This window comes from Streptomyces sp. NPDC060049 (assembly GCF_042736715.1).
Classification (GTDB): Bacteria; Actinomycetota; Actinomycetes; order Streptomycetales; family Streptomycetaceae; genus Streptomyces.
Window position 1 is genome coordinate 56,372 of record NZ_JBHWVV010000014.1, and the last position, 56,202, is coordinate 112,573.

Here is a 56,202-nt window from a genome sequence, read left to right on the forward strand (position 1 = left end):
CTGGTCGAGTGGTACCGCCCGCACCCGGGCACCACCCCCGACCAGCTCGCGGACGCGGTGGTCAGCATGGCCCTGGACGGCCTGCGCACGCAGCGGTAGACGGCGGGCGCGCCGGTCGGTCCCGACGCGGCGCGGCGCAGGGGCGGGCGGGCGCGCGGACGTGCCTATTCCTCGGTGATCGTCGGGCCGGCGGCCGGGTCGCGGGCCAGGAGGTCCGTTTCCTCGAAGACCAGCAGGGTGCGGGTCGAGAGCACCTCCGGGATGGACTGGAGGCGGGTCAGGACCAGCTCGCGCAGGGTGCGGTTGTCCGGGGTGTGCACCAGGAGCAGGACGTCGAAATCGCCGCTGACCAGAGCGATGTGCGCCGCGCCCGGCAGCTCGCGGAGCTGTTCGCGGACCGTGCGCCAGGAATTCTGGACGATCTTCAGGGTGATGTAGGCGGAGGCGCCCTGGCCCGCCCTCTCGTGGTTGACGCGGGCCGTGAAGCCCCGGATCACCCCGTCGTCGATGAGCCGGTTGATCCGGGCGTAGGCGTTCGCCCGCGAGACGTGCACCTGCTCGGCGACGGAGCGTATCGAGGCGCGGCCGTCCGCCTGGAGCAGGCGCACGATCGACCGGTCGATCGGGTCCAGCGCGCGCGGCGGCCCGGGCGGTGCGGACGGCCCGGACGGACCCGCGGGGCCCCCGGACGCGCCCCCGGGTGCGCCCCCCGTCCCGGACGCCGCTCCGGAACCCGCTCCGGCCATTTGTTCATCCGCCATCGCCCGCTGCCTGCCTCTCCTGGACGTCCTGCACCCATACCAGGGCGTCGGCGCCACTTTGTCCACAGCCTGGAGCCGCCTGTAGCCAAATTGCCCGGACAACCGAACAATCGGTAGGTGAGGCGCCTCACATCCGGGGCCCTCCCTGCCCGCTTCCCACGAGGAGGTGTACACCGCCATGACGGTCCAAGAGCTGCCCGGTGCCGGTGCGTCCCACCGCTCCACCCCGCCGCCCGCCTGGAGGCCCCGTACGGATGCCGCGCCGCTGCTCCCGGACCCCGAGCCGTACCGGGTACTGGGCACGCCGGCTGCCGACCGGCTCGACCCCGAGCTGATGCGCCGGTGCTACGCCGAGCTGGTGCGCGGCCGCCGCTACAACGCCCAGGCCACCGCCCTCACCCGGCAGGGCCGTCTGGCCGTATATCCGTCCACCGTGGGCCAGGAGGCCTGCGAGATCGCCGCCGCGCTCGTCCTGGAGGACCAGGACTGGCTCTTCCCGAGCTACCGCGACACCCTCGCGGCCGTGGCGCGCGGACTGGACCCCGTACAGGCACTGACCCTGCTGCGCGGCGACTGGCACACCGGGTACGACCCGCGCGAGCGCCGGATCGCCCCGCTGTCGACCCCGCTCGCCACCCAGCTGCCCCACGCGGTCGGCCTGGCGCACGCCGCCCGGCTGCGCGGCGACGACGTGGTCGCCCTCGCCATGGTCGGCGACGGCGGCACCAGCGAGGGCGATTTCCACGAGGCCATGAACTTCGCCGCCGTCTGGCAGGCGCCGGTCGTCTTCCTCGTCCAGAACAACGGCTTCGCGATCTCCGTCCCGCTCGCCAAGCAGACCGCCGCCCCGACCCTCGCCCACAAGGCCGTGGGGTACGGGATGCCGGGCCGCCTCGTCGACGGCAACGACATCGCCGCCATGCACGAAGTGCTGTCCGAGGCGGTCCGGCGGGCCCGGGCCGGCGGCGGACCGACGATGATCGAGGCGGTCACCTACCGGATCGAGGCCCACACCAACGCCGACGACGCCACCCGCTACCGGGGCGACGCCGAGGTCGAGGCCTGGAAGGCGCACGACCCGGTCGAGCTGCTGGAGCGCGAGCTGACCGCGCGCGGGCTGCTGGACGAGGCGGGCATCCAGGCCGCCAAGGACGCTACCGAGGAGATGGCGGCGGCGCTCCGGGACGGGATGAACGCGGAACCGGTACTGGATCCGATGGACCTCTTCGGACACGTCTACGCGGAGCAGACCGACCGGCTGCGCGAACAGGCGGCCATGCTGCGCGCCGAGCTGGACGCGGCCGAGCAGGACGCGGCAGAACTGCATGAGGGAGACCCGTCATGACCACGGTGGCGGCGAAGCCGGCGACCACGAAGCCGGCGACCATGGCGCAGGCCCTGACCCGGGCCATGCGCGACGCGATGGCCGAGGACCCGACCGTCCACGTCATGGGCGAGGACGTCGGGGCGCTCGGCGGGGTCTTCCGCATCACGGACGGGCTGGCGAAGGAGTTCGGCGAGGACCGCTGTACCGACACCCCGCTCGCGGAGGCCGGGATCCTCGGCGCGGCGGTGGGCATGGCCATGTACGGGCTGCGGCCGGTCGTGGAGATGCAGTTCGACGCCTTCGCCTACCCGGCCTTCGAGCAGCTGATCTCGCACGTGGCGAAGATGCGCAACCGCACGCGCGGTGCGATGCCGCTCCCGATCACCATCCGGGTGCCCTACGGCGGCGGGATCGGCGGCGTGGAGCACCACAGCGACTCCTCCGAGGCGTACTACGTGGCCACGCCCGGGCTCACGGTCGTCACACCCGCGACGGTCGAGGACGCGTACGGCCTGCTGCGCGCCTCGATAGCCAGCGACGACCCGGTGGTCTTCCTGGAGCCGAAGCGGCTGTACTGGTCCAAGGCCGATTGGTCGCCGCAGGCACCCGCGGCGGTGCCGGGGATCGGCAAGGCACTCGTCCGGCGCAGCGGCACGAGCGCGACCCTGATCACCTACGGCCCGTCGCTGCCGGTGTGCATGGAGGCGGCCGAGGCGGCGCGCGAGGAGGGCTGGGACCTGGAGGTCGTGGACCTGCGCTCGCTGGTCCCCTTCGACGAGGAGACCGTCGTGGCCTCCGTACGCCGGACCGGGCGCGCGGTGGTGGTGCACGAGTCCGGCGGCTTCGGCGGTCCGGGTGCGGAGATCGCCGCCCGCGTCACGGAGCGGTGCTTCCACCACCTGGAGGCGCCGGTCCTGCGCGTGACCGGCTTCGACATCCCCTACCCGCCGCCGATGCTGGAAAAGCACCACCTGCCCGGCGTGGACCGGATCCTGGACACCGTGGGCCGTCTGCAGTGGGAGAACTGATGCCGCAGGTCATGGAGTTCAAGCTGCCGGACCTCGGGGAAGGGCTGACGGAGGCGGAGATCGTCCGCTGGCTGGTGGCGGTCGGCGACGTCGTCGCCATCGACCAGCCCGTCGTCGAGGTCGAGACGGCCAAGGCGATGGTCGAGGTGCCCTGCCCGTACGGGGGCGTGGTCACCGCCCGCTTCGGCGAGGAGGGGACGGAACTGCCGGTCGGCGCGCCGCTGATCACGGTGGCCGTGGGCGCGGCCGCCGGGGCTACGGACGCGCCCGAGGCGCCGTCGTCCGGTTCGGGCAACGTCCTGGTCGGCTACGGGACGGACCATTCGCGTCCGGCGCGTCGGAGGCGGGTGCGACCCGGCTCCGCCGCGCCGGGGCTCGTCCCCGCCGCCAAGACGCCGGCATCGGCTCCGGCTCCGGCTCCGGCCATGGCCGTGGCCGTGACTCCCGCCGTCACCGCTCCCGCCGTCGTCACCGGACCCGTGCCGGTCATCTCGCCGCTGGTGCGCAAGCTGGCGCGGGACCACGGAGTGGACCTGCGCGCGCTGCACGGATCCGGCCCGGAGGGCCTGATCCTGCGCGCGGACGTCGAGACGGCGCTGCGCGCCCCGCAGCCGGCGGCCGCGGCCCCCGCCGCGGCCTCCCCGGCGCCGGCCGCGTCCGGGGCTCCGGAAGGCGCCGTGCGGATCCCGCTCAAGGGCGTACGGGGCGCGGTCGCGGACAAGCTGTCGCGCAGCCGGCGCGAGATCCCCGACGCCACGTGCTGGGTCGACGCGGACGCCACGGAGCTGATGGCGACGCGGGCCGCGATGAACGCGGTGGGCGGGCCCAAGATCTCGGTGCTCGCGCTGCTGGCCCGCATCTGCACGGCCGCCCTGGCCCGGTATCCGGAGCTCAACTCCACGGTGGACCTCGCGGCGAACGAGATCGCCCGGCTCCCCGCCGTGCACCTGGGCTTCGCCGCCCAGACGGAGCGGGGCTTGATGGTCCCGGTCGTCCGGGACGCGCAGGGGCGCAACGCCGAGTCCCTGTCGGCGGAGTTCGCCCGCCTCACGGAGCTGGCCAGGGCGGGGAGGCTGTCCCCGGCCGACCTCACCGGAGGCACCTTCACCCTGAACAACTACGGGGTGTTCGGGGTGGACGGCTCCACGCCGATCATCAACCACCCGGAGGCCGCGATGCTCGGCGTGGGCCGGATCATGCCCAAGCCGTGGGTGCACGGGGGCGAGCTGGCGGTCCGCCAGGTCGTGCAGCTCTCCCTGACCTTCGACCACCGGGTCTGCGACGGGGGCACGGCGGGCGGTTTCCTGCGGTACGTGGCCGACTGCGTCGAGTCCCCGGGAGTCCTGCTGCGCACGCTGTAGCCCGGTCCGGGCGGCGGCGGGGATTCAGCCCCGCCGCCGCCCGGAGGCTCGCGCCGCGCGCAGGCGGCTCAAAGGTCGAAAGGTCGAAAGGTCGAAGGGCGAGACGGTCACACGGTCAGCAGCAGTTTGCCGACGTGCGCGCTGGACTCCAGGACACGGTGGGCCTCGGCGGCCTCCCGCATCGGGAAACGGGCGTGTACGACCGGGTGGATCCGGCCCGCCTCGACCAGGGGCCACACGTGCTCCCGTACCGCCGCGACGATCGCCGCCTTCTCCTCCAGCGGCCGCGCCCGCAGGGTCGTGGCGGTGATCGCCGCGCGCTTCCCCAGCAGGGTGGCGAGGTTGAGTTCCGCCTTCACCCCGCCCTGGAGCCCGATGACGGCGAGGCGCCCGTTGACGGCCAGCGCCTCCACGTTCCGCGTCAGGTACTTGGCGCCCATGATGTCCAGGATCACGTCCGCACCGGCGCCGCCGGTGGCCGCCCGTACCTCCTCGACGAAGTCCTGCTCGCGGTAGTCGATCAGGATGTCGGCGCCCAGCTCCGCGCAGCGCGCCAGCTTCTCCTTGCCGCCCGCGGTCACCGCGACCCGCGCGCCGACCGCCTTCGCCAGCTGGATCGCCATGGTCCCGATGCCGCTGGACCCGCCGTGCACCAGCAGGGTCTCGCCGGGGCGCAGGCCCGCGACCATGAAGACGTTCGACCAGACCGTAGTGACGACCTCCGGGAGGGCCGCCGCCGTCACCAGGTCCACGCCCGAGGGTACCGGCAGCAGCTGGCCCGCCGGGACGGCAACCTTCTGCGCGTACCCGCCGCCGGACAGCAGCGCGCACACCTCGTCGCCGACCGACCAGCCGGATACCCCGGGCCCGATCGCGCGGACGCGCCCGGAGCATTCCAGGCCGGGGTGGGGCGAGGCCCCGGGCGGCGGATCGTAGAACCCCTGCCGCTGCAGGACGTCGGCGCGGTTCACGGCACTCGCCGCGACCTCTACGAGGACTTCGCCGTCCCCGGCCACCGGATCGGGTGCTTCGGCCCACACCAGGGCGTCGGGACCGCCGGGCTGTTCGATGGTGATCGCATGCATGGCGGGAGGCTACCGCCCGGGCCGCCGCCCGGCGGACTACTCCATCGACCCCAGGACCACCGGCGGGGAAGTCGGCGGGGCCGCGCGGACGATGGTGATGAGACGGTCCGTCAGCTGGAGCGGGCTCGCGTGCGGATCGTCGTACGGGAGCAGGCGGTGGCCGCGCAGGACGCTGACGACCAGGTCGGCGGTGTCCCGGACCGACTTGCCGGCCTCCGCCCGGGTGACCGGACGCTCGATCAGGTCGAGGCCGCTGCCCTGCTGGATCAGGTCCTCCATCACCGTGCCCGCGCTCGGGCTGAGCACCGACAGCCCGAGCAGACGGCCCGCCGCGCTCGCGCTCGTGATGACCGCGTCCGCGCCCGACTGGCGCAGCAGCGGCGCGTTCTCCTCTTCCCGGACGGCCGCCACGATCTTCGCGCCGCGGTTGAGCTGGCGTGCCGTCAGGGTGACCAGTACCGCCGTGTCGTCCCGCTGCGTCGCGATGACGACCTGACGGGCCTTCTGCAGCTCTGCGCGCAGCAGTACTTCGGAGCGCGTGGCATCGCCGACGACCCCGGTGAACCCTTCCGCGCTGGCCATGTCGATCACCTTGGCGCTGGGGTCGACGATGACGACCTGCTCCTTGGAGAGGCCGGTGGCCAGCAGCGTCTGGAGGGCCGAACGGCCCTTCGTACCGAAGCCGACGACGACCGTGTGGTCGCGCAAGTTCTTCCTCCAGCGGTTGAGCCTCCACTCTTCCCTGGTGCGGGTGGTGAGGACTTCGAGGGTGGTTCCGACCAGGATGATCAGGAACAGGACGCGGAGCGGCGTGATGAGCAGGACGTTGATCAGCCGCGCGCTGTCGCTGTACGGGACGATGTCGCCGTAGCCGGTCGTCGACAGCGTGACGGTCGCGTAGTAGACGCAGTCGAGGAAGTCGACCTTTTCGTTGGCGTTGTCGTGGTAGCCGTCGCGGTCGATCCATACGATCAGGACCGTCAGGCACATCACGAACAGCGCCATCAGCAGCCGCCGCGTGACCTGCCGCAGCGGCTTCTCGACTTCCCGCCGGGGCAGTTTGATGCGGCGCGAGACGAGTTTCTCGTCGGCGCCGCGGGCCATCGCGTCCGAGCCGTGCAGTTTCACGTGAAACATCCCCCTGAAGCCCACGGGAGATCGAGGATCTCCAGGTCCTGCCCCGAGCGTGCCCCGTGCGGTGGTACGACGGCCAGTCCGTCGGCGGCGGCCACCCCGCGCAGCATCGCAGGGCCGTTGTAGCGCAGCGGCACGGCGTGCTCGTCGGTCAGCCGGACCGGGACCAGCCGGGTGTCGTGCGGATGGCCCGGTACGTCGCCCTGCACGGGCACCGCGTACCGGGGGCGCGCGCCGCGGCCCGCCAGGGCGCGCAGCAGCGGCTCGGCCAGGGTCAGCAGCCCGGATACGGCGGCGAGCGGATTGCCGGGCAGGCCCACCACGTGGCGGCCGTCGGCGCGGCCGCCGAGGCGGGCCAGCAGCATCGGGTGCCCGGGGCGTACGGCGACTCCGTCGACGAGCAGCTCGGCCCCGGCCTTGGCGAGCACGGCGTGCACGTGGTCGACGGGGCCGGAGGCAGTGCCGCCGGTGGTGACGACCACGTCGGCGGTGGAGGAGGTGACGGCCCGCAGCAGGGCCTCGGCGCCCGCCGGGTCGTCGCCGAGGCGGCGCACGGAGACGACCTCGGCGCCGATCCGGGTCAGCCAGGGGCCCAGCATGGGGCTCAGCGCGTCGCGGATGAGGCCGTCGTGCGGGCGGCCTTCGGTGAGCAGTTCGTCGCCGAGGACCAGGATCTCGACGCTCGGCCGGGGCCGGGTGGTGAGCTCGTCGTACCCGGCGGCGGCGGCCAGGCCGAGGACGGCCGGGGTGACCAGGGACCCGGAGGGCAGCAGGAGGTCGCCGGAGCGGCACTCCTGGCCGCGCGGGCGGATGTCCTGGCCGGTGGCGACGGGCCGCCCGGCGTACAGCTGGGTGCCGGCCTCGCGGGAGTGCTCGCTGCGGATCACGGCCGTGGTGTCGGCGGGGATCCGGGCGCCGGTGGCGATCCGTACGGCCTCGCCGTCGGCGAGGGGGGCGGGGCGCGCGGAGCCGGCCAGTGCGCCGCCGCCGGGGCGGACGGTCCAGGGGCCGGGTCCGGCGACGGCCCATCCGTCCATGGCGGAGGTGTCGAAGGAGGGCAGGTCACCGAGGGCGGTCAGCGGCGCGGCGAGGACTTCGCCCAGCGCGGCGGCCAGGGGGACCTGCCGGCTGCGGGCCGGAGCGGCCGTGCCGGCGCGGCCGGCGGTCTGCCGGGCGTGCAGCCAGGGCGCGGCGCGGTGGCCGCCACCGTCCGGGTTGCGGCTGACCAGGGCCAGGGCCTGGTCGAGGGCCCGGTCGGCGTCGGACGCGGCGTCGGAGGCGGTGGCGGCGCCGGTGGCGGTGGTCTCCGCGTCGGCGTCGGTGTCGGCGGTCATCCGGATCCAGTCTCCTCGGCGGCGGCGCCGCCCTCGCCGCCGGGGGTCTCCGCCGCCCAGCGCAGGGCCAGGTCGGCGACCTTGGCGGAGGCCTCGGCGACGGCTTCGGCGGGGTCGGCGCCGGCGGCTTCGGCGCGGGCCGCGGCGTAGCCGACCAGGAAGGTGGTCAGCGGGGCGGCGGGCCGGGCGACGCCGTGGGCGGCGTCACGGGCGACGTCGAGCAGGGTCTTGACATCGACGTCCACGTCGATGCCCAGCTCGGACTTTGCGGCGGTGATCCATGATTCCAGCACGGTTCCATGCTCTCTGATCCGGGCGCGAGCGACGGCGAGATCGTCCCAGGTGTCGCAGTCGAAGGAGGCGAGTGGCGCAGCCGCGGTGACGTGGGCGAGTTCGAGTTCGGCGGTCACGGCGCGCAGCGACAGGCCGGTCACGGAGCCGTGTTCGGTGGCCAGCAGGGCGATTTCCCTGCGCAGCGGCTCGGCGCGGTAGGCGGCGACGAGGGGCTGGTCGCGGCCGTCGGGATCCCGGAGCAGGGCCCCGTCGGCGCCGGGCGCGTCGAGGAGCCGGTGTACCGTCCGTGCGTCCAGGAACGGCAGGTCGGCGGAGAGTACGAGGACCCGCTCGGCCGTGGTGTGCCGCAGCCCGGCGTCCAGCGCGGCGAGGGGGCCGCCGCCGGGCGGCTCCTCGCGGGCCCAGCGCACGGGCCGGGCCGTCGGCCTGCGGCCGCCGACGACGACGGTGGTGGCCGCGTCGGCGCAGGCGTCGAGGACGCGGTCCAGGAGGGGGCGTCCGCCGACGCGGAGGCCGGGCTTGTCGGCCCCGCCGAGCCGCCGGGCGGCGCCGCCGGCCAGGACGATGGCGTCGTAAGTCATGCACCGAGTATGCGGGGACCGCGTTGCGTACGGGTTCCGCCGTTTACCGGCTCCTTACGGACCCGCTGTGAGACCGGACTTCGCCGCACTCCGCGGCCCCCCGGGAATGCGCCCCGAACGGCTTCGGGGCCGCCCGCGCCCCTGAGGGTGCGTGCGGCCCCGAAAACTTCGCTCGGTTCTGGCCGGCGCCTAGTGCTGTGACCGGAAAGGCTCACCGGGTCGCGACGCCCGGCACGGCACCTCGCCGCGTTGTCGGACCACGGAAGTACGTCCAGTACGAGCCGCGGTCCTCCGCCTTGCGATGCACCGCACCGGACGCCGCGGCCCGGCAAACCTTCCCGGCCACAGCACTAGAGGTACGGGCCCGAGCGGACGGCGCCGTGGGCGCCGTCCTCCTCGTCCTCGTGGGACGAACCGGGGGGCAGGGCGCGGCGCATCTGCTCCAACTGGGCCCGCGCCGCCATCTGCTGGGCGAACAGGGCCGTCTGGATGCCGTGGAACAGGCCCTCCAGCCAGCCCACCAACTGGGCCTGGGCGATCCGAAGTTCCGCCTCGGAGGGGATCGCCTCCTCGGTGAAGGGCAGGGAGAGCCGCTCCAGTTCCTCGACGAGCTCGGGAGCGAGACCGTCCTCCAGCTCCTTCACCGACGCGGCGTGGATGTCCTTGAGACGGACCCGGCTGGCCTCGTCCAGAGGTGCGGCGCGTACCTCTTCCAGGAGTTGCTTGATCATGCTGCCGATCCGCATGACCTTGGCGGGCTGTTCGACCATCTCCGTCACCGGGACCTCGCGCGACTCGTCATCGGCGCCGCCGACCGGCATCCCGTCCTGCCCCACGATCAGGCCGTGCGGGGGGCTGTCCTGCGACCGTTCACTCCTCGGCATCTCCATGCCGTCATTCTCTCGCACACCTTCGCTTGCACACGGTGTGCCCCCGCACAGGCGTGATCCACCCTGTGCGGGGGCACGAATGCCGCCCGTGCTCGGCCGCGGGCGGCCGTCCCGCGTCAGACCTCGCGCCGCGCCAGGGCCCCGCTGGAACGGGTGACCAGGGCCGCCAGCAGGGCCGCGCCCAGCGGGACCGCGACCAGCAGCCCGGCCAGCGTGGTCCACGGCACCGCGATCGGCACGTACGGGACGGTCTCGGAGGCCGCCGCGTAGCCGTTCTCGATGCCCGACCGCACCATGTCGGCCATGGCCCGGCGTTCGGTGAGGCGCAGTCCGACCGCGGGCAGGATCCCGGCCGCCGAGCCGAGGACGACGCCCATCATGGCGACCACCCCGCACTGGAAGCCGCTGAGCGTGCGCCGCACCCGCGGCGGGGCGCCGACCGCCGCCAGGGTCTTCAGGTCGCCTTCGGCGTCCGCCTGGGCCAGTCCGGTGGCGATGCCGGCCGCGCCGATGGTGACCAGGCCCGCGAAGACGGTCAGGGCGAGCATGGCCAGGCTGTCGTTGCCCTGGTAGCCCTTCTCGATCTGTACGGACGCGTCCAGGCCCATCTTGTCGAGGGCCCCGTCCAGCCGCTGGCGCTGCTCGGAGCTCGCCTCCCCGTCGAGGGTGAAGTACGAGCCGAAGGGGGCGGTGGCGATGGAGGCCTTCTTCGCGGCGGAGGGCGGCAGCACCAGCTCCACGCCGTAGCCGTTCGTCGTGTCGGACACCTGGTAGGCGGCGAACACCTTGTCCTCGCCGGGCTCCGGTTCACCGGGGGCGGAGCCCCCCGCGCGGCCGTCCCGGCCCATGATCAGCCGGACGGTGACCTTGCCGTCGGCCACGTTCTGCCTCTTGAAGGAGACGGCCTTGCCCTCCTTCAGCGCGGACACCGCATCGGGATCCTCGACGGCCAGGACGGAGAGCAGCTTCTCGTCGGCGATGACGAGGGGTGCCCGGACGCCGAAGCGCGGGTCCTTGCACCGCCAGTCGTTGCGCAGTTCCCTCTGCTGTTCCACGCTGAAGGAACTGGGGCCGTTCTCGGCCGTGAAGAGGGGGCAGCGCTGTGGCTTCGGGATGACGATCTCGGCCCGCCCGCAGTCCGGGCTGGAGGAGTAGGTCGAGCAGCCCGGCTTGCCGACGGCGGGGCGTTCCACGTCGGCCCTCACGGCCAGCGGGAGTTCCTTCGCCAGGGACTCGCGCATCGGGATGACGTCGCGGAACGCGGAGTTGTCGTTCGTCTCGATCAGCCCGGCCCCGTGGGGCAGCTGGGCGACGTACTCGTGCCGCGCCTGGATCTCCTTGCTGTGCTGGTAGGTGGCCACGGCGACCGTGCCGGCGACGGCGGCCAGGACGGCGGCCACGGCCGGCGCCGTGCGTCCGCGGTTGCGGACGGCGTCGCGCAGCGCGAGCCGGGGCGAGAGCGGCAGCCACCGGCCGGCCCGCCCGAACAGGCCGACCAGGGTGGGGGTGAGGGCGACGACGCCCAGCTCGGCGATGGCGCTGCCGCCGGCGACCACGGTGGAGCCCATGTCGGACACGGTGCCGAACAGGGCGATGGCGGCTCCGCCCGCGATGGCGAGCAGGCCGAGGACGGGCAGCACCCGGTTGGCCCGGCGCACGCCGCGACGGCCGGTGAGGGAGGCGAGCACGGTCTGCCGGGAGGCGGTGACCGCCGGGACGATGGCGGCCAGCAGCCCGGTCAGGACGGCGAGCAGGCCGATGGCGAGGAGCTCCAGCGGACGGACGTCGAGGCCGCCGAAGCGCTGGCCGATGGCGTCTTCGAGCAGCGGACGGAGCCCGATGGTGAGGGCCACGCCGATGACGGTGCCGGTGACGGCCGCCGCGGCGCCGATGACGAGGCCGCCGGAGAGCACGATGGCCCGGATGTGCCGCCGGTCTCCGCCGTTGGCGCCGACCAGGCCGAGCTGGCGGCGCGAGCGCCGGGCGCCGACCGCGAAGGCGGGTCCGGCCAGCAGGCAGATCTCCAGCATGGCGAGGCCGACGACGGTGGAGACGATGGCGACTTCGGTGGCGCTCATGGCGGCGTTGGGCTGCCACTTGCTGTTGGGCTGCTCCTTGTAGAGCGGCACCTCGGAGTCGGCCGGCGGGTCGAGCAGGACGACGCGCGATTCGACGATCAGCCGGTTGGCGTTGGCCCGCATGACCATGTTCCACGTGAAACCGTCACCGCCGACCTTCACCAGGTAGGCGTCGCGTGCGCGCAGGCCCTGGCTGCCGGCGGCCTTCAGGTCCCGGTCGAGGGGGGCGATCAGGGTGCCGGGCGTGGCGAGGAGCTGCGGCTGCTTCAGGGCGTCGGGCATCTCGTAGGCGCCCACGATCTTGTACGTCGTGGTCGACTCGCGCGGGGTCACGCTGGAGCCGACGAAGTAACCGGACTCCTCCAGGAAGGCATTGGTGGCCATGACCTCGCCCGCCGCCTGCGGCAGTCGGCCGCGGTCCAGCTTCCACAGGCCCTTGACCAGCGGGTTCGCCGGGTCGACTTCCCGCAGTGCGGTCTCCAGGATCCCGTACCGGCTGCGGACCTTCCCGTGGGACAGGCTGTCCTTGACGGACTGGGCGCCGGCCGGGAGCTCCGGCGCGGGCTTGGCGGCGTCGTCCCGCCCGCCCCCGGCGGACGGGTCGTACGCGTCGAATCCGCCGACCGGGGCGTAATTCTGGGCGTCGGGGCTCTGGTAGAGCGCCGTGCCCATCTCCGGGTCGGTCACCTTGGCATCGGCGGCGCCGAGCAGTCGCTCCATGCGCTGCTCGCCGGAGAGCTGGGAGCTGCGCACGGTGAGGTCGACGGCGCTCACGCCGACGATGGGCAGGGCGATCATGGCGAGGACGAGGGCGCTGCGGCCCTTGGAGCGCCAGGCGTCGCGGCGGGCGATGCGGATGGCCGCGATCCAGGAGTGGTACGAGGCGATCACTGAGCGGCCGCCTGCCCGGTGAGCAGGGAGTCGGCCTGGCTGCGCAGGGTCTCGTCGACGACGCTGCCGTCGCGCAGGAACACCACGCGGTCGGCCCACGCCGCGAAGCGCGGCTCGTGCGTGACCAGGATCCCGGCGGCGCCGGCCTCGCAGCGCGAGCGCAGCAGGGCGAGTACGGATTCCCCGGTCTCGGAGTCGAGGGCGCCGGTCGGCTCGTCCGCGAGGACGAGGCGGCGGTCGCCCACGAGGGCGCGGGCGATGGCCACGCGCTGCTGCTGGCCGCCGGACATCTCGTCGGGGAAGCGGTCGGCGAGCTGGCCGAGGCCCATCTCCTCGAGGGCCGCGACCGAGGAGCCGCGGGCCTTGCGGGCGGAGACGCCGTCGAGTTCGAGCGGCAGGGCGACGTTCTCGGCCGCGGTGAGGGCCGGGATCAGGTTGTAGTCCTGGAAGACGTACCCGATGCTGCGGCGGCGCAGGGCGGCGAGCTGCCTGCGGCTCGCGGTGGTGATGTCGGTGCCTTCGACGATCACTTTGCCGCTGGTCGGGGTGTCGAGTCCGCCGGCGAGGGTCAGCAGCGTGGACTTTCCGGACCCGGAGGGGCCCATGACGGCGACGAGTTCGCCGGGGTAGACGCTGAGGTTGATCCCGCGCAGGGCGTGCACCTCGGTGGCGCCGCTGCCGTGGGTGCGGACGAGCTGGTCCAGCTGCAATACGGGCTGGTCGGGCATGAAGGGTCCCCCCTGGGACGTGGAGCGGTGGTTCAGCCCCGCCGCGCGCGGGCGGTACGGGGCAGAGTCCGGTCGTTGGTCGTGGTCGTGGTCGGGATGGCGGTCGCGGTGGCCTCGGCGGGAGCGCCCGGCCCGCCGCCCTCGGGCGGCTCGGCCTCGGCCGGTGCGAGCGCACGGTTCGCGGAGAGCCGTACGAGCCGGGATTCGCAGTGGTCGAGCCAGCGGGCCTCGGCCTCGGTCTGGAAGATCAGCTGTTCCAGGACCAGGAGCCAGGCGATGTCGTCGCGTTCGCTGCCGCGCCCCGTCTCGATGGCGGTGAGCGCCTGCGCCTTGAGGCGGGTGTAGTCCTGCATGGCCTGGACGGTGGCGTGCCGCTGAGCCTGGATGACGGCGCGGATGTTCACGCCGGGGGCGCCGACGGCCATGGCGAGCTTGATGGCGAGCTCGTCGCGGGGCGGGTTGGCCCGGTCGACGGGGCGCCCGAACCACTCGCGCAGTTCGAGGCGCCCGGTCTCGGTGATGGCGTAGAGGGTGTGCCCGGCGGTGTCCTCGCCCCCGGGGGCGACGAGGCCGTCGCGCTCCAGGCGCGCGAGGGTGGTGTACACCTGCCCGACGTTGAGAGGCCAGGTGGAACCGGTACGGGATTCGAACTCGGAGCGCAGCTGGGAGCCGTACCGAGGTCCCCGTTCCAGCAGTGCGAGAAGGCCGTGGCGGATCGACATACTCAGTATGTATACCGAGTATGCCCGTCGCCGCAACCATCCTGAGGCCTACGCCGTGAGAGGGAGAAGGGGCCCGTGTCGCTCCAGGGAGGGACGCGGGCAAGGGCTCCGGGCGCTTTCGCGGCGGGGTTCAGCGCCCTCGGCGCAGCCGCATTCCCATGAATCCGAGACCCGTCCCCATCAGGGCGAACCCCGTTCCGAGGGGCAGCATGTGCGCGGCCAGGTCGGCGGCGCGCTCGTTCGGCTCGGTGCCGAGCGCGCCGACCAGCGCCGTGGCGGAAGGGGTCGGGAGGACCGGCCGGGCGGGCTCGGGGCGCGGGCGCACCGGAACGGGACGCGAGACGAGCACGGCCTCGGGGTTGGGGGGCTCGGTCGCCGGCAGCCCGGGCCGTTCCCGCCCGGCGCCGGCGGCGCTTCCGGCGAGCTCCTCGAACACCTCGCCGGCCGCGTCGCCGCCGGCGTCCTGTGCGTAGGACGGCGCGAGCGCGCGGGCGCGGTGCGCGGGGCCGGCGTGCGCGGGCGCCGCGATCAGCAGCGTGGCGGTCACCATCGCCGCCCCGGCGGTCCAGCGCAGCGCGCGGGCGTATGTCACGCCCTCAGATTTGCATAACGGGACAAACCCGGCATCCCGTACGGGCTGTACGGGCTGTACGGGCTGTACGGGCTGTACGGGCAAGCCGAGCCGGCCGGCCGCGTACGACCGGCCGCAGGGGACCGGCCGCCGGGGACGGTCCCGGTCAGAAGTACGGGTTGCGCACGGACCCGGACCCGCACAGGGTCCGGTAGCCCGCATCGTTGAACGCCGCGGCCTGCACTCCGACGCGCACGATGCCCCGGTCGTCCCGCAGGTCCGTGTTCCAGGTGCGGCTGCTCCCGGCCCCGCCCTTGTTGAAGCGCCACGGCCATTCGTGCGAGTGGCCGGCGTTGTCCAGGGTGTAGAGCTGGACCCCCGCGACCCGGGAGTCGTCCGCGGTGTCCACGGACGTGAGGGTGACGTGGAGGATGGCGGAGCCGTCCAGCCACGCCCAGTCGGCGCTGCCGTAGGCGCCGGTGGCTTCGCAGCTCGACGAGGGCCCGGCGGCCGAGGCGGGCGAGACGGCGAGCAGGCCGGCCGCCAGCGCCGCGGCGGCGCCGGTCAGGATGCGGACGAGGTTCGGCACGAGGACTCCCGGAGTTCGGCGGGTCTGTCCTGCGCGTATGTACCAGAAGCCGCACACACCGGGCTAACCGTCCGTCACCACAACGTGTCGCCGCCCCGGCGTCACCGCCCCGGCGTCACTCCGGGTTGCCGGTCGACACCCACAAGGTGAAGGTCGTGTTCTTCGGGTCGATCTTGTCGCCGCCGGCCGGCTGCTGTTCGACGACCGTGCCCTCGCCGTAGACCGCCTCGTCCCGGGGCTTCTCGTCGTACTTCCAGCCGCCGGCCCGGATGCACGCCTTGACCGAGACCTGGTTCATGTACCGGAAGTCCGGCGCCCGCACCTTGGTCGCGTCGCTGAAGTCCTTCGAGGGCTCCGTGCACTTGGCCGGGTCGATCGTGCGCGAGAGGTCCGGCCCCTTGTGGCCGGTCTTCGCCGAACCGGACGCCGACGGGTTCGCCGTCACGTCCTTGTCCTTGTCGCCGCCCGAGTTCAGCACGGCGATCAGCCCGCCCACGGCCAGCAGAGCCACCACGATGGCGCCCACCACGAGCGGGGTGTTCTTCTTCCCGGCGGCGCCCCCGCCGCTGTGCCCCTGCACGTTCTGTCCGCCCTGCGGCGAGACGGCGTACGGCGGCGGCGTCGCCGCGTACGGACCCGGAGGCGACGTCTGGTGCTGCTGCGGATACCCGTAGGCCCCCGGCGCGGGCGTCTGCGCGGGAGGCGGGGTCGGCGCGTACGCGTACGGCGCCGGGGTCTGCGGCTGGTACGGCTGCTGCAGCGACTGCGGCGGCGCCTGGAGGGCGGAGTCCACCGGCGGGAACACGGCCGAGCCGAGCCCGGCGCCGCTGTTGGTCGGGTGCGAGCCCGGGACGATGACCGGGGCTCCGCTCTGCCCGGCGCCCGCAACCCGCGCGACCTCGTCGAGCATGGCCGCCGCCGTGGGGAAACGCTCGTTCGGGTTCTTCTTCAGTGCCCGCGCCACCAGGGCGTCCACCGCCGGGGTCACGGAGCGGTTGATGGAGGACGGGGCGACCGGGTCCTCCTGCACGTGCGCGTACGCCATGCCCAGCGCGGAGTCCGCGACGAAGGGGACCCGCCCGGTCAGCAGCTCGAAGAGCATGATGCCGACCGAGTACAGGTCGGAGCGGGCGTCCACGGCCCGGCCGAGCGCCTGCTCGGGGGAGAGGTACTGCGGGGTGCCGACGACCATGCCGGTCTGCGTCATCGAGGTGACCCCCGACTGCATGGCCCGCGCGATGCCGAAGTCCATCACCTTGACCACGCCGCGCCGCGTCACCATGACGTTGCCCGGCTTGATGTCGCGGTGGACCAGCCCCATCTCGTGGCTGCTCTCCAGGGCGGCCAGTACGTCGGCCGTCACCTTCAGCGCCTTGTCGGCGGGCATGGCCCCGTACTGCCTGACGTCCCCGTCCAGGACGGAGCCGAGCGGCTGCCCCTCGACGTACTCCATGACGATGTACGGCATGACCGCGCCGTCGTCCCGGCCGGGGTCGGCGAAGGCGACCACGCCCTCGCCGGTGTCGAACACCGAGACGATGTTGGTGTGCGACAGTTTCGCTACAGCCTGGGCCTCGCGGCGGAAGCGCTCGCGGAAGGACTGCTCGCGTCCGAGCTCGCTGTGCAGGGTCTTGATCGCCACCTGCCGGTCGAGCGCGGAGTCGTAGGCGAGGTAGACGGAAGCCATCCCGCCCTCGCCGAGCAGATCCCTCAGCTGGTAACGGCCACCGGCAAGCGAGCCGCCCGCGTACTGGCCCTGAGTGCCGTCCTGGCTCATGACTGTTGCTTCCCCTCGGGATGTGTCCCTACGCGTCCGGCTGAGCGCATGTCGCGCCCAGTCTGCCGGAGGGCAAGCACACGTCAAGCCGGGTGCCCGTTCCGTGACCACAAGGCCGCCCGGGGTCCTTGTCCGAACGGTGACCGGTTGCGAGGCTGTAGCGTTCGTCGGAGCACACGACGAGGACCTACCGCTGAGCGGCGGCCGAGACAGACGACGGCGAGGACTGATGGCACCCGAACCCGAGGGAAGCGGCGCCGGGATGGCCGAGGGTCCTGAGCACTGGGGCGCGGGCGGCCTGGTGGGAGACGGTCGTTACCGGCTGACCCACCGTCTGGGACGCGGCGGCATGGCCGAGGTGTTCGCCGCCGAGGACGTCCGGCTCGGCCGGACCGTGGCCGTCAAGCTGCTGCGACCCGACCTCGCCGAGGACCCGGTCTCCAAAGCCCGCTTCACGCGTGAGGCGCAGTCGGTCGCCGGCCTCAACCACCATGCCGTGGTCGCCGTGTACGACTCGGGCGAGGACCGGGTCGGACCGAACGTCGTTCCCTACATCGTCATGGAGCTGGTCGAGGGCCGCACCATCCGCGACCTGCTGATCAGCGCCGAGGCCCCGGGCCCCGACCAGGCGCTGATCATCGTGTCCGGTGTGCTCGAAGCACTCGCGTACTCGCACCAGCACGGCATCGTGCACCGCGACATCAAGCCCGCCAACGTGATCATCACGGACACCGGTGCGGTCAAGGTGATGGACTTCGGCATCGCGCGCGCCCTGCACGGCGCACAGTCGACGATGACTCAGACCGGCATGGTCATGGGCACCCCGCAGTACCTGTCGCCCGAACAGGCCCTCGGCAAGGCCGTGGACCACCGCAGCGACTTGTACGCGACGGGCTGTCTGCTCTACGAACTCCTCGCGCTGCGGCCCCCCTTCACCGGGGAGACCCCGCTGTCGGTGGTCTACCAGCACGTCCAGGACGCGCCGATCCCGCCTTCGCAGCTGCCCGAGGGCCACTCGATCCCGCAGGAGCTCGACGGGCTCGTCATGCGCTCGCTCGCCAAGGACCCGGACGACCGGTTCCAGAGCGCCGAGGAGATGCGCGGGCTGGTCCAGTACGCCCTGCAGATGCTGCACGACCAGGGGTCCAACACCGGCACCTGGAACACCGGCCCGGTCACGATGGCGCTGCCCCACGGGCGCGGTCCCTCGCAGACCACGGCGATGCCGATGCCTGGCGGCCACGGCCAGCCCCAGTACGGCGCGCACTCCTCGACCTCGCAGTTCCAGCAGCCGATGGTGCCGCCGCTGAATCCGGACGACGGCTCGGCCTTCCCCGGCGGAGGCGCGGGCGGCCAGGGCGGGACCGGCGGGTACGACGGCTACGACGGTTACGACGACCGGTCCGGCGGCGGCCGCTGGAAGCTGTGGCTGTTCGCGGTCCTCGCGGTCCTGGCGGTCGCGGCGGGCGTGGCGTACGCGGTCAACGGGATCGGCGGCAAGGGGGCCGACCCGAACACGACGGCGCCGATCACGACCCCCTCCGCCTCTTCTTCCCCGAGCACCGGGGCGAGCACTCCGACGCCGGAGAACTCGCCGTCGAGGACTCCCGAGTCCTCGTACTCGTACGACAGCGGCTCGCCGTCGCCGTCGCGCACCAAGAGCTCACCGAGCTCTACGCCGTCTTCCAGCCCGACGCCGTCGTCCAGCCCCACCCCGTCGTCCAGTCCGACGCCGTCGAAGACGCCCAAGCCGTCGACGACACCGACGGCGACGGTGACCCCCGACGCGCGGAACGGGGAAGAGTGACCGCGCACCCGTAACCCTGAGTAATGCGAACGGCCCGGCGGAATTCTGCCGGGCCGTTCGCATGGGCGATCGAAGTCGCTCAGAGCGCGTGCTGGTAGCGCCGGTCCAGATTCCCCGCGAGGGTGTGGACGGTGACGAGCTGGGGCTCTATGCGCATGTACACGGGGTCGAAGACCGCGCCGTCCACGAAATGCGGCCCCGGACCGAAGAATTCCAGCTCGGCCGTGGTGGGTTCGACGATGTTCGCGGTGCCCGTGAACTGCACCGACCACAACTGGGGGTCCGGGGAATTGAAGTTGTCGGCGCCGTAGGAGACCACGCTGCCATTGCATGCGTGGTGGTAGCCGAAACCGGCGTGCATGCGCAGGACGACCTTCCCGTCCACCACGATGTGGCGGGCGAGGGCGAGGAAGGGCAGCGCGCGCATGCTGGTGGCCACCCGGCCGTACGGCACGCGGCGCAGCAGCTCGATGGCGTGGAGTTCCTCTGGGGACATGTCACCCACCTTCCGGTACCCGCGCGGCGCCGGAAAGAGGACCTCGCCCCGCACATCAAGGACGTTGGTCCCGAATGGAACAGAACGCCCCGGGGTATCGGGCGGCCCGGGGCGTCACGCTGTGTAATCCGCAGGGGGGGCGCGGGCCCGTGCTAGTTCCTCTTCTCGGCCTGCAGGCGGGCGACGTAGGCGGCGGCCTGGGAGCGTCGCTCCATGCCCAGCTTGGAGAGCAGGCTGGAGACGTAGTTCTTGATGGTCTTCTCGGCCAGGTGCAGCCGCTCGCCGATCACGCGGTTCGTCAGGCCCTCGCCGATCAGGTCGAGGATCTTGCGCTCCTGGTCGGTGAGGTGGGAGAGCCGGTCGTCGCTCTTGCCGTTCTTGCCGTCGCGCAGCCGCTCCAGCACGCGGGCGGTGGCGACGGGGTCCAGCAGCGACTTGCCGGCCGCGACGTCCCGCACGGCATTGAGCAGCTCATTGCCGCGGATCGCCTTGAGCACGTATCCCGAGGCCCCGGCCATGATCGCGTCGAAGAGCGCCTCGTCGTCGGCGAACGAGGTGAGCATCAGGCACTTGATGTCCTCGTTCTGGGAGCGCACCTCGCGGCAGACCTCCACGCCGCTGCCGTCGGGGAGCCGGACGTCGAGGACGGCCACGTCCGGGCGGGTGGCGGGGATGCGGACCAGCGCGTCGGTGGCCGTCCCGGCCTCACCGACGACCTCGATGTCGGATTCCATGGACAGCAGCTCGTGCACGCCCCGGCGCACCACCTCGTGGTCGTCCAGGAGGAAAACCTTGATCTTTGCCTGACCGTCTTGTGCGCTCATCGACTACCCGTCCGAGTGGTTGTGCGTCCCCGGATGACCACCGGCGGCGACTCAGCAGAAAAGAGCCACTCGTGTCAAGAACATGGCTCCTTTCTGCGTCCATCCTAGCGGCGAAGTGTTCTAAGAGGCGTTTTTGCGGGCGCAGCGGGCGTAATCGGAGCAAGCTGACATGTTGCCGCCGTCCGAGTGGTCGGCCGGGCGGCGCCGGGCCCGGCCGGACCCGGATAGCGGACACGTCGCGGACCGCGCACGCGTCGTACAAGGGGTCGAGGATTCAAACACTCAAACTCTTCCCTGAAGGTGAAGCCCGGGATAACGTGCCGTTGTTCCGGCCCCCTGCAAGGCTGTGACCAGTGGTTGTTCCCGCTTCAGCCGATTTACTTGGAAATCCAAGCAAAATCGCAGGTCAAACGGGGTTTCGCAGTTATGCGGCGTACTGGGTAACGTGCATTGCGCAGGGCACTCGCCGGGGCACCTGTCCGCCTGAATCCCACACCCGAAGCGCACCCACCCCGTGCGCGGGCAGGGACACAGGTGAGCCGCACTGGACCCCGGAGAACCCGGGTGCCGGACCGACGGAGGAGCAATCGTGACCGTGGAGAGCACTGCCGCGCGCAAGCCGCGACGCAGCAGCGGCGCCAAGCGGCCGGCCGGCGCGGCCAACGCCGCCAAGCCCGCCGCTGCCACCGCGAAGACGCATGACGCCGAGCCCCAGCTCGTACAGCTGCTGACCCCCGAAGGGGAAAGGGTCGACGTCGCGCACCATCCCGACGTCGCGGAGTTCGCGCCCTACGTCGCCGACATCACCACCGAAGACCTGCGCGGCCTGTACCGCGACATGGTCATGACCCGCCGTTTCGACGGCGAGGCGACCGCCCTGCAGCGCCAGGGCGAGCTGGGCCTGTGGGCCTCGCTCCTCGGGCAGGAGGCCGCACAGATCGGCTCCGGCCGGGCACTGCGCGACGACGACTACGTCTTCCCGACCTACCGCGAGCACGGTGTGGCCTGGTGCCGCGGGGTCGATCCGACGAACCTCCTCGGCATGTTCCGCGGTGTGAACCACGGTGGCTGGGACCCGACCACCAACAACTTCCACCTGTACACGATCGTCATCGGCTCCCAGACGCTGCACGCGACCGGGTACGCGATGGGCGTGGCCAAGGACGGCGCCGACTCGGCCGTCATCGCCTACTTCGGCGACGGCGCGTCCAGCCAGGGCGACGTCGCGGAGGCCTTCACCTTCTCGGCCGTCTACAACTCGCCCGTGGTGTTCTTCTGCCAGAACAACCAGTGGGCGATCTCCGAGCCGACCGAGCGCCAGATGCGCGTGCCGCTCTACCAGCGCGCGCAGGGCTTCGGCTTCCCGGGCGTCCGGGTGGACGGCAACGACGTGCTGGCCTGCCTCGCGGTGACGCGGTGGGCGCTGGAGCGTGCCCGCCGGGGCGAGGGCCCCACGCTGGTCGAGGCGTTCACGTACCGCATGGGCGCGCACACGACCTCCGACGACCCGACGAAGTACCGGCGCGACGAGGAGACGGCGGCCTGGGAGGCCAAGGACCCGATCCTGCGCCTGAAGGCCCACCTGCTGGCGAGCGGAGGCGCCGACGAGGCGTACTTCGAGGAGCTGGAGGCCGAGAGCGAGGCACTCGGCAAGCGGGTGCGCGAGGTCGTGCGCTCGATGCCCGACCCGGACACCATGGCGATCTTCGAGAACGTCTACGCGGACGGGCACGCGCTCGTCGACGAGGAGCGCGCGCAGTTCGCCGCCTACCTCGCTTCCTTCGAAGGCGGGGAGTGACCCTCATGGCCGTACAGAAGCTCACCATCGCGAAGGCGCTCAACGACTCGCTCCGCAAGGCCCTGGAGACGGACCCGAAGGTCCTGATCATGGGTGAGGACGTCGGCAAGCTCGGCGGCGTCTTCCGCATCACCGACGGACTGCAGAAGGACTTCGGCGAGGAGCGGGTCATCGACACCCCGCTCGCCGAGTCGGGCATCGTCGGCACCGCGATCGGCCTGGCCCTGCGCGGCTACCGCCCGGTCGTGGAGATCCAGTTCGACGGCTTCGTCTTCCCGGCGTACGACCAGATCGTCACGCAGCTCGCCAAGATGCACGCGCGCTCGCTCGGCACGATCAAGATGCCGGTCGTCATCCGCATCCCCTACGCGGGCGGCATCGGCGCGGTCGAGCACCACTCGGAGTCCCCGGAGACGCTGTTCGCGCACGTCCCCGGCCTGAAGGTGGTGTCCCCCTCGAACGCGAGCGACGCCTACTGGATGCTCCAGCAGGCGATCCTCAGCGACGACCCGGTGATCTTCTTCGAGCCGAAGCGCCGCTACTGGGACAAGGGCGAGGTCGACGTCGAGGCCATTCCGGACGGGCTGCACGGCTCGCGGGTGGCACGGTCGGGCACCGACATCACCCTGGCGGCCTACGGCCCGATGGTGAAGGTCTGCCTGGAGGCCGCCGCGGCCGCCGCCGAGGAGGGCAAGTCGGTGGAGGTCGTGGACCTGCGCTCGATGTCCCCGATCGACTTCGACGGTCTGCAGGCGTCCGTGGAGCGCACCCGCCGGCTCGTGGTCGTCCACGAGGCGCCGGTGTTCCTCGGGGTGGGTTCGGAGATCGCCGCGCGCATCACGGAGCGGTGCTTCTACCACCTGGAGGCGCCCGTTCTGCGGGTGGGCGGCTACCACGCCCCGTATCCGCCGGCCCGCCTGGAGGACGAGTACCTGCCGGGCCTGGACAGGGTGCTCGACGCAGTCGACCGCTCGCTGGCGTACTGAGGAGAGCCCTGTGACGATCCGCGAATTCAAGATGCCCGATGTGGGCGAGGGCCTCACCGAGGCCGAGATCCTCAAGTGGTACGTCCAGCCCGGTGACACCGTCACCGACGGCCAGGTCGTCTGCGAGGTCGAAACCGCCAAGGCGGCGGTGGAGCTCCCCATCCCCTTCGACGGCGTCGTGCACGCGCTCCTCTTCGAGGAGGGCGTGACGGTCGATGTCGGCCAGGTCATCATCTCGGTGCGCACGGGCCCGGCGGACGAGGCTCCGGCCGAAGCCGTGGCCGAGGCCGCCCCCGCGGCCCCGGTGGTCGCCGAGGCGGCGCCGGAGGCCCCCGCGGCCCGCCAGCCCGTGCTGGTCGGCTACGGAGTCTCCACGGCCTCCACGAAGCGCCGCCCGCGCAAGGCCGCGCCGCAGGCCGCGGTCGCCGCGCAGAACGGCACGGGCGTCACCGCCCAGGCCGCGCCGGCAGCCCAGGCCGCGCCGGCCGTCGTGGTCCCGGCCCAGAACGGCACGGCTTCCGGCGCCGCAGGAGCCAAGGCGCTGGCCAAGCCGCCGGTGCGCAAGCTCGCCAAGGACCTCGGCATCGACTTGGCCGCCGTGGTCCCGACCGGCGAGGGCGGGATCGTGACCCGCGAGGACGTGCACGCGGCCGCCGCGGCCGCGATCACCCCGCAGGCGGCGGCTCCGGCGACGGCTGCGGCCGCCCCGGCCGCGGCTGCGGCCGCTCCGGCCCCGGTCCAGGCCACGGCCGAGGCATCCGCACGGGAGACCCGCATCCCGGTCAAGGGCGTCCGCAAGGTCACCGCCCAGGCCATGGTCGGCTCCGCCTTCACCGCGCCGCACGTCACCGAGTTCATCACCTTCGACGTGACCCGCACGATGAAGCTGGTCCAGGAGCTCAAGGCGGACCCGGACCTCGCCGGTCTGCGGATCAACCCGCTGCTCCTGATCGCCAAGGCCGTCCTCGTGGCCATCCGCCGCAACCCGGACGTCAACGCGTCCTGGGACGAGGCGGCCCAGGAGATCGTGCTCAAGCACTACGTCAACCTGGGCATCGCGGCGGCCACCCCCCGGGGCCTGATCGTCCCGAACATCAAGGACGCGCACGCCAAGACGCTCCCCGAGCTGTCCGAGGCCCTGTCCGGGCTGGTCGCCACCGCCCGCGAGGGCAAGACCTCCCCGGCCGACATGCAGAACGGCACCATCACCATCACCAACGTCGGCGTCTTCGGCGTCGACACCGGCACGCCCATCCTGAACCCCGGCGAGTCCGCGATCCTCGCGGTCGGCGCGATCAAGCTCCAGCCGTGGGTCCACAAGGGCAAGGTCAAGGCCCGCCAGGTCACCACCCTGGCGCTGTCCTTCGACCACCGCCTCATCGACGGCGAACTCGGTTCCCGCTTCCTCGCGGACATCGCCGCCGTCCTGGAGCACCCCCGCCGTCTGATCACCTGGTCCTGACGGCCCGGACCGGCCTCCGGGCACCACCCGGAGGCCGGTCCGCCCTCGACCGGCCCGTCTGGCCGGTCCGCCCTCGACCGGCCCGCCTGCAACCGGCGTTGACGTGCACAAACACCGTTGAGAACCGCCTCCGGCGGTGTGATCATCAGCAAATGCTGATCCGCTCTGCCGCCGCAGACCCCACCGATCTGGACCGCGCCCTCGCCTACCCGGCCGACGGCCCGCTCCCCGCCCTCACCCCGGAGAAGATCCGCGAGGAGCTCGCCGTCCACCAGATGCGTCCCGAGTGGACCTGGTTCGCCGAGGACGAGGACGGCGGGATCCTGGCCCGCGCCCTGTGGTGGGGCCGCGCCGACAGCGAGCGGCCGGTCGCGCTCGACTGCCTCCAGGTACGGGAATCCGTGACCGATCCGGCGGCCGTCGCCGCCGAGCTGCTCGCCGCCGGGCACGCCGCCTTCGGCAAGCTCCCCGACTACAACATCTCCCTGCCCAGAGACTGGCGCACCGGCCCCGACGGCCTGGCCGACGCGGTCGCCTGGCGTCAGGAGGCCGCCTCCCGGGCCGGCCTGACCCGCGAGATCGAACGGCTGCGCTTCGAGTGGACCCCGGGCGCCGGGACCGCCGAACCCACCGGCCGGCTGGTCTTCCGGGAGGGCACCGACGAGGAGTTCCTCGACGCCTTCACCCGCCTCTCGAGCGGCAGCCTGGACCTGCACACGCAGAACGAGCTGCGCACGATCGACGCCGGGGAACTGGCGCGCGACGACATGGAGTTCTACCTCGACTGCCCGGGCGAGCGCTCCTGGTGGCGGCTGGCCCACCTCCCCGACGGCACCCTCGCCGGCATGGCGATCCCCTCCGCGACCCCGTACCACCGCAACGTCGGCTACCTCGGCGTCGTCCCCGAACAGCGCGGCCGGGGCCTGATCGACGAGATCCTCGCCGAGATCACCCGCTTCCACGCCTCCGAGGGAGCCCGGCGCATCACCGCGACCACGGACACGGTGAACGCACCCATGGCCGCCGCCTTCACCCGGGCCGGCTACGAGATCACGGAGATCCGCCTGGTCCTCGAACCCTCCTAGGGCGCGTAGACCTGCCCCGGCCGGGAAGCGGTACCCTCCCCGCCGGGAGAGGGGTGGGGCAAGGTGTCCATCGCCGAATTGCAGGTGTACGCCGTCGAGGCGGCCGATGCCACGGGTGGCGTCTGCGTGGTGCGGTGCGTCGGCGGAGTGGCCCGGCCGGGGCAGGTCTACGCCGTCGGGGAGTCCCGGCTCGGGCTGCGGCGGATCGAGCGGTACGGGCGCACGGTCGAGTTCTTCGACGCGGGTCACACGGCCACGGTCCACCTCGCGGGCGCGGTGGTCGCGCTCCTCGCCCGGGGGCAGGTGCTGACGTACGTGCCGCCGGACGGACACGCGCTCCCGGAACTGGAGGCGTGGCTGGCCACCGGGCCCTCGCTGTTGGAGGAGCCGCATCCGGGTCCGCTGCGGGCCGTGGCGACCACCAGGATGCAGGACGAGTCCCTGCCCGACGCGGTGCGGCTGCGGTGGGGCCGGATCGCGCTGGCCGCGATCGGCCGGGCCGGCCGCCAGGAGGAACAGCCGTACGTACGGAGCTACTTGCTCCAGTGCTTCGGCCCCGGACCCGACGGTGACCCCGACCGCGACCCCGCCGCGCTCTGCCGGGACGTGCTGGCCCGGTTCGAGCTGACGCCGGCGCAGGCGGCCGCCCAGGCGCGCGTCTGGCGGGACCTGCCGCGCCCCGCGATCCTGCGCCTGCGCCGCATCAAGAACCTGATCCCGTGCATGGCCCCGGCCCGCCAGCACCTCGCCGCCACCGACCCCCTGGCTGCCGCGGCCGACGCCTGGACGGCCCTGCGCCCGCAGCTGCCCTGAAACCCGTCTCCCGTCCCGCGTCCATGCCTTGAGGGGGAACGCGCAGCGGCCTACGGGCTTCCGTGCCTCCGGGCCCGGCTACGGCACGTCCGCCTGGGCGCGCCACGGGATGTTGCGCCAGGGGCCCGCCGGGTCGGTGGTCAGGGTGAGGTGGGTGGCCAGCGCGCCCGTGTACCACTCCCCGAACTCCTCCTCGTCGAAGTGCAGGCACCGGCCCAGCGCGTACCCGGCCGAGAACTCCTCCCACGAGCGGTACGTCTCGCGCGCGGCCTCCCCGGCGCGCAGTACGCCGCGCTCGGCGTCGGCGAGGGTGCCGTAGCGGGTACCCAGGCCCCAACGGGCCATCTGCGAGGCCCGGCCGTAGTCCCAGCCTTCGACGGAGCGGACCCAGCCCCCTTCGTCGAGCAGCCCGTCGGCGCGGAAGCGCTGCTCGTAGCGGGCGATCCGGCCGATCAGCCGCTGCACGCCCGCGATCTCGCCCTCGACCTCGGCGGTGGGCCGCGGCTCGGCGACGGTGACCCCCTCGGGGGTGAGCTGCGGTTCCGCGGCCCGCTCGGCACTGTGGCGCAGGGTCGAGGCGGCCGCGTGCCGCCAGTGCTCGACGTCGACGGGGCCGGCGAAGTCGGAGGCGAGGACGCGGCGGACCCGCAGCGCGAACTCCCAGACGGGGCTGACGATCTCGGCGGCGAGCATGCGGCGCAGGACGTCGTGCCAGCCCTCGGGGGTGGTGATGCCCCAGGCCTTGCGCAAGCGTTCGCGTTCGCGGACGTAGCCGTTGCCGTGGTAGGCCAGCGCGTTCCAGAACTCCCCGTTGGACACGGCGAGATGGGCCCCGACGGCCAGCCCGTGCGCGACGGGCCCGTGCAGCGGGCCGCCGGTGCGCAGGGTGTGCACGGCGCCGGGCGCCAGCCCCCAGGCCGGGGCGACGGCGTCCCAGTGCGCGCGCCAGCGGGCCCGGTCGGCGGGAGCGGTGGTCAGGTACGCCTCGGCGGGGGAGCCCGGGTTCACGGCGAGGTGGGGCGGGTCCGCGGCGTCCCAGGCGTTGGCGAACCACGCGAGGGACTGGCGGACGTACACGGTGTGCGGGTCGGGCGCGGGCAGCATGCCGCGGGTGTAGACGGCGAGGCTGCGGCCGTCGGGCGCGGGGTGGAAGCGGGCCTGCGTGGGCTCGGCGTCGACGTGCGCGCGGAACTGGGGCATGAACAGCTCGCTGCGCGCGAGGGCGTCGAGGTAACCCGGCCAGTCGCCGCGCGTCTTGGCCCCGTAGAGCTCCCGCTCGATGGAGCTCGGCGCCATCCACCCATCCATGCGGGTCAGCCTAACGGGGCGCCGCCGCGCCCTTCCCGGGGGGAACGCGCGGGACGACGGGAGCGATCCGGGGGGCGCCGGCCCGGCGGCGGCGACCGCGCACGACGGCGCGCGACGGCGCCCGCCCGTGCGCGAACGGCGTGCGACCGCCGTGCCGCCGCGCGACCGCCCGGACCCCCTTGACGTGCCGTGCGGCGCGGTGGACGCTCCCCGGGCCCGGATCCGTACGGTTGCAATGGGGGGGCCGGAATGCCGGAGCAGTCGGAGCAGTCGGAGGTATCCGTACAGACGGCGGGGGAGCTGCGGGCGCAGCTCGCGGCCCACGGGGCGCGGTGGTCCGTGAGCGAACACCTCGCCGATGACGATCCCGTCCCCAGGCCCTCTCTCGGCCTGGCGCCGGGGGCCGTCCTCACGCCCGCCGCGTCCGTGTCACCCGTGGACCTGCGGGAGCTCGTCGGGCGGCCGAGCGGCAATCCGGACCTCACCCGGCGCAGGGCGGCGCACGGCCTGCTGCCGGAGTCCGGGGGGACCGCGCAGGCGGCCCGGCCGGCGTCCGTGGACTGGCGCGTCCGCTGGGGCCGGCCGTGGATCACCAAGGTGAAGGACCAGAACCCGTGCAGCTCGTGCTGGGCGTTCGCGGCGGCCGGCCTGGTCGAGTCGATGGCCCGCATCGAGCACCACGTATGGGCCGAGCGGTCCGAGGGGGACGTGCACGACGGACTGAAGGCCCCCTGCGGGCAGACGGGAAGCCCCGAGGCGGCGCTCGACTGGATCCAGGCCAACGGCGGCCTCGCCGACCCGGACTGCTGGCCGTACTCGCCGCCCCCGCCGGGCACGCCCGCCGACCGCCGCGACGCCTGGCGGGCCGAGTACACCCCGAGCTGGGACCGCTCCGGGCGCACCGTCAGGATCAGCGACTACGTCCGGCTCGGCGACGTGGAGCAGCAGAAGGTCTGGCTCGACACGGTAGGACCGCTGACGGCCTGCTTCGACGTCTACGACGACTTCTTCGGCCTGGGCTCCGGGGTCTACCACCGCACGAGCGACCGCTTCGCGGGCGGCCACTGCGTCCTGATCACCGGCTACGACGACGCGGCCGGCTGCTGGCACTTCAAGAACTCCTGGGGTCCCGGCTACCACGTCGGCGGCCACGGCCGGATCGCGTACGGCGAGGCGGAGATCGACCACTGGGCCAAGTGCGGGCTGCGAGGCACCAACATCGACCCGTGGAGCAAGCGCCGCCTGCACGCCGGGAACGTCTACGAGAGCGGCAACGGGCGCGCCCACCGCAACTTCGAGATGGCGGCGCGGGGCGGCGGCGGCTCGCTCCAGCACTGGTGGCGCGGGGGCGACGACCCCTTCCCGTGGGCGCGCGGCCGGGCCTTCGCGTCGGACGCCTCCGGGCAGCCGGCCTTCACGGGGACCACCTACAACCGGAACATGGAGACCCTGCACGTCACCACCGGCGGCAGGCTGCGCCACTGGTACTACGAGCAGTCCGGCGGCGCCTGGCGCGACGGCGGTGCCTTCGGCCCCGGCGACGCGGCGATCGGCTCGACCCCGGCCTTCATCCAGAGCGACTACGGCGCGCCGGGCAACTTCGAGGTGGTCGTCAGCACCGCCGACGGCCGCCTGAACCACTGGTGGCGGATCAACGGCGCCCCCTGGACCTGGAACGACGGCGGCCGCTTCGCCTCCGGCATCGCCCACTACGGCCCGGCCCTGATCCAGACCCGCTCCCGCCGCCTCGACCTGGTGGCGGCCCGCACCGACGGCCGGATGCAGCTGTGGTGGCGCGACGACCCGAACGGCTTCGTGTGGCGCCCCGGCGAGGTCTTCGGCAGCGGTGTCACCTCGGCCCCCTGCATGATCGAGGCGCAGTACGGGGCGGCCGACGAGGACACCGCGGGGAACTACGAGCTGTGCGTGACGGGCGGGGGCGGCCGGATCGAGCACTGGTGGCGCGGCAACGCGGGCGGCACGCCCTGGCGGCGCTCCGCGGTCTTCGGCCACGACGTGCTGGCCGTCACCGGGATGCTCCAGGGCAGTTTCGGGTTCAACCTGGAGGTGATCGCCCTGCGCACCGACCGCCTGCTCCAGCACTACTGGCGCGACGGCGCGGGCTGGCACGAAGGGGCCGTGATCGGCCCCGCGTGAGGGACCCCGGACCGGTGGGCCGGGCCAAGAGGAGTGCGCGTGGAGGTACGCGAGGTGGCGCTCGCCCCGGGTGAGCGGTACGAGCTGCGGCTGACCGGGCGCGGTGCGCGCGGCTACGTGTGGACCTGGCAGGTGACCGGGGACGCGGGCGTCGTCGCGGTGTCCGAGGGCCCGCCCCCCGCCGCCTCCGCGGAGCCGGCGCTGCCCGGGGCGAGCGTCGAGCGCGTGTACGTCGTACGGGCCCTGGCGGGCGGCCGGGCGCGGATCCGGTTCGCGCAGGTCCGGCCGCCGTACCCGCAGGAGGCGCCGTACGACGAGTTCGTCCTGGACGTGGCCGTGGCGGCGCCGGGGGAGTGAGCGCAGGTGGGTCCCCCGCCGGTGGGGCGGGGGAGTGAGCGCAGGTGGGTCCCCCGCCGGTGGGGTCCGCATCCTGGACGGGCGGCAGCTTGCACCCCTGTTGTATCTAAGCTGTGCGCATGCCATCAGCCGCCTCCGCACCGACCGCCGCCGAACGCGTCTACCAGCACGTCAAGCAGGGCGTACTGGAGCGCCGCTACGAGGGCGGGACCCTCCTGACGGAAGGCGAGCTCGCCGTCGCCGTCGGCGTGTCCCGCACGCCGGTCCGCGAGGCGCTGCTGCGGCTGGAGACCGAGGGGCTGCTGAAGCTGTACCCGAAGAAGGGCGCCCTCGTCCTCCCCGTCTCCGCCCAGGAGATCGCCGACGTGATCGAAACCAGGCTGCTCGTCGAGGAGTTCAGCGTCCGCAGGGCCGTGCCCGCCCCGCCCGGCCTGCTGGAGCGGCTCGCGGAGCTCATCGGGGAACAGCGCCGCCTCGGCGCCGCCGGCGAGCTCGCCGCGATGATGGCCGCGGACAGGGCCTTCCACGCGGAGATCGTGCGCAGCGCCGGCAACCAGATCCTGAGCCGCCTCTACGACCAGCTGCGCGACCGCCAGCTGCGCATGGGCGTCGCCGTCCTGCACGCGCACCCCGACCGGGTGGAGCGGACGCTGACCGAGCACACGGAGATCCTCGACGCGCTGCGCGCCGGCGACGCCGAGACGGCCGCGGCGGCCGTACGGGCGCACGTGGGCCGGATCGCGGAACTGGTGCGGGGGTCCGCCCGATGAGCGCGGAGGCCGGCGGCCCGACGGCTCCGGCCGCTCCCGCTCCCCACGCCGCTCCCGCCGTGCCGGTCGTTCCCGTCCTGCCCGTCTTCAAGGATCCGCCGGGCGGCCGCAAGGCGGTCCTGGTGTGGTCGATCGGCGTCGCCGTCTACTTCGTCGCGGTCATCTTCCGCACCAGCCTCGGCGTCGCCGGCCTGGAGGCCGCCGACCGCTTCCACGTGAACGCCTCCGCCCTGTCCACCTTCTCCCTCCTGCAACTGCTGGTCTACGCGGGCATGCAGATACCCGTCGGCCTGATGGTGGACCGGCTCGGCACCAAGAAGGTCCTCACCCTCGGCGCGGTGCTCTTCACCGCCGGCCAGATCGGCTTCGCGCTCTCCCCCACCTACGGGATGGCCCTGGCGGCCCGCGCCCTGCTCGGCTGTGGCGACGCCCTGACCTTCATCTCCGTGCTGCGGCTCGGGACGCGCTGGTTCCCGGCCCGCCGGGGCCCGCTGATGGCGCAGCTGGCCGGCCTGATCGGGATGGCGGGCAACCTGGTCTCCACCCTGGTGCTGGCGCCCGTCCTGCACGGGGTCGGCTGGGTCCCGGCGTTCGCGGGCAGCGCGGTGGCGGGGCTGGTCGTCCTGGTCCCCCTCGTCCTGTTCCTGCGCGACCACCCCGAGGGCCACGAGCCCGCGCGGGCGGCCACCGGGGCAGGGGGTTTCGTACGGCGCCAGATCGCCGACTCCTGGCGGGAGCCCGGCACGAAGCTCGGCCTGTGGGTGCACTTCACCACGCAGTTCCCGGCGATGGTGTTCCTGCTGCTGTGGGGCATGCCGTTCCTCGTCGAGGCGCAGGGGCTCCCGCGCACCACCGCGGGCGGGCTGCTGACGCTGGTCGTCGCCTCGAACATGGCGCTCGGCCTCGTCTACGGCCAGGTCGTGGGCCGGCGGCAGTCCTCGCGGATCCCCCTCGCGCTCGGCACCGTCGCCGTCACCGCGCTGCTGTGGGGCTCGGTCCTGGCCTATCCGGGGGACCACGCGCCGATGTGGCTGCTGGTCTGTCTGTGCCTGGTGCTCGGCACCTGCGGCCCGGCCTCGATGATCGGCTTCGACTTCGCCCGTCCGGCCAACCCGGCGGAACGCCAGGGCACGGCCTCCGGAATCACCAACATGGGCGGCTTCGTCGCGTCCATGACGACCCTGCTGGTGGTGGGCCTGCTGCTCGACGCCACGGGCGACAACTACCGCGTCGCGTTCTCGTCGGTCTTCGTCCTGGAACTGGTCGGCATCGCCCAGATCCTGCGCCTGCGCGGCCGGGCCCTGGCCCGCGAACGCGAGCGGTCGGCGCCCGCTCCGGCGGTCCCGGCGCCGCTGCCGGTGCCGGTGCCCGCACAGGCCGCGGCCCCGCCGGCCCGCTGAACGCGGGCGGGCGGGCCGGGGCCGCCGGGCCCCGGCCGGCGTACGGGCGGCCGGTGGCCGTGCACCGGCCGCCGGCGGCTCCTACGGCGTCACGGAGAAGTGGGTCAGGATGGCGTCCGCCAACGCCTGGTCGCCCTCCACCTTCACCCGGTCGGCGACGGCGTGCGGCCGCACCCGGCCGGCCGCGAGGCGTACGTACGTCTCCCAGTCCAGCGTCAGCGTCACCGCCGGCCCCAGCGACGGGGCCTTGTCGATCGTGCCCCGCCCCTCCGTGTCGACCCGTACGGTCCGCATGAACTCCAGCGTCCCGTGCACGTCGATGACGACGGCGGAGTTCGCGGGCGCGCCCGCCTTCTTCGCGACGACCTTCGGCAGCCCGGCCAGCAGGACGTCCCGCGCCACGTGGGCGCCCGGCGAGTCCCAGTTGCCCGGCGCCCCGAGCGCCGCCCGCAGGTCCTGCTCGTGGACCCACACGTCGAAGGCGCGCAGCCGCAACGAGTGCTCCAGCGTGGCGGGCTCGCCCAGCGGTCCGCGGATCAGGGTGTCCGGATCCCGCTTCTCGTTGCGCAGCTGGCGCGAGCGGCGGATGATCGTGTACTCCAGCTCCGAGGTCATCTCCGGCGCGGTGTGGTGGCGCCGTACGTCGACCTGCACCTCCATGTACCGGGAGAACTCGTCGACCACGTGCCGCAGGTCCCTGGGCAGGGTGTGGATCGGCCGCGGGTCGCCGAGCTGCTCGCATTCGATGCCGATGATGTGTGACACGACATCACGCACGGACCAGTTGGGGCAGGGCGTCGCCCTGTTCCACTCGCCCTCCGTCAGCGGAAGGACCAGCTCGGATATCGCCTCGATGGAGTGGGTCCACGCGTCGGCATAGGGCTGAAGGCTGGGATGCGGATGGACGGTCAACGGGACCCCTCGCGTGCTGTTCATTGGCGCGTTGGCGCGTTCTGGAAGCTTGTGCAATGGCTTCAAAACTACGCTGCCGAAGAGCACCCCGGCAGTGCTTTCGTGTGACGATCGTAGGCCCGAGTTGACGGCTTGAATGCCAGGACGGTGGTACTGTGCGCGCTTCCCTGATCCAAATCGCAGTGAACGAGGGGGAGTCGGTGGGTTCCCGCCGCTCCCGCGCCGCCGGCCTCGTACGCGAACAGTCCGCCTCCGATCTCGTCGTCCTCCCCGAGCTGTGGACCGTCGGGGCCTTCGCCTACGAGCAGTTCGAGACGGAGGCGGAGCCGCTGGACGGCCCGACCTACGAGGCCATGTCCAAGGCCGCCCGCGACGCGCAGGTCTGGCTGCACGCCGGATCCTTCGTGGAGCGAGCGGGTGACGGCTCGCTCTACAACACCGCGCTCGTCCTCTCCCCGACGGGCGAGCTCGCGGCCACCTACCGCAAGATCCACCGCTTCGGCTTCGATCAGGGCGAGGCCGTCCTGATGTCCGCGGGCGACTCCCTGACCACCGTCGCCCTGCCGGAGCAGACGCTCGGCCTCGCCACCTGCTACGACCTGCGCTTCCCGGAACTGTTCCGCGGCCTGGTCGACGCCGGGGCGACGACGATGGTGGTGGCCGCGGGCTGGCCGGCCCGCCGCCGCTCCCACTGGACGCTCCTGAACCGCGCGCGGGCCGTGGAGGACCAGTCGTACGTCCTCGCGTGCGGGCTGTCCGGCACGCACGCGGGCGTCGAGCAGGCCGGACACAGCCTGGTCGTCGACCCGTGGGGCGAGGTCCTGGCGGAGGCGGGCCCGGGGGAGGACGTGCTGACGGTGGAACTGGACCCGGCGAAGGTCGCCGGGACGCGCGAGCAGTTCCCGGCCCTGAAGGACCGCCGCCTGGGCCGCTGACCCGGCGGGGGCGACGCGCGCGAAGGCGCCGCGGGGCGAAGGACGAAGGGGCCTCAGTCGTCCCCGCCCCCCTCCCGCTCCTTCTCCGCCATCCGGATCACGCACACGGCGACCGCGACCAGCAGCGAGGCGTCCGCATCCTCGCGGACCACGTCGACGGCGTACGTCTCGCGGACCCGGTACCACTGGCGCGAGATCAGGCCGAGGAGCTCCCCGTCGTACTCGACCTTGAACTCCCGGTCCAGGATCCGGCCGCTGACGTCGAGCTCGGTGCCCTCGTTCAGCGTGACGAGGTAGTGGTTGCGCAGCAGGGAGAACCGCTTCTTGCGGATGACCGCGAGCCGCCGGTCGTCGCGCTCCAGCGTCATCGCGTCGCGCAGGGCGAACAGTCTCTCCCGCAGCGTGATCAGGATCCGGCCGTCGGGGTCCTTGAGCTCCAGGGTGTCCCGGAAGCGCAGGGCCTTGCCGTCGACGAGGAAGGCGTGCCGCCCGTCCTCGTCCTCGATCCAGTAGTCGTCCCCGACGGCCAGCAGTTTGTCCCGAACCAGGTATTTCATGCCGTCATCGCTGCCCGCGATAGGTTGCGGGCATGCCTCTGCTCTACGTCACAGACCTGGCCTATCCGGCGCGTGGCCGCCGCTACTGCGACGAGGACATATTCCTCACCTCGCGCCTGCGCGAGCACTTCGACCTCGCCCTGTGCCACCCGCTGGACGCGGAACGCCTGATGCCGGCCTTCGACACGGTCGTCGTCCGCAACAGCGGCCCGGTCCTGCACTACCAGGAGGCGTACGACGCCTTCCGCGCGGCGGCCCTCGCCTCGGGCACCCGCGTCTACAACCCGCTCACGGGCCGCGGCGACATGGCGGGCAAGCAGTACCTGCTCGACCTGACGGCGGCCGGACACCCGGTCATCCCCACCATCGACGACCCGAAGGACCTGGCCCTCCTGCCGTCCTCGCCCTCCTACGCGGTGAAGCCCAAGCAGGGCGCGGACTCGATAGGCCTCGCCTTCGCCCCGCGGCCGGACTGCGCGCCGGGGGAGTTCCTGATCCAGCCGCGCGTGGACTTCGCGTACGAGGTGTCCTTCTACTTCGTCGACGACGCCTTCCAGTACGCCCTCTACGCCCCGGACCCGGGCCGCCGCTGGGAACTCGTCCCCTACGAACCCACTCCTGGGGACCTGGCCTTCGCCCGGGGCTTCGTCGCCTGGAACACCCTCGACCACGGCATCCAGCGCGTGGACGCCTGCCGGGCTCCCTCGGGCGAGCTCCTGCTGGTCGAACTGGAGGATCTGAACCCGTACCTCTCCCTGGACCTCCTCCCGCCCGAGACCCGCGAAGCCTTCGTGACCGCGCTGATCCGCTCCCTGCACTCCTTCGGGGCGGCCGCCTAGGCCCTACCGGTGCTGTGACCGGAGCGCGCCCGCGGTCTCCGCGACGGCGTCCGGGAGCCAGTCCGCGAGCCGGCCGAACGCGAAGCCGAGGGCGCGGGCCCGGTCGTTGTCCATCGCGTACGCGCGGTCGAAGGAGAACGGCGAGGCGGGCTCCCCGGGGCCGACGACCCGGTAGCGGGGCCCCTGCCCGGCCGCGCCGTCATCCCCGAGCGGCCCGCGTCGCCCGCGTCGCCCGCGTCGCCCGAGCTCCTCCGCGACGGCCCCGCACAGGCCGAGGACGTCGAGCTGCCCGTCCGAGGCCGCGTTCACCGGCCCCGTGAAGTCCCGCTCCCCGGCCCAGTGGAGGAACCGGGCGATCTCGTGGTGGTGGACGAAGGAGGTCGGGTACGGCGCTTCGTGCACGCGCACCGCGGTCCCGGCGCCGATCCGCTCCACGTAGTGCGCGAGGCGGCCGGTGAACTCAGCCCGCCCGCCGCCGAGCACGTGCGCAGCACGCGCGGAATCACCCTCACCGAGCCGGGGCGGCTGCTGGTGGAGGCGGCGGAGACGATATCCGCCGAGCTCGACCACGTCCGCCACGAGATCGACCGGATCACCGCCGAGCGGCCCCGTCTGACGGTCGCCACCTTCGTGAGCGGGGGCCGGAGGCTGCTGCCGCGCGCACTCGCACGGTTCGTCGCCGCGCATCCGGAGGTGGAGCTGACGGTCCTGGAGGCGGAGCCGGAGGAGGCCGTGCCGATGGTGCGCGCCGGTGCTGCCGACCTCGCGCTGACCTACCACTTCGACGGGCCGCTGCCACTGCGGCCGCAGGAGGCGCTCGACTGGCTGCCGCTGCTGGACGATCCGCTGTCACTGGTCCTGCCGCCCGGCCACCGGCTCGCGGGCCGCGAGTCGGCCGCGCTCGCCGAACTCGCCTCCGACCGGTGGGTGCTGGGCTGCCTCAAGACGGAGGCGTACCTGCGCCGGTACGCGGAGCGGGCCGGTTTCGACCTCCGGGTGGCGGCGTCCACCACGGACTACTTCTTCGCGGGGTCCCTCGTCGCGGCGGGCGTCGGCGTCGCGCTGATCCCGCAGGTCTCCCTGCCGCCGGCCGGAACCGCGGACGTCACCGTCGTCCGCGTCGACCCGCCGCGCCCCGCCCGCCACATCGGCGTCCTGACCCCCCGCCGCCGCCCCCACCCGTACGCACCCGCCCTGACACGGGCCCTGACCGAGTAGAGCCCGCTGGTGTCGATGTCGAGGCCGACCGGAGCCGGGAGGTGCACCGGGGTCCCGAAGGCATGCGGCCCGTCCACTTCGGTGTACCCGAGCCGCCGGGGCCCGGCGAACAGCGTGTAGTCGTGCGCGGTGGTCATGCCGGACGCCTCCTTCGCTGCCTGCACCCAGCGTCCCGCGGGGGTCCGGCCGGCATCGTCACCCGGACGGGTGCCCGTGTGCGGAGGTGGCACCCTGGACGCATGAATTCTGCCGCGCCCGCACCCCGTCGCGCCCGAGTCCGTGCCCCCGAGCTGATCGGCAAGGGCGGCTGGCTCAATACCGGGGACACGTCCTACACCCTCGCTGACCTGCGAGGACGGATCGTCATCCTCGACTTTTGGACCTTTTGCTGTGTGAACTGCCTGCACGTCCTCGACGAGCTGCGCGAGCTGGAGGAGAAGCACCGCGACACCGTTGTGATCATCGGTGTGCACTCGCCGAAGTTCGTGCACGAGGCCGAGCACGCCGCCGTCGTCGACGCCGTCGAGCGGTACGGGGTGCACCACCCCGTGCTCGACGACCCCGAGCTCGCGACCTGGAAGCAGTACGCCGTCCGCGCTTGGCCCACGCTCGTGGTGATCGACCCCGAGGGGTACGTCGTCGCGCAGCACGCCGGCGAGGGGCACGCGCACGCCATCGCGCGGCTCGTCGAGGAGTTGGAGGCCGAGCACGAGGCCAAGGGGACCCTGCGGCGCGGTGACGGCCCGTACGTCGCTCCCGAGCCGGTGGCGGGTGCGCTGCGGTTCCCCGGGAAGGCGCTGGTGCTCCCGTCCGGGAACTTCCTCGTCTCCGATTCGACGCGCCACCAGCTGGTGGAGCTGGCCGCCGACGGGGAGGGCGTCGTACGGCGCGTCGGCAGCGGGGAGCGCGGATTCACCGCCGAGGGCTTCAGCGAGCCGCAGGGGCTGACGCTGCTGCCCGACGGCTCGGTGATCGTCGCCGACACCGTGAACCACGCGCTGCGCCGCTTCGATCCCGTCACGGGCGCCGTCGAGACCGTGGCCGGGACGGGCCGCCAGTGGTGGCAGGGTTCGCCCACCTCCGGGCCGGCCCTGGAAGTCGACCTGTCCTCGCCGTGGGACGTGGCGTGGTGGCGGGACCGGGTGTGGATCGCCATGGCGGGCGTCCACCAGCTGTGGACCTGGGATCCGCAGAGCGGCACCGTCGCCGTCGCCGCGGGGACCACCAACGAAGGGCTGCACGACGGGCCTGCCGCCGAGGCCTGGTTCGCCCAGCCGTCCGGGCTCGCGGCCGCCGGGGACCGGCTGTGGGTCGCCGACTCCGAGACCAGCTCCCTGCGGTACGTCCACCCCACCGACGACGGCTACGCGATCACCACGGCCGTCGGGACGGGGCTGTTCGACTTCGGGCACCGCGACGGGGACGCCGCCCAGGCGCTGCTCCAGCACCCGCTCGGCGTCACCGCCCTGCCCGACGGCTCGGTCGCGGTGTGCGACACCTACAACCACGCCCTGAGGCGCTACGACCCCGCGACCGGGCAGGTCACCACGCTCGCCACCGACCTGCGCGAGCCCAGCGACGCCGTTCTCGTCGGCGAGGACATCGTGGTCGTCGAGTCCGCCCGCCACCGGCTGACCCGGCTGCGCCTCCCCGAGGAGGCCGTCCGCGTCGACGCGGTCGCCCACCGCACGCAGCGGGCCGCGACGGAGGTGGCCCCCGGCACGCTCCGCCTGGACGTCGTCTTCCAGGCGCCGTCCGGCCAGAAGCTGGACACCCGCTACGGGCCCTCCACCCGCCTGCTGGTCTCCTCGACGCCGCCCGAACTGCTGGCGGCCGGGGACGGGGCGGGGACCGACCTCTTCCGGGAGCTCGCGCTGAACCCGGAGGTCACCGAGGGCGTCCTGCACGTCTCCGCGATGGCCGCCTCCTGCGACGACGACCCGGAGAACGAGTACCCCGCCTGCCACGTCCACCAGCAGGACTGGGGGGTGCCGGTGCGGGTCACCCCGCAGGGTGCCGTCCGGCTCCCCCTCGTCCTGGCGGGCCTCGACGCGTCGTAGGGAGCGGACCGTCGGGAGCGGGGAGCGTCAGCTCTCCAGGAACGCGACCATCGTGTTGGCCAGGAGGTACGGGTCGTCCGCGCCGCACAGTTCGCGGGCGCTGTGCATCGACAGGATGGCCACGCCGATGTCGACGGTCTGGATGCCGTGGCGGGCGGCGGTGATCGGGCCGATCGTCGTGCCGCACGGCATCGAGTTGTTGGAGACGAAGGTCTGCCACGGCACGCCGGCCCGCTCGCAGGCGTTCACGAAGACCGCGCGCCCGCTGCCGTCCGTCGCGTACCGCTGGTTGACGTTGACCTTGAGGATGGGGCCGCCGTTGGCGCGCGGGTGGTGCGAGGGGTCGTGGCGCTCCGCGTAGTTGGGGTGCACGGCGTGGCCGGTGTCCGAGGAGAGGCAGATGGCGCCCGCGAAGGCCCGCGCGCGGTCTTCGTAGGAGCCGCCCCGCGAGAAGACAGAACGTTCCAGCACGTTGCCCAGCAGCGGCCCGTCCGCGCCGGTGTCCGACTGGGAGCCGTTCTCCTCGTGGTCGAAGGCGGCCAGGACGGGGATGTGGTCGAGCTTGCCGGCGGCGGAGGCCGCCGCGAGCGCGACGACGCCCGCGTGCACGGACAGCAGGTTGTCCATGCGCGGGCCGGCCAGCAGCTCGCGGTCGCGGCCCAGGTAGGCCGGCGGCTCGATCGAATGGACCATCAGGTCCCAGCCGGCGACGGAGCCGCGTTCGAGCCCTTCCTCGTCCTCCAGGAAGGCGATCAGGTCGCCTTCGTGGACCTCGCCCAGGCCCCAGATCGGCTGCATGTGCCGCTGCTTGTCGAGCTTGAGCCCGTCGGTGTTCACCGACCGGTCCAGGTGCACGGCGAGTTGGGGTACGCGCATCAGCGCGCGGTCGATGTTGACGAGCCGCTCGGAGCCGTCGTGCAGGGTCAACCGCCCGGCCAGGCCCAGGTCGCGGTCGAGCCAGGTGTTGAGCAGGGTGCCGCCGTAGATCTCCACGGCGATCTGCCGCCAGCCCTGCGAGCCGGTGTCGGGCAGCGGCTTGACCCGGAGGTTGGGGGAGTCGGTGTGCGCGCCGACGATCCGGAACGGGGTGTGCGCGGCCGCGCCTTCGGGCACGTACCAGGCGATGATCGCGCCGCCCCGGAGTACGAACTTGCCCCCCGTGCTCGCGTCCCAGGCGTCCGTTTCGGCCAACTGCCTGAATCCGGCCTTCTCCAGCCGCTCGGCCGCGTTGGCCACGGCGTGGTACTGCGACGGACTCGCCGTCAGGAAGGTCATCAGGTCGTCGGTGTGGCCGCGGTCGAAGCGGGCGGCGGGAGAGCTCATGTGGTTCACCTTAACGACGGTCGTGTTCGTCATGGCCGGACTGTGGCGGATGGCCGAGGGAAGGGACCGCGAGGGCTGTGGCCCGGGCCCCGGAGCTCCTCAGCCCGGCGGGCGCTCGAAGCGTCGCTGCAGCTGTCTGCGCTCGCCCCGGCGGATGCGCGGGAGCATCTCCGGGGTCTGCGCGGAGCGCTGTGCGCGTCTTTTGCGTCCGGCGCAGAAGATACAGGCCTCGCCCGGCGGGGCGTCGGGGTCGATGGGGGCCCCGGGGTGCTCGGAGCAGCCGGAGGCGTTGCGCGGCCGAGACAGCTCGCGGGCCACGATGAAGGCGCGGTGCAGGTCGTCGGCCATCCGCACGAACTCCTCGGGGGGCGAGGACAGGCTCAGGTGGAAGCGCCGGTCCTCGACCGTACGCAGCCGCTCGCGCAGCGCCTGGAGGGTGTACGGGGGGTCGGGCACGGGGTATCCGAGCCGGCGCTGCTCCCCGGCGGCGGGCGGGGCGGCGGAGGCCGCGCGGGCGCCCTGGGCGCGCAGTCCCAGGCGCCGGCGGTCGTTGCAGATCAGGCAGCGGCCCCAGCCTTCGGGTGCCTCGGGGTCGAGGGCGCCGTTGGGGTGCTCCGGACAGCCGGTGTAGCTCTTGGCGGGCGCGAGGCCGGCGGCGGTCTGGAAGGCGGTGTACAGGGCGTCGGCGACGGACTCGTACTCGGTGGGGTGGGACCCGTCGTAGAGCTCTTTGAGGTGGTCGCCGAGGCTGCCCACGGCGGACTGCAGCTCCTTGAGGGCGTACGGCCGCCCGGTCGGGACGGAGTACCCCCTGCTGCCGCGCTGCTGCTCCTGTGGACTCATACCCACGAGCGTCCCACGAAGCACCGACAACCCGGGAACCCCGCAGACCACAGCCGCTCCGGGGGCCCCGCGGGTGCTGCCGCGCGCACGCCGACGGCCGGGCCCCCGTGCGGGAGGACCCGGCCGTCTGCGCGTACGTACACCGCGTACAGCTGTGGGATGGAGAAGGCTTAGAAGGCGGCCTCGTCGAGCTCCATCAGGGTGTTGTCGACGGTCTCGGCGAGCGCGCGGGCGACCGAGACGCCGGGCAGGACCTGGGAGGCGAAGAACTTCGCCGCCGCGATCTTGCCGGTGTAGAACGGCGCGTCCTTGGCGGAGGCGGTCGGCAGCTTCTCGGCGGCCACGGCCGCGCCCTTGAGGAGCAGGTAGCCGACGACCACGTCACCGGAGGCCATCAGCAGGCGCGTGGTGTTCTGGCCGACCTTGTAGATGTTCTTGACGTCCTCGCCGGTGGCGGTGAGGTCGACGATCATCTGGCCGACGATGGCCTCCAGGTCGACGGCGGCCTTGGCGAGCGCGTCGCGGGCCGGGGCGAGGTCCTCGCCGCCGACGGCCTCGGCCAGGAACTTCTTGATCGTCTCGGAGAGGACGTTCAGCGAAGCACCCTGGTCGCGGACGATCTTCCGGAAGAAGAAGTCCTGGCCCTGGATGGCCGTGGTGCCCTCGTAGAGGGTGTCGATCTTGGCGTCGCGGATGTACTGCTCGATCGGGTATTCCTGCAGGTAACCGGAACCGCCGAAGGTCTGCAGGGACTGCGCGAGCTGCTCGTACGACTTCTCCGAGCCGTAGCCCTTCACGATCGGCAGGAGCAGGTCGTTGAGGCCCACGAGGGAGGAGGCGTCCTCGCCCGCGGCCTGCTTGACCTGGATCTCGTCCTGGATGGAGGCGGTGTACAGGACGAGGGCGCGCATGCCCTCGGCGTACGCCTTCTGCGTCATGAGCGAGCGCCGCACGTCGGGGTGGTGCGTGATGGTGACCTTGGGGGCCGTCTTGTCCATGAAGTTCGCCAGGTCCGGGCCCTGCACGCGCTCCTTGGCGTACTCCAGCGCGTTGAGGTAGCCGGTGGAGAGCGTCGCGATGGCCTTCGTGCCGACCATCATGCGGGCGAACTCGATGATCATGAACATCTGGCGGATGCCGTCGTGCTTGTCACCGATCAGCCAGCCCTTGGCGGGGTGCTGGTCGCCGAAGGTCATCTCGCACGTGTTGGAGGCCTTGAGGCCCATCTTGTGCTCGACGTTCGTCGCGTAGACGCCGTTGCGCTCGCCCAGCTCGCCGGTCTCCCAGTCGAAGTGGAACTTCGGCACGAGGAAGAGGGACAGGCCCTTGGTGCCCGGGCCGTGGCCCTCGGGGCGCGCGAGGACGTAGTGGAGGATGTTCTCCTCCATGTCGTGCTCACCCGAGGTGATGAAGCGCTTCACGCCCTCGATGTGCCAGGAGCCGTCGGCCTGCTGGACCGCCTTGGTGCGGCCGGCGCCGACGTCCGAGCCGGCGTCCGGCTCGGTGAGGACCATGGTGGAGCCCCAGCGCTTCTCGACGGCGAGCGCGGCGATCTTCTTCTGTACCTCGTTGCCCTCTTCGAAGAGGACGCCGGCGAACGCGGGGCCGGAGGAGTACATCCAGACGGCCGGGTTCGCGCCCAGGATCGTCTCCGCGAAGGCCCAGATCAGGGAGCGGGGCGAGGTGGTGCCGCCGATCTCCTCGGGCAGGCCCAGGCGCCAGTACTCGGAGTCCATGAAGGCCTTGTAGCTCTTCTTGAAGGACGCCGGGACGGGCGCGGTGTTCGTGGTGGGGTCGAAGACCGGCGGGTTGCGGTCGGCGTCCTCGAAGGAGGCGGCCAGCTCGTTCTCGGAGAGCTTGGCGATCTCGCTGAGGATCGTCTTGGCGGTCTCGGTGTCCATCTCACCGAACGGTCCGGTGCCGTACAGCTTGTCGCGCCCGAGCACCTCGAAGAGGTTGAACTCGATGTCGCGGAGATTCGACTTGTAGTGCCCCATGGCGACGGCTCCGTTAAGGCTCGGTGAGAGTGGTTCCTCGTGCATACCAATCGGTAACGTAATGGTGCTACCCGTCGGTAATAAGGCGCAACCCCTAGTGCCGGGAGTGTGACGACTCTCTCGGAAGCTCGCACCAGACGGTCTTTCCCGCCCCCTCCCGGCGCACCCCCCAGCGCAGCGCGACGGCCGCCAGCAAGGCGAGGCCCCGGCCGGACTCCTCGGCGTCGGCCGCCTGCCGGGGTTCGGGCCACGCAAGCGGGTCGGGGTCGGTGAGCTCGACCCGCGTACGGGCTGCCCTTCCGGTGATCCGCAGCGTCACGGGCGTGCCTTCTCCCAGGTGGGCGATCACGTTGGTCAGCAGCTCGCTGACGCACAGCTCCGCGTCGGGGGCCTCCCCCAGGTGCTCGCGCACGGCGTGCCGGAGCAGCGGCACGGCCGCGGGCGCGGCGAGCAGCCGGATGGTGAGCGCGTTCACCGCTCCCCGGCCAGGGCGGCGGCCAGTCGCTGCGCGGTGGCGGGGTTGCAGTTGCCGAGGGCGATGAGGGGCGGGGAGTCGTAACGCCCGGCGTAGGAGAGGAGGTGGAGGTCGAGGGAGGGAAGGGTGATCCCGTGTCCTGCGAGTGCGGCTCGGAGGTTGTCCAGGGCGGTGGTGGCCTCGTGGTCGTGGGGGTGGTCGCTCATGGCGGGCCTTTCGCAGTGCGGACTGTGTGTGACGAACTCCTCACAGGCTGGCGTGGCTCGGCGTAGCGTGGGAAGGGTTTCGAGTCCACAGCACGAAGTGTGGAAAGTGGGGGTCGGTGGCTGCGAGCAAGGACCTGGATGGCTCGGCGAACGTGTCGGCGTTCTACGGCAAGGAGTTGCGCTGGCGGCGCGAGACGGCGGGGCTCACGCTCCAGCAGACCGTGGCGGGCAGCTTCTACGGCGCCAGCTATCTCAGCGAGATCGAGCGGGGCCAGCGGACCATGCCGACGGATCTGGCGCAGCACGTGGACCGGGTGCTGCGGACGGATGGGTTCTTCGCGCGATGCTGCGAGGACGTGCGCAAGGCGCGGAAGAGCCTGTTCGCGCCGTACTTCCAGGACGCCTTCGAGATGGAGGCGCGAGCGCGGGGCATTGAGGAGTGGAGCCCCATGCTCCTCCCTGGCCCTCTCCAACTGGAGCCGTACATCCGGGAACTCATCCTCACCTTCAACCCAACGGACGACGAGTCGGAGATCGCGAGGAAGGTCGCCCTGCGGCGCAGCCGCAGCTGGGTGTTCGAGGAGCCTGAGGGGCCGGCGTCGTGGGTCGTCCTGCACGAGTCGATCCTTCGGGATCCGATCGTCCCGGACCAGGCCATGGCGGAACAGCTGGAGCACATCGCCGCCGTCGCGCGGCGCCGTCACTACGTTCCACAGATCCTTCCGTGGAACGCCGGGGCGCACCCCTTCATGATGGGATCGACCTTGCTCATGGCGTTCGGCGATGCCCCGCCGGTCATGTACACCGAGGGCATGTACAGCGGCCAGCTCATCGACGATCCGGGCATCGTGGAGCAGTACCAGCAGGCGTACAACCGCCTCAGGGCGGCGGCGCTGCCGCCCAAGACATCCCTGAAGATGATCGAAGACGCTGCAGAGGATTTCGCAAATGGCAACCATGCACGACGACTTGAGCGCCGCCAGCTGGCGCACGAGCAGCTACACCACCGCCACGGAGGGGCTCTGCGTCGAGGTCGCTGACGGCATCCCCGGCCTCGTCCCCGTCCGGGATTCCAAGGTCCAGGACGGGCCCGTCCTCGTACTCTCCGCCACCGCATGGGCGGGCTTCGTCGACGGGCTGAAGGTCCACTGACCGGAACTCGACGCCCCGGCGGTCGGCCGTCTCGGTAGGCTTCGGCCCATGTACGGCTATGACCAGAACGTGAGCGCGGGGCAGCAGCAGTACGGGCAGCCCCAGCAGGGCTATGCGCAGCCGCAGCAGCCGCTGTACCCCGAGCCCTCGCCGCCGTCCCTCGCGGACGCGGTGCGCGCCTTCACGACCGGGTCGCTGTCGGCCGAGGACTTCCAGCAGATCTTCGCCGGCTCGAAGGTGTACTGCCCGCGCGGTGACACCCCCGGTTTCCTGGCGCTGCACAACACGCAGCAGCCGGTCATCCCGATGTTCACCACGCTCAAGGAGCTGCGCCGGTACGCCGGCAAGGAGTCCAAGTACTTCGTGATCACCGGCGCCGAGGTGATCGACCTGCTGCCCACCGGTTACGGCTTCGTCCTCGACATGGAGGGCGACCACCGGATGGTGTTCGACGCGAAGGCCGTCGAGCAGATGGTCGACTTCGCCATGCGCCGCATGTACGGCTGACGGGTCGCCGTACGGCCGGGCCCGGCGGCCCCGTGCGACCTGCCGCGCCCTGACGGCGCCGCGAGCCCGGCGCTGTCCCGACTCCGCGCCCTGACGGCGCCGCGAGCCCGGCGCTGTCCCGACTCCGCGCTCTAGGCCGCGTACGAGCCTTGCCCGCTTCCGCGCCGGCCGCGGATCCGGCGTTCCTTCCAGGCGGGCGCCGCGGGCGGGCCGATCTCTCCGGAGCGGGACGGCAGGGGGGTCCCCTGTTCGGTGGCCGGTCCGGGTGTGGGCCTGCCGTGCGGCGGTGGCCGGGTGATCCTTTCGGGCCTGCCCGAAAGGATCGCGGGGCCTGTCGGGCGGGGCGGAGTATCGGTGCTGCGGGGCAAGCACGGGGGGCCCGCTCACAGCGATCTGGGAGACAGCAATGTCACGTATGTCCATCCGCACGAAGCTCGCCGCCGTCGCGGCCACCGGGGTCATGGCACTGGGCACGGGAATCCTGGCGGCGGGGCCGGCGCAGGCGTCGCCCGCCGACTGCCCGTCGGGGTACGTGTGCATCTACGGGCAGGACGCGGGCTGGAACGGCATCATCTGGAAGGCGAACCAGGCCGGCACCTACAACCTGTCCAACATGAACGGCAACCACGTCATCTACAACAACCAGACCGGTGGCTGGAAGTTCTGGACCTGTACCGGTTACGGCGGCTCGGGCTGCTCGACCGGCTACCTGCCGGCCGGCAACTACATGGTGAAGGACCTGACGCCGATCAACTCGGTGAAGATCACACCGTGACCCGGCGGCGCTGAGCCGTCCTTCCGCGTCCGACCCAAGGATCGCGGCGGCGGCCGCGACGCTCGAACGCCGTGGCGCGGGGGATGCACGGGGGGTCCCCCGCGACCGGTTCCGACACCAGGAGGCAGCAATGAACCGTACGACTTCCACGACGCGCACGCGGCTGCGCACCAAGGCGGCCACCGTCCTGGCCGCCGTGGCTCTGGCGGTGGGCGTGGGCGCCCTCGCCGCGGCCCCGGCCGAGGCCGCCACGGCCCAGCTGTGCCGCTACGCGAACCCGTCCTGCAGCGGCTGAGTCCCAGGCGCGGCGCGGAGCCACCGGCCCCGGGGGAATTCCCCCGGGGCCTCCTCTGTTCTGTCGGGTGGCAGAAAGTTCGGGTTTCAACTAAACTCGACGCCAGAAGGAGGTTCCGACCATGCCTGCAGTGACTGTGGAGAACCCGTTGACGCTCCCCCGTGTCGCGGAGCCCGCCCAGGAGACGACCGCCCGCAAGGTGCTGGCCGTGACGACCGCCCCGGGTGGTTTCGAGGGCGAGGGGTTCCCGGTACGCCGTGCGTTCGCCGGGATCAACTACCAGTACCTCGACCCGTTCATCATGATGGACCAGATGGGCGAGGTGGAGTACGCGCCGGGCGAGCCCAAGGGCACCCCCTGGCACCCCCACCGCGGCTTCGAGACCGTCACCTACCTGATCGACGGAACCTTCGTCCACCAGGACAGCAACGGCGGCGGCGGGGTCATCAACGGCGGCGATACCCAATGGATGACAGCGGGCAGCGGCCTGCTGCACATCGAGGCCCCGCCGGAGTCCCTCGTCGTGTCCGGCGGGCTCTTCCACGGCCTCCAGCTGTGGGTGAACCTCCCCGCCTCCGACAAGATGATGCCCCCGCGGTACCAGGACATCGGCGGCGGCCAGGTCCAGCTGCTCTCCACCCCCGACGGCGGCGCCCTGCTCCGCGTCATCGCCGGTGAGCTGGACGGCCACCAGGGCCCCGGCATCACCCACACCCCGATCACGATGATCCACGCGACGGTGACCCCCGGCGCGCAGATCACCCTGCCGTGGCGCGAGGACTTCAACGCCCTGGCCTACGTCATGGCCGGGCGCGGCTCGGTCGGCGAGGACCGGCGGCCGGTCCACACCGGGCAGACCGTGGTCTTCGGCGAGGGCGGCTCGATCACCCTGCGGGCGGACGAGTCCCAGGACTCCAACGCCCCTGACCTGGAGATCGTCCTCCTCGGCGGGCAGCCGATCCGGGAGCCGATGGCGCACTACGGGCCGTTCGTCATGAACAGCAAGCACGAACTGCAGCAGGCCTTCGACGACTTCCAGGCCGGCCGGCTCGGCCGGATCCCCACCACGGCCCGCACCGGCCTCGGCCACCGCGGCACCGGCGAGGCGTCGCAGGACTGACCCGCACCCGCGGGGCTCAGCCCCCGACGGCCGGATGACCGCGCAGGCCGCTCAGTTTGTCGGGGTTGACCTGAAACCGCAGGTTGCGCAGGAGGCCGCCCTCCAGGTCGAAGGTGAGCGCGCCGACGGGCGCGCCCCCCATCAGGACCAGGGCGCCGAGCTCACCGTTGAGGACGGCCTTGGTGACGGTGGCGCCCGCCGCCTCGGCCTGGGTCATCACGCGCAGCAGCCAGCGGGCGACGTGGTCGGGGCCGTGCAGCGGGTGGTGGGAGGCGGTGACCTTGCCTCCGCCGTCCGACCACGCGGTGACCTCGGGGGCGAGCAGCTCCATGACGGCGTTCAGGTCACCGCCCGCGCAGGCGCTCATGAACCGCGCGGTGACTTCCCCGCGCCGGGCCCCGTCGGTGTCGAAGCGCGGGCGACGGTCCTGGACGTGGTGGCGCGCCCGGTGCGAGATCTGGCGGACCGTGGCCTCCGGACGGTCCAGGAAGCCGCCGATCTCCACGTGGGAGTAGCCGAACACCTCGTGCAGGACGAACACCGCGCGCTCCACGGGGGAGAGGGTCTCCAGGACGACCAGCATGGCCGTCGAGACGCTCTCGGCCATCTCGCTGCTCTCCGCGATGTCGGGCGAGGGAGCCAGCGGCTCCGGCAGCCACGGCCCGACGTACTCCTCGCGCGTGGCCCGCGCCGAGGTCAGCCGGTTCAAGGACAGGTTGGTCACCGTCCGGACCAGGTACGCCTTGGGATGGCGCACCGCCGAGCGGTCCGCCCTGTTCCAGGTCAGCCAGGCGTCCTGGACTATGTCCTCCGCGTCGGTGACGGTCCCCAGCATCCGGTAGGCGGTGGCGAACAGCAGCCGCCGGTGCTCGGTGAAGGGGTCGTGCTCCGACTCGCTCGTGATCGTCATCCGCATATCGTGCCAAACCGCGCATGCCCGTGGCCGGTTTCCGCCGTCAGCCGGCCATGGCGGCGAGCCCGTCGCCGCAGGCCGCGTACCGGGGCCTCCAGCCGAGCTCGGCCGCGGCCTTGGCGTTGGAGAGCCGCAGGCTGGTGGTGAACATCCTGTGCGCGTACGGCAGGGGCCGGGTCATCCATGCCGGAACGGTCATCGGCCGGGGGGCGCCGAAGGCGGCGGCGACCGCCGTCACGTGCGCGCCGAAGCCCGTCGGAGTGTCGTCCACGATGTTGTACGCCTGCCCCGGCCGCCCGCCCCCGACCGCCAGTGCCACCGCGCGCGCCGCGTCCCGCAGCTCGACCCACGGCAGCACCCGGCCCCGGTCGGCGACCGCGGGCAGGGCCCGCCTGCGCAGCGGCTCCACCAGCGCCTCGGTGCCGCCGGGCCCGTAGAACAGGCCGAACCGCAGCGCGACGCCCTCGATCCCCTCGGCCCCGAGCACCTGCTCCTCCTTGGACCGCATCGCGTCCACGTGCCGTTGGGACCGGGCGTCCAGGCCGGCCGGCCCGAAGACGTCCTCCTCCGTGGTCACGCGGTCCCCGAAGTCCCGGTACCCGTAGCCGAAGGCCATCGACTCGGCGATCATCCGCCGGGCTCCGAGCGCCCGGGCCGCTTCGACGAGGTGCGCGGTCCCCCCGACCCGCAGCGCGTCGGTCGCGCTCATGTCCCGGTGCCTCATCGGGGTCCTGCGGAGCGCGGTCGCGGCGTGCACGACCGTGTCGACCTCCAGGCCGTCGACGGCCCTCAGCAGGCCGTCCCGGTCCATCAGGTCCGCGACCACCTCGTTCCCGCGGCCCCGCCCCAGACCCAGGACGGTGTGGCCCGCCGCGGTGAGCTCCTCGGCGATGTGGCGCCCGAAGACCCCGCTCGCCCCTGCCAGCAGCACGCTCTTGGTGTGAGTCATGCCCATGGGACAAGTGGGCGCCGGCGAACGTGACACCCGCCGACGTGGCCCAGGACACAGCGGCGGCGCACAGGACCGGCCCTCAGCCCGCCGCGGGGGTCCGCGCGGCCCCGTACCGGGTCCGCAGCTCGGACAGCACCCCGAAGGCGGCCGCGGTCAGCGGGGAAGAAGGCGCACATCCACACGACGAAGGCCGGCACGGCCGCGACGAGGAGGACGCCGACGCACCAGGCGGCGAGTCGCCGCACGGCCTCGGGCAGCAGGGGAGTCGGCACCGCTGTATCCAAGCACGGCAGGGGCCCGCCGCCCGGGGGTCAGCCCAGCGGGTCGGATTCGGGTTTCGAGCGCTCGTGCAGGACGAACCACGTGGACTTGCCCTCGCCGCGCGGGTCGACGCCCCAGTCGTCCGCCAGCATCTCCAGCAGCAGGACGCCCCGCCCGCTGGAGGCCATCTCCCCCGGGTGCCGCTTGTGCGGCAGCTCGTCGGAGGCGTCCGCCACCTCCACCCGCAGCCGACGCGAGCCGAGCTCGCCGACCGCCTGCGCCGTCAGCACCGCGTCCCCGTCGGTGTGGACCAGTACGTTCGTCACCATCTCGGAGACCATCAGCACCGCCGAGTCGACCTGCTCCTCGTCCGCCCAGTCGTGCAGCAGCTCGCGGATCTGCCGGCGCACCCCCGCCAACTGCTCCGGCTCCGCCTGGGCCACCGTGAGCATGGTGCGCCGGGCCGGGCGCGACGGGTGCGCCAGGGAGCTCCCGCAGCCGGGGCCCGAGCCCTCGCGGCAGAGCAGGACCACGGCTATGTCGTCCTCGCGCCGGTCGGCCAGCGGCCCGGTGGTGTGGTGCGAGGACGGGCCGTGCACCGCCTGGACCAGCAGGTCGGCCAGCTCTTCGAGGTGGTGGGGCTCGAGGCTCTCGGGGTCGTGCCGCTCCGACTCCAGGATCGCCCTCAGCCGCGCCCAGCCCGTGTCGAGGTCGTGCCCGCCCGTCTCGATGAGCCCGTCGGTGCACAGCATCATCGTCTCGCCGGGTTCCAGGGTGAAACGCGTCGTCGGGTAGTCGGTGTCCGGCACGATGCCGAGCGGCAGCCCGCCCGCCGTGGGCCGCATCAGGACCGTGCCGTCCGTCATCCGGATGGCCGGGTCGGGGTGCCCGGCGCGGGCCACCTCCAGCAGCCCGGTCTGCGGGTCGCACTCCACGTACAGGCAGGTCGCGAAGCGCGGGCTCTGGAACTCGTCCTCCTGCGCGTCCGCGTCCTTGTCCTGCGCCGAGCACAGCCCGGCCAGGAAGCGGGAGGCGCGGGAGAGCACCGCGTCCGGCCGGTGGCCCTCCGAGGCGTACGCGCGCACCGCGATCCGCAGCTGGCCCATGAGCCCGGCGGCCCGGACGTCGTGGCCCTGGACATCGCCGATGACCAGCGCGAACCGTCCCGACGGCAGCGGGATCATGTCGTACCAGTCGCCGCCGACCTGGAGCCCGCCGCCGGTCGGTACGTAGCGGGCGGCGATCGTCATGCCCGGGATCTCCGGGCCGAGCTGGGGCATCATCGACCGTTGCAGGCCGGTGGTGAGTTCCCGCTCGGATTCGGCCACTCCGGCGCGCTGGAGGGCCTGCGCGAGCATCCGGGCCACGGTCGTCAGGACGGACCGCTCGTCGGGGGAGAAGGACACCGGGTGTTTGAACGCGGCCATCCAGGCGCCCATGGTCCGCCCGGCGACCACCAGCGGCAGGAAGGCCCAGGAGATCCGGCCGAAGCCCTGGGCGAGCGGCCAGGTGGCCGGGAAGCGCCGCTTGTAGTCCTCGGGACTGGGCAGGTAGATCGCCCGCCCGGTACGGACGACCTCCGCGGCCGGGTAGTCGGTGTCCAGCGGCATGTCCGCGAAGGGGCCCTCGTCCTCGGGGTCGTGCCCGTGGTGCCCGATGACCGACAGCCGGCTGCCGGCCACGCCGAAGACGGCCAGCCCGTCGGGGATGAAGCCGGGCATGGACAGCGAGGCCGCGACCCGCAGCACCTCGGAGGTGGAGCGGGCCTCGGCCAGCGCCCGCCCGGCGTCGAGCAGGAACGCCTCGCGCGAGCGGCGCCAGTCGCCGGTGATCGGGGTGTGGACGGCCGTGGTGCCGGGCTGTGCCTCCGCGATCTCCTGGAGGGTGCCGATCAGCTCGTAGTCGACGCTGCCGTCCGGACCGCGGTTCTCCACCGGCTTGGAGCGGCTCCGTACGGTGCGCAGCACCCGCCCGTCCTCGTCCATGATCCGCAGCCGGGCCTCGGCGAGGGTGCCCTCGGCGACCGCCAGGTTCACGATGCCGTTGATCTCGTTCCAGTCCACCGGGTGGAAGCGGGAGCGCACGGCGACCTCGGGCAGGGCGACGGGTTCGGCGGGCAGCCCGAGCAGCCGGGCGGCCTCGCTGTCGAGCGTCACCGTCCCGGAGGCGTTGTCCCATCGCCACAATCCGGTCGCGATGGCGGCCAGGACGTCCTCTGTGCGCACCCGGTCATCTTTACAGGTCATACGCCTGACGTGCCTGTTCAGTACTCCCGGTGGGGCGCCCCCGCGGGCACGCCCGCACGGGCTCGCGCCCCGGACGGTAACCTTGTGACGGTTGAATCCACCCTGGTATCACGTAGAACTGGATGACTGATGCATCGGTACAGGTCCCACACGTGCGGCGAGCTTCGTGCCTCCGACGTCGCCTCCGACGTCCGGCTGAGCGGCTGGCTGCACAATCGTCGAGACCTGGGCGGCATCCTCTTCATCGATCTGCGCGACCACTACGGCATCACGCAGCTCGTCGCCCGTCCCGGCACCGCCGCCAACGAGGCCCTCAGCAGCGTCACCAAGGAGACCGTCGTCCGCATCGACGGCAAGGTCGTCTCCCGCGGCACCGACAACGTGAACCCCGAGCTCGCCACCGGCGAGATCGAGGTCGAGGTCACCGCGGTCGAGGTGCTCGGCGCGTCCGCCCCGCTGCCCTTCACCATCAACACCGACGACGGGGTGAACGAGGAGCGGCGCCTGGAGTACCGCTTCCTCGACCTGCGCCGCGAGCGCATGCACCGCAACATCATGCTGCGCTCGGCCGTCATCGCCTCCATCCGCTCCAAGATGGTGGCCCTCGGCTTCAACGAGATGGCGACCCCGATCCTCACCGCGACCTCCCCCGAGGGCGCCCGCGACTTCGTCGTGCCGTCCCGCCTGAACCCGGGCAAGTTCTACGCGCTCCCGCAGGCGCCGCAGCAGTTCAAGCAGCTGCTGATGATCTCCGGCTTCGACCGGTACTTCCAGATCGCACCCTGCTTCCGCGACGAGGACGCCCGCGCCGACCGTTCGCCGGGCGAGTTCTACCAGCTCGACGTCGAGATGTCCTTCGTCGAGCAGGAGGACGTCTTCCAGCCCATCGAGCGGCTGATGACGGAGATCTTCACCGAGTTCGGCAAGGGCCGCGCGGTCACCTCCCCCTTCCCGCGGATCCCCTTCCGCGAGTCGATGCTGAAGTACGGCAACGACAAGCCCGACCTGCGCGCCAAGCTGGAACTCGTCGACATCACCGACGTGTTCGAGGGCTCGGAGTTCAAGGCGTTCGCCGGCAAGCACGTGCGCGCCCTGGCCGTCCCGGACACCGCCGCGCAGCCGCGCAAGTTCTTCGACGGCCTCGGCGAGTACGCGATCTCGCTGGGCGCCAAGGGCCTGGCCTGGGTCCGCGTGGGCGAGGACGGCGCGTTGACCGGCCCGATCGCCAAGTTCCTCACCGAGGAGAACGTCAAGGTCCTCACCGAGCGCCTGGGCCTGGCCGCCGGCCACGCCGTGTTCTTCGGCGCGGGCGAGTTCGACGAGGTCTCCAAGATCATGGCGGGCGTCCGCGTCGAGGCCGCCAAGCGCGCCGGCCAGTTCGAGGAGGACGTCTTCCGCTTCTGCTGGATCGTCGACTTCCCGATGTACGAGAAGGACGAGGAGACCGGCAAGATCGACTTCTCCCACAACCCGTTCTCCATGCCGCAGGGCGGCATGAAGGACCTGGAGGAGAAGGACCCGCTCGACATCCTGGCGTGGCAGTACGACATCGTCTGCAACGGCATCGAGCTGTCCTCCGGCGCCATCCGCAACCACGAGCCCGAGGTCATGCTGAAGGCCTTCGAGATCGCCGGTTACGAGGCCGAGACCGTCGAGCGCGAATTCGCGGGCATGCTCCGCGCCTTCCGCCTCGGCGCCCCGCCGCACGGTGGCATCGCCCCCGGCGTCGACCGCATCGTCATGCTGCTCGCCGACGAGCCGAACATCCGCGAGACCATCGCCTTCCCGCTGAACGGCAACGCCCAGGACCTGATGATGGGCGCGCCCACCGTCCTGGAGGAGTCCCGCCTGCGCGAGCTGAACATCGCCCTGCGCAAGCCGGTGGAGACCAAGGCGGCCGACGCCAAGCCGGTCACCGAGGCCGTCCACCCGGACGCCGCGCGCTGAGCGTAGGAGCCCAAGCGGAAGGGCCCGGGATCTTCGGATCCCGGGCCCTTCCGTCGTTCCGCAGCGCTGTCCCGCCCGGTCAGAACCGTTCGAGGATGCCCTTGAGGAGGGCGGCGGAGGTCAGTTCGGCCGGCGCGGGGCCGGCGTGGAAGAAGCCGGCGTTCTCGGCGTCCAGCTTGCGCAGGAAGTCGAACGCCTTGGCGTCGGTGTCGCCGAAGGCGACGAACTGCCAGTGGATGTCGTGGGCGGCCGCGTCGGCGAGCGCCTGGCGGGCGGGCTGACGGTTGTCGGGCGCGCCGTCCGTCTGGAACACGACGAGGGCGCGGCCCTCGCCGCCGTCCTTCTGGTACCGCTCGACGATCTGCTCGACGGCGCGGTGGTAGCTCGTCCGCCCCATGTGCCCGAGCTCGGCGTGCCGGGCCCCGACCCAGGCCTCGTCGTGGCCCTCGAGGGAGAGGTCGGCGGTGCCGTCCACGTCCGTGGAGAAGAAGACCGTGTGCACGGTCGCGTTCTCGTCGAGGTGGGCGGCGAGGGCGAGCGCGTGGTCGGCGAGGTACTGGGCGCTGCCGTCCTTGTAGAACGGCCGCATCGAGCCCGAGCGGTCGAGGACCAGGTACACCGTGGCCCGCGCCCCGGCCTTGTCCTTGGCCCGCAGCACCTGGCCGGCGGCCTTGTACGCGGCGGCGAGGGCGGGCGCGTGCCGCTTGACGGCGGCGAGCGTGTGCGCGGGGCCTTCTGCGGCCCCGGCTTCCTCCCGCGCCGGCGGCACGGTGACCTCGGCGGCCGGGGTTTCCTCCACCTCGGCAGCGACGACCTCGGCTTCTGCCGGCGCGGCCTCCTCGACGGGGGCTTCGGCCTCGGCGGCGGGGGCGGCCTCCTCGACCTGGGCTTCGGCCTCGGGCAGGGTTTCCGCCTCCGGCGTGGGCGCGTCGGCCTCGGCCGGTGCGGCCTCCTCGACGGGGGCTTCGGCCTCGGCGGCGGGGGCGGCCTCCTCGACCTGGGCTTCGGCCTCGGGCAGGGTTTCCGCCTCTGCCTCGGGAGCGGCGGCCTCGGGCAGGGTGTCCGCCTCCGGCGTGGGCGCGTCGGCCTCGGCCGCGGGCGGCTCCGGGGTCGCCTCGGCGGCGGCCGCGACGGGCTGGGCCTCCGGGGTGGCCGCTTCGGCCTGCTGGGCCGCCGGCGCGGCGGCGGCTTCGGCCTCGTCGGCTTCGGCCGCGAGCGGCTCCGGGGTCGCCTCGGCGGCGGCCGCGACGGGCTGGGCCTCCGGGGTGGCCGCTTCGGCCTGCTGGGCCGCCGGCGCGGCGGCGGCCGGTACGTCCGTACCGGCCTCGTCCGACGGCTTCGGGGCCGCCGGAGCCGGGGGAGTGCCCCCGGACGGGGACCGGCGCGCCTCCGGGACCGTGGGGTCCTGAGCGTGGGCCGGGGCGGGGGCCGTGAGGACGGTGCCCGGTTCGCGGTCGCGCGGTGCGGACTGCGGCGGGACCGTGGGGTTGTCGAAGGACGCCGCGACCAGTTCGGCCGCCGCGTCCAGTGGGGTGCGTTCGGTCTGGCTCGGAAGGGCCGCCGAAGGGGCGTCGGTAGTGTCCGGAAGCGGCTCCGAAGTCCGTCCGAATACCTTGCGCAACAAGCTCCGAATACCCATGGGCCAGGCCTTTCGCATGAGTGCGTGCGTCATTTGTCCGTGCTGCGCGGTTGATCCCTGCCCAGAGTGGACACGTAAGGTTATCGGCCCCTTGGCTGGAACTTCGGCAGGGTCGCCTTTCGTGGCGCCCATTGCCCGGAAACATCGACTCCGAATCCGAACTACCGCTCCGACGTGCCGGATTCACCGTGTGTTCATCCTTCCGCCGCCGCCCCGGCGCAACCCGCGCCTAGCGTCACCGACGGATTGTTCCGACACGTTGTCGGGGACCGTGCATCAACGGAGGACACTCGTGCGCAAGCTCCTGCCCCTCATCGGCAACTCGCATGGGGGCGGCCGTTCCGCCCTCACCTGCCGCTACCGCTGCGGCGACGCATGCTTCCACGAGGTGCCGAACACCAGCGACAACGAGTACGCCGGCGACGTCATAGCCCGCGCCTACTCGCGCCGCTCGATGCTCCGCTCGGCCGCCGTCGTCACGGTCGCCTCGGCCGCCGGTACCGCCCTCACCCTGAGCGGCAACGGCTCCTCCGCCACCGCGGACCCCGTCGCCGACACCCAGCGCGCCGGCGGCGCCGGCGCGAACGGCGACGGTGCCCGCGGCCTGCGCTTCAAG

General features: G+C 72.6%; 53 protein-coding genes (2 of these 53 only partly in view). 26 read left to right on the plus strand and 27 right to left on the minus strand.

Going from position 1 to position 56,202, the window contains the following annotated elements:
- On the plus strand, positions 1-99 hold the 3' portion of the coding sequence (locus tag ACFWBY_RS25165; protein ID WP_385344660.1) for a TetR/AcrR family transcriptional regulator. It extends 489 nt beyond the left edge of the window; only the last 99 of its 588 coding nucleotides appear in the window; the start codon falls outside the window, past its left edge; it ends in the stop codon at positions 97-99.
- Positions 100-164: 65 nt separating this feature from the next.
- Here the strand turns inward: ACFWBY_RS25165 and ACFWBY_RS25170 are convergent, their stop codons facing one another.
- Positions 165-608, minus strand: coding sequence for an Lrp/AsnC family transcriptional regulator (locus tag ACFWBY_RS25170; protein ID WP_385344658.1), 444 nt, complete (start codon positions 606-608; stop codon positions 165-167).
- Between the two features lie 331 nt (positions 609-939).
- Between ACFWBY_RS25170 and pdhA (ACFWBY_RS25175) the strand changes: the two genes are divergently transcribed.
- The 3 genes from pdhA (ACFWBY_RS25175) to ACFWBY_RS25185 are packed head-to-tail and all read left to right on the plus strand — an operon-like array spanning position 940 to position 4,477.
- On the plus strand, positions 940-2,106 hold the full coding sequence (gene pdhA / locus ACFWBY_RS25175) for a pyruvate dehydrogenase (acetyl-transferring) E1 component subunit alpha (RefSeq protein WP_385344655.1): 1,167 nt from the start codon (positions 940-942) through the stop codon (positions 2,104-2,106).
- Positions 2,103-3,116: an alpha-ketoacid dehydrogenase subunit beta gene (locus tag ACFWBY_RS25180; RefSeq protein ID WP_385344653.1), complete on the plus strand. Its 1,014-nt coding sequence runs from the start codon at positions 2,103-2,105 to the stop codon at positions 3,114-3,116. The genes pdhA (ACFWBY_RS25175) and ACFWBY_RS25180 overlap by 4 nt, the downstream gene beginning before the upstream one ends.
- Positions 3,116-4,477 (plus strand): dihydrolipoamide acetyltransferase family protein, encoded by a 1,362-nt coding sequence (locus ACFWBY_RS25185; protein ID WP_385344650.1) that lies wholly within the window; start codon positions 3,116-3,118, stop codon positions 4,475-4,477. The genes ACFWBY_RS25180 and ACFWBY_RS25185 overlap by 1 nt, the downstream gene beginning before the upstream one ends.
- 107 nt (positions 4,478-4,584) lie before the next feature.
- On the opposite strand, the gene ACFWBY_RS25190 is transcribed toward ACFWBY_RS25185, so the two are convergent.
- The 11 genes from ACFWBY_RS25190 to ACFWBY_RS25240 all read right to left on the minus strand — a co-directional run bounded on the left by ACFWBY_RS25190 (position 4,585) and on the right by ACFWBY_RS25240 (position 17,151).
- Complete coding sequence (locus tag ACFWBY_RS25190) at positions 4,585-5,562, minus strand: NAD(P)H-quinone oxidoreductase (RefSeq protein WP_385337648.1); 978 nt, start codon at positions 5,560-5,562, stop codon at positions 4,585-4,587.
- A 36-nt stretch (positions 5,563-5,598) separates the two neighbouring features.
- Positions 5,599-6,699 carry a potassium channel family protein gene (locus tag ACFWBY_RS25195; protein WP_385337645.1) on the minus strand — a complete coding sequence of 367 codons (1,101 nt, stop codon included), beginning with the start codon at positions 6,697-6,699 and terminating at the stop codon, positions 5,599-5,601.
- Positions 6,687-8,030 carry a molybdopterin molybdotransferase MoeA gene (locus tag ACFWBY_RS25200; protein WP_385337642.1) on the minus strand — a complete coding sequence of 448 codons (1,344 nt, stop codon included), beginning with the start codon at positions 8,028-8,030 and terminating at the stop codon, positions 6,687-6,689. The genes ACFWBY_RS25195 and ACFWBY_RS25200 overlap by 13 nt, the downstream gene beginning before the upstream one ends.
- Positions 8,027-8,905, minus strand: a complete 879-nt coding sequence (locus tag ACFWBY_RS25205) for an NTP transferase domain-containing protein (protein WP_385337639.1) — start codon at positions 8,903-8,905, stop codon at positions 8,027-8,029. The genes ACFWBY_RS25200 and ACFWBY_RS25205 overlap by 4 nt, the downstream gene beginning before the upstream one ends.
- A 350-nt stretch (positions 8,906-9,255) precedes the next feature.
- The gene (locus tag ACFWBY_RS25210; RefSeq protein WP_385337637.1) at positions 9,256-9,795 is read right to left on the minus strand and encodes a bacterial proteasome activator family protein; all 540 of its coding nucleotides are present in this window, start codon (positions 9,793-9,795) and stop codon (positions 9,256-9,258) included.
- 116 nt (positions 9,796-9,911) lie between these two features.
- Positions 9,912-12,764 carry an FtsX-like permease family protein gene (locus ACFWBY_RS25215; RefSeq protein WP_385337634.1) on the minus strand — a complete coding sequence of 951 codons (2,853 nt, stop codon included), beginning with the start codon at positions 12,762-12,764 and terminating at the stop codon, positions 9,912-9,914.
- The gene (locus tag ACFWBY_RS25220) at positions 12,761-13,492 is read right to left on the minus strand and encodes an ABC transporter ATP-binding protein (RefSeq protein ID WP_385337631.1); all 732 of its coding nucleotides are present in this window, start codon (positions 13,490-13,492) and stop codon (positions 12,761-12,763) included. Before ACFWBY_RS25220 ends, ACFWBY_RS25215 begins: the two co-directional genes overlap by 4 nt.
- Positions 13,493-13,524: 32 nt before the next feature.
- A complete protein-coding gene (locus ACFWBY_RS25225; RefSeq protein WP_385337628.1) occupies positions 13,525-14,214 on the minus strand; it encodes a PadR family transcriptional regulator in 690 nt (229 codons plus the stop codon).
- Positions 14,215-14,344: 130 nt separating this feature from the next.
- Positions 14,345-14,806 (minus strand): hypothetical protein, encoded by a 462-nt coding sequence (locus ACFWBY_RS25230; protein ID WP_385337625.1) that lies wholly within the window; start codon positions 14,804-14,806, stop codon positions 14,345-14,347.
- A gap of 145 nt (positions 14,807-14,951) precedes the next feature.
- A complete protein-coding gene (locus ACFWBY_RS25235; RefSeq protein WP_385337623.1) occupies positions 14,952-15,374 on the minus strand; it encodes a hypothetical protein in 423 nt (140 codons plus the stop codon).
- Positions 15,375-15,489: 115 nt separating this feature from the next.
- Complete coding sequence (locus ACFWBY_RS25240) at positions 15,490-17,151, minus strand: protein kinase (protein WP_385337620.1); 1,662 nt, start codon at positions 17,149-17,151, stop codon at positions 15,490-15,492.
- 229 nt (positions 17,152-17,380) lie between these two features.
- Here ACFWBY_RS25240 and ACFWBY_RS25245 point away from each other — a divergent pair, with 229 nt between their 5' ends.
- A complete protein-coding gene (locus tag ACFWBY_RS25245) occupies positions 17,381-18,958 on the plus strand; it encodes a protein kinase (RefSeq protein WP_385337617.1) in 1,578 nt (525 codons plus the stop codon).
- A 79-nt stretch (positions 18,959-19,037) separates the two neighbouring features.
- Here the strand turns inward: ACFWBY_RS25245 and ACFWBY_RS25250 are convergent, their stop codons facing one another.
- Both ACFWBY_RS25250 and ACFWBY_RS25255 read right to left on the minus strand, forming a co-directional pair.
- Entirely contained in the window at positions 19,038-19,454 is a 417-nt protein-coding gene (locus ACFWBY_RS25250; RefSeq protein ID WP_385337614.1) for a pyridoxamine 5'-phosphate oxidase family protein, read from the minus strand.
- Between the two features lie 152 nt (positions 19,455-19,606).
- Positions 19,607-20,278, minus strand: a complete 672-nt coding sequence (locus ACFWBY_RS25255; RefSeq protein ID WP_385337611.1) for a response regulator — start codon at positions 20,276-20,278, stop codon at positions 19,607-19,609.
- 589 nt (positions 20,279-20,867) lie between these two features.
- On the opposite strand from ACFWBY_RS25255, the gene pdhA (ACFWBY_RS25260) reads away from it, so the two are divergent.
- From pdhA (ACFWBY_RS25260) to ACFWBY_RS25280, 5 genes are all read left to right on the plus strand, one after another.
- Positions 20,868-22,076 (plus strand): pyruvate dehydrogenase (acetyl-transferring) E1 component subunit alpha, encoded by a 1,209-nt coding sequence (gene pdhA / locus ACFWBY_RS25260; RefSeq protein ID WP_385337609.1) that lies wholly within the window; start codon positions 20,868-20,870, stop codon positions 22,074-22,076.
- 5 nt (positions 22,077-22,081) lie between these two features.
- Positions 22,082-23,062, plus strand: a complete 981-nt coding sequence (locus ACFWBY_RS25265; RefSeq protein ID WP_385337606.1) for an alpha-ketoacid dehydrogenase subunit beta — start codon at positions 22,082-22,084, stop codon at positions 23,060-23,062.
- Positions 23,063-23,093: 31 nt separating this feature from the next.
- Entirely contained in the window at positions 23,094-24,524 is a 1,431-nt protein-coding gene (locus ACFWBY_RS25270; RefSeq protein WP_385337659.1) for a dihydrolipoamide acetyltransferase family protein, read from the plus strand.
- A gap of 152 nt (positions 24,525-24,676) precedes the next feature.
- Complete coding sequence (locus tag ACFWBY_RS25275) at positions 24,677-25,609, plus strand: GNAT family N-acetyltransferase (protein WP_385337603.1); 933 nt, start codon at positions 24,677-24,679, stop codon at positions 25,607-25,609.
- Between the two features lie 63 nt (positions 25,610-25,672).
- Positions 25,673-26,422: a hypothetical protein gene (locus ACFWBY_RS25280; RefSeq protein WP_385337601.1), complete on the plus strand. Its 750-nt coding sequence runs from the start codon at positions 25,673-25,675 to the stop codon at positions 26,420-26,422.
- Positions 26,423-26,500: 78 nt separating this feature from the next.
- On the opposite strand, the gene ACFWBY_RS25285 is transcribed toward ACFWBY_RS25280, so the two are convergent.
- Positions 26,501-27,730, minus strand: coding sequence for a DUF1266 domain-containing protein (locus tag ACFWBY_RS25285; RefSeq protein ID WP_385409705.1), 1,230 nt, complete (start codon positions 27,728-27,730; stop codon positions 26,501-26,503).
- 249 nt (positions 27,731-27,979) lie between these two features.
- Here ACFWBY_RS25285 and ACFWBY_RS25290 point away from each other — a divergent pair, with 249 nt between their 5' ends.
- From ACFWBY_RS25290 to ACFWBY_RS25305, 4 genes are all read left to right on the plus strand, one after another.
- Positions 27,980-29,887, plus strand: coding sequence for a C1 family peptidase (locus ACFWBY_RS25290; RefSeq protein WP_385337596.1), 1,908 nt, complete (start codon positions 27,980-27,982; stop codon positions 29,885-29,887).
- Positions 29,888-29,926: 39 nt separating this feature from the next.
- Positions 29,927-30,244: a protease inhibitor I42 family protein gene (locus ACFWBY_RS25295; protein WP_385337593.1), complete on the plus strand. Its 318-nt coding sequence runs from the start codon at positions 29,927-29,929 to the stop codon at positions 30,242-30,244.
- 119 nt (positions 30,245-30,363) lie between these two features.
- Complete coding sequence (locus tag ACFWBY_RS25300) at positions 30,364-31,014, plus strand: GntR family transcriptional regulator (RefSeq protein ID WP_385337590.1); 651 nt, start codon at positions 30,364-30,366, stop codon at positions 31,012-31,014.
- The gene (locus ACFWBY_RS25305) at positions 31,011-32,414 is read left to right on the plus strand and encodes a nitrate/nitrite transporter (protein WP_385337587.1); all 1,404 of its coding nucleotides are present in this window, start codon (positions 31,011-31,013) and stop codon (positions 32,412-32,414) included. Before ACFWBY_RS25300 ends, ACFWBY_RS25305 begins: the two co-directional genes overlap by 4 nt.
- An 81-nt stretch (positions 32,415-32,495) precedes the next feature.
- Here ACFWBY_RS25305 and ACFWBY_RS25310 read toward each other — a convergent pair whose 3' ends face one another.
- A complete protein-coding gene (locus ACFWBY_RS25310; protein WP_385337584.1) occupies positions 32,496-33,326 on the minus strand; it encodes a maleylpyruvate isomerase family mycothiol-dependent enzyme in 831 nt (276 codons plus the stop codon).
- A gap of 155 nt (positions 33,327-33,481) precedes the next feature.
- Here ACFWBY_RS25310 and ACFWBY_RS25315 point away from each other — a divergent pair, with 155 nt between their 5' ends.
- Positions 33,482-34,261 carry a carbon-nitrogen family hydrolase gene (locus ACFWBY_RS25315; protein ID WP_385337581.1) on the plus strand — a complete coding sequence of 260 codons (780 nt, stop codon included), beginning with the start codon at positions 33,482-33,484 and terminating at the stop codon, positions 34,259-34,261.
- Between the two features lie 53 nt (positions 34,262-34,314).
- On the opposite strand, the gene ACFWBY_RS25320 is transcribed toward ACFWBY_RS25315, so the two are convergent.
- A complete protein-coding gene (locus ACFWBY_RS25320; RefSeq protein WP_385337578.1) occupies positions 34,315-34,818 on the minus strand; it encodes an LURP-one-related/scramblase family protein in 504 nt (167 codons plus the stop codon).
- Between the two features lie 32 nt (positions 34,819-34,850).
- On the opposite strand from ACFWBY_RS25320, the gene ACFWBY_RS25325 reads away from it, so the two are divergent.
- A complete protein-coding gene (locus tag ACFWBY_RS25325) occupies positions 34,851-35,657 on the plus strand; it encodes a hypothetical protein (protein ID WP_385337575.1) in 807 nt (268 codons plus the stop codon).
- A 3-nt stretch (positions 35,658-35,660) separates the two neighbouring features.
- Here ACFWBY_RS25325 and ACFWBY_RS25330 read toward each other — a convergent pair whose 3' ends face one another.
- Positions 35,661-36,059, minus strand: coding sequence for a hypothetical protein (locus ACFWBY_RS25330; protein ID WP_385337573.1), 399 nt, complete (start codon positions 36,057-36,059; stop codon positions 35,661-35,663).
- A gap of 36 nt (positions 36,060-36,095) precedes the next feature.
- Between ACFWBY_RS25330 and ACFWBY_RS25335 the strand changes: the two genes are divergently transcribed.
- Positions 36,096-36,875: a LysR substrate-binding domain-containing protein gene (locus ACFWBY_RS25335; protein WP_385337570.1), complete on the plus strand. Its 780-nt coding sequence runs from the start codon at positions 36,096-36,098 to the stop codon at positions 36,873-36,875.
- 239 nt (positions 36,876-37,114) lie between these two features.
- Positions 37,115-38,935: an NHL domain-containing thioredoxin family protein gene (locus ACFWBY_RS25340; protein WP_385337567.1), complete on the plus strand. Its 1,821-nt coding sequence runs from the start codon at positions 37,115-37,117 to the stop codon at positions 38,933-38,935.
- Positions 38,936-38,962: 27 nt separating this feature from the next.
- Here the strand turns inward: ACFWBY_RS25340 and ACFWBY_RS25345 are convergent, their stop codons facing one another.
- The 5 genes from ACFWBY_RS25345 to ACFWBY_RS25365 form a co-directional block, all read right to left on the minus strand.
- Positions 38,963-40,258 carry a M18 family aminopeptidase gene (locus ACFWBY_RS25345; protein WP_385337657.1) on the minus strand — a complete coding sequence of 432 codons (1,296 nt, stop codon included), beginning with the start codon at positions 40,256-40,258 and terminating at the stop codon, positions 38,963-38,965.
- A gap of 99 nt (positions 40,259-40,357) precedes the next feature.
- Positions 40,358-41,101: a hypothetical protein gene (locus ACFWBY_RS25350; RefSeq protein WP_385337564.1), complete on the minus strand. Its 744-nt coding sequence runs from the start codon at positions 41,099-41,101 to the stop codon at positions 40,358-40,360.
- A gap of 170 nt (positions 41,102-41,271) precedes the next feature.
- Entirely contained in the window at positions 41,272-43,098 is a 1,827-nt protein-coding gene (locus tag ACFWBY_RS25355; protein ID WP_385337654.1) for an acyl-CoA dehydrogenase, read from the minus strand.
- 94 nt (positions 43,099-43,192) lie between these two features.
- The gene (locus tag ACFWBY_RS25360) at positions 43,193-43,573 is read right to left on the minus strand and encodes an ATP-binding protein (protein ID WP_385337561.1); all 381 of its coding nucleotides are present in this window, start codon (positions 43,571-43,573) and stop codon (positions 43,193-43,195) included.
- Positions 43,570-43,779, minus strand: coding sequence for a hypothetical protein (locus tag ACFWBY_RS25365; protein ID WP_385337559.1), 210 nt, complete (start codon positions 43,777-43,779; stop codon positions 43,570-43,572). The genes ACFWBY_RS25360 and ACFWBY_RS25365 overlap by 4 nt, the downstream gene beginning before the upstream one ends.
- 116 nt (positions 43,780-43,895) lie before the next feature.
- On the opposite strand from ACFWBY_RS25365, the gene ACFWBY_RS25370 reads away from it, so the two are divergent.
- From ACFWBY_RS25370 to ACFWBY_RS25395, 6 genes are all read left to right on the plus strand, one after another.
- Entirely contained in the window at positions 43,896-44,819 is a 924-nt protein-coding gene (locus ACFWBY_RS25370; protein WP_385337556.1) for a helix-turn-helix domain-containing protein, read from the plus strand.
- The gene (locus ACFWBY_RS25375) at positions 44,737-44,931 is read left to right on the plus strand and encodes a DUF397 domain-containing protein (protein ID WP_385409712.1); all 195 of its coding nucleotides are present in this window, start codon (positions 44,737-44,739) and stop codon (positions 44,929-44,931) included. Before ACFWBY_RS25370 ends, ACFWBY_RS25375 begins: the two co-directional genes overlap by 83 nt.
- Positions 44,932-44,979: 48 nt before the next feature.
- On the plus strand, positions 44,980-45,438 hold the full coding sequence (locus ACFWBY_RS25380; protein WP_385337551.1) for an SseB family protein: 459 nt from the start codon (positions 44,980-44,982) through the stop codon (positions 45,436-45,438).
- 406 nt (positions 45,439-45,844) lie between these two features.
- On the plus strand, positions 45,845-46,213 hold the full coding sequence (locus ACFWBY_RS25385) for a peptidase inhibitor family I36 protein (RefSeq protein ID WP_385337548.1): 369 nt from the start codon (positions 45,845-45,847) through the stop codon (positions 46,211-46,213).
- 130 nt (positions 46,214-46,343) lie between these two features.
- Positions 46,344-46,508 (plus strand): hypothetical protein, encoded by a 165-nt coding sequence (locus ACFWBY_RS25390; RefSeq protein WP_385337545.1) that lies wholly within the window; start codon positions 46,344-46,346, stop codon positions 46,506-46,508.
- A 121-nt stretch (positions 46,509-46,629) separates the two neighbouring features.
- On the plus strand, positions 46,630-47,628 hold the full coding sequence (locus ACFWBY_RS25395; protein WP_385337542.1) for a pirin family protein: 999 nt from the start codon (positions 46,630-46,632) through the stop codon (positions 47,626-47,628).
- 16 nt (positions 47,629-47,644) lie between these two features.
- Here the strand turns inward: ACFWBY_RS25395 and ACFWBY_RS25400 are convergent, their stop codons facing one another.
- The 3 genes from ACFWBY_RS25400 to ACFWBY_RS25410 all read right to left on the minus strand — a co-directional run bounded on the left by ACFWBY_RS25400 (position 47,645) and on the right by ACFWBY_RS25410 (position 51,979).
- Positions 47,645-48,538 (minus strand): RNA polymerase sigma-70 factor, encoded by an 894-nt coding sequence (locus ACFWBY_RS25400; protein ID WP_385337539.1) that lies wholly within the window; start codon positions 48,536-48,538, stop codon positions 47,645-47,647.
- A gap of 46 nt (positions 48,539-48,584) precedes the next feature.
- On the minus strand, positions 48,585-49,490 hold the full coding sequence (locus ACFWBY_RS25405) for an NAD-dependent epimerase/dehydratase family protein (RefSeq protein ID WP_385409706.1): 906 nt from the start codon (positions 49,488-49,490) through the stop codon (positions 48,585-48,587).
- Between the two features lie 314 nt (positions 49,491-49,804).
- A complete protein-coding gene (locus ACFWBY_RS25410) occupies positions 49,805-51,979 on the minus strand; it encodes a SpoIIE family protein phosphatase (protein WP_385337533.1) in 2,175 nt (724 codons plus the stop codon).
- A gap of 150 nt (positions 51,980-52,129) precedes the next feature.
- Between ACFWBY_RS25410 and aspS the strand changes: the two genes are divergently transcribed.
- Positions 52,130-53,947 (plus strand): aspartate--tRNA ligase, encoded by a 1,818-nt coding sequence (aspS, locus tag ACFWBY_RS25415; RefSeq protein ID WP_385337530.1) that lies wholly within the window; start codon positions 52,130-52,132, stop codon positions 53,945-53,947.
- Positions 53,948-54,026: 79 nt separating this feature from the next.
- Here aspS and ACFWBY_RS25420 read toward each other — a convergent pair whose 3' ends face one another.
- On the minus strand, positions 54,027-55,568 hold the full coding sequence (locus tag ACFWBY_RS25420) for a VWA domain-containing protein (RefSeq protein ID WP_385409707.1): 1,542 nt from the start codon (positions 55,566-55,568) through the stop codon (positions 54,027-54,029).
- Between the two features lie 310 nt (positions 55,569-55,878).
- Between ACFWBY_RS25420 and ACFWBY_RS25425 the strand changes: the two genes are divergently transcribed.
- Positions 55,879-56,202 carry the beginning of a PhoX family protein gene (locus tag ACFWBY_RS25425; RefSeq protein WP_385337524.1) on the plus strand. The gene runs 1,779 nt beyond the window's last position, so the window shows 324 of its 2,103 coding nt (coding positions 1-324); its start codon is at positions 55,879-55,881; its stop codon lies off the right edge, out of view.

Coding starts and splice junctions, on each gene's coding strand:
- pdhA (WP_385344655.1), top strand. CDS start 940: ATGACGGTCCAAGAGCTGCCCGGTGCCGGTGCGTCCCACCGCTCCACC.
- ACFWBY_RS25180 (WP_385344653.1), top strand. CDS start 2,103: ATGACCACGGTGGCGGCGAAGCCGGCGACCACGAAGCCGGCGACCATG.
- ACFWBY_RS25185 (WP_385344650.1), top strand. CDS start 3,116: ATGCCGCAGGTCATGGAGTTCAAGCTGCCGGACCTCGGGGAAGGGCTG.
- ACFWBY_RS25190 (WP_385337648.1), bottom strand. CDS start 5,562: ATGCATGCGATCACCATCGAACAGCCCGGCGGTCCCGACGCCCTGGTG.
- ACFWBY_RS25195 (WP_385337645.1), bottom strand. CDS start 6,699: ATGTTTCACGTGAAACTGCACGGCTCGGACGCGATGGCCCGCGGCGCC.
- ACFWBY_RS25200 (WP_385337642.1), bottom strand. CDS start 8,030: ATGACCGCCGACACCGACGCCGACGCGGAGACCACCGCCACCGGCGCC.
- ACFWBY_RS25205 (WP_385337639.1), bottom strand. CDS start 8,905: ATGACTTACGACGCCATCGTCCTGGCCGGCGGCGCCGCCCGGCGGCTC.
- ACFWBY_RS25210 (WP_385337637.1), bottom strand. CDS start 9,795: ATGGAGATGCCGAGGAGTGAACGGTCGCAGGACAGCCCCCCGCACGGC.
- ACFWBY_RS25220 (WP_385337631.1), bottom strand. CDS start 13,492: ATGCCCGACCAGCCCGTATTGCAGCTGGACCAGCTCGTCCGCACCCAC.
- ACFWBY_RS25225 (WP_385337628.1), bottom strand. CDS start 14,214: ATGTCGATCCGCCACGGCCTTCTCGCACTGCTGGAACGGGGACCTCGG.
- ACFWBY_RS25240 (WP_385337620.1), bottom strand. CDS start 17,151: ATGAGCCAGGACGGCACTCAGGGCCAGTACGCGGGCGGCTCGCTTGCC.
- ACFWBY_RS25245 (WP_385337617.1), top strand. CDS start 17,381: ATGGCACCCGAACCCGAGGGAAGCGGCGCCGGGATGGCCGAGGGTCCT.
- ACFWBY_RS25250 (WP_385337614.1), bottom strand. CDS start 19,454: ATGTCCCCAGAGGAACTCCACGCCATCGAGCTGCTGCGCCGCGTGCCG.
- ACFWBY_RS25255 (WP_385337611.1), bottom strand. CDS start 20,278: ATGAGCGCACAAGACGGTCAGGCAAAGATCAAGGTTTTCCTCCTGGAC.
- ACFWBY_RS25265 (WP_385337606.1), top strand. CDS start 22,082: ATGGCCGTACAGAAGCTCACCATCGCGAAGGCGCTCAACGACTCGCTC.
- ACFWBY_RS25270 (WP_385337659.1), top strand. CDS start 23,094: ATGCCCGATGTGGGCGAGGGCCTCACCGAGGCCGAGATCCTCAAGTGG.
- ACFWBY_RS25275 (WP_385337603.1), top strand. CDS start 24,677: ATGCTGATCCGCTCTGCCGCCGCAGACCCCACCGATCTGGACCGCGCC.
- ACFWBY_RS25285 (WP_385409705.1), bottom strand. CDS start 27,730: ATGGATGGGTGGATGGCGCCGAGCTCCATCGAGCGGGAGCTCTACGGG.
- ACFWBY_RS25290 (WP_385337596.1), top strand. CDS start 27,980: ATGCCGGAGCAGTCGGAGCAGTCGGAGGTATCCGTACAGACGGCGGGG.
- ACFWBY_RS25300 (WP_385337590.1), top strand. CDS start 30,364: ATGCCATCAGCCGCCTCCGCACCGACCGCCGCCGAACGCGTCTACCAG.
- ACFWBY_RS25305 (WP_385337587.1), top strand. CDS start 31,011: ATGAGCGCGGAGGCCGGCGGCCCGACGGCTCCGGCCGCTCCCGCTCCC.
- ACFWBY_RS25320 (WP_385337578.1), bottom strand. CDS start 34,818: ATGAAATACCTGGTTCGGGACAAACTGCTGGCCGTCGGGGACGACTAC.
- ACFWBY_RS25325 (WP_385337575.1), top strand. CDS start 34,851: ATGCCTCTGCTCTACGTCACAGACCTGGCCTATCCGGCGCGTGGCCGC.
- ACFWBY_RS25340 (WP_385337567.1), top strand. CDS start 37,115: ATGAATTCTGCCGCGCCCGCACCCCGTCGCGCCCGAGTCCGTGCCCCC.
- ACFWBY_RS25345 (WP_385337657.1), bottom strand. CDS start 40,258: ATGAGCTCTCCCGCCGCCCGCTTCGACCGCGGCCACACCGACGACCTG.
- ACFWBY_RS25350 (WP_385337564.1), bottom strand. CDS start 41,101: ATGAGTCCACAGGAGCAGCAGCGCGGCAGCAGGGGGTACTCCGTCCCG.
- ACFWBY_RS25355 (WP_385337654.1), bottom strand. CDS start 43,098: ATGGGGCACTACAAGTCGAATCTCCGCGACATCGAGTTCAACCTCTTC.
- ACFWBY_RS25365 (WP_385337559.1), bottom strand. CDS start 43,779: ATGAGCGACCACCCCCACGACCACGAGGCCACCACCGCCCTGGACAAC.
- ACFWBY_RS25375 (WP_385409712.1), top strand. CDS start 44,737: ATGCACGACGACTTGAGCGCCGCCAGCTGGCGCACGAGCAGCTACACC.
- ACFWBY_RS25380 (WP_385337551.1), top strand. CDS start 44,980: ATGTACGGCTATGACCAGAACGTGAGCGCGGGGCAGCAGCAGTACGGG.
- ACFWBY_RS25385 (WP_385337548.1), top strand. CDS start 45,845: ATGTCACGTATGTCCATCCGCACGAAGCTCGCCGCCGTCGCGGCCACC.
- ACFWBY_RS25390 (WP_385337545.1), top strand. CDS start 46,344: ATGAACCGTACGACTTCCACGACGCGCACGCGGCTGCGCACCAAGGCG.
- ACFWBY_RS25395 (WP_385337542.1), top strand. CDS start 46,630: ATGCCTGCAGTGACTGTGGAGAACCCGTTGACGCTCCCCCGTGTCGCG.
- ACFWBY_RS25400 (WP_385337539.1), bottom strand. CDS start 48,538: ATGACGATCACGAGCGAGTCGGAGCACGACCCCTTCACCGAGCACCGG.
- ACFWBY_RS25405 (WP_385409706.1), bottom strand. CDS start 49,490: ATGACTCACACCAAGAGCGTGCTGCTGGCAGGGGCGAGCGGGGTCTTC.
- aspS (WP_385337530.1), top strand. CDS start 52,130: ATGCATCGGTACAGGTCCCACACGTGCGGCGAGCTTCGTGCCTCCGAC.